Origin of the sequence: Streptomyces sp. NPDC051582, assembly GCF_040681715.1 — a bacterium.
Taxonomy (GTDB): Bacteria; Actinomycetota; Actinomycetes; order Streptomycetales; family Streptomycetaceae; genus Streptomyces.
This window is the reverse complement of sequence record NZ_JBFAZJ010000001.1, coordinates 456,930-512,995: the sequence shown is the minus strand read 5'-3', so window position 1 is coordinate 512,995 and position 56,066 is coordinate 456,930. Positions and strand designations below refer to the sequence as shown.

The window sequence follows — 56,066 nt, the reverse complement described above, 5'->3', positions numbered from 1 at the left end:
CCACGCAGACGATCCTGTCCGCAGCCAACGCGGTCATCGAGCGCAACGAGAACCGCCGCGCCAAGAACCTGTGGACCCAGGCCGGCACCGGCGCGGTCATCACCGGCTACGTCGCGGACACCGAGCACGACGAGGCGCAGTTCATCGCCGACGAGATCGACCGGCTGACGGACGCCGGGGACGCCAAGGCCGGCGACGTCGCGATCTTCTACCGGACGAACGCGCAGTCGCGCGTGTTCGAGGAGATCTTCATCCGCGTCGGACTCCCGTACAAGGTCGTCGGCGGCGTCCGCTTCTACGAGCGCAAGGAGGTCCGCGACATCCTCGCGTACCTGCGCGTGCTCGCGAACCCCGAGGACAACGTCCCGCTCCGCCGCATCCTCAACGTGCCCAAGCGCGGTATCGGCGAGCGCGCCGAAGCGATGATCGACGCCCTCGCGATGCGCGAGAAGATCACCTTCCCGCAGGCGCTGCGGCGCGTGGACGAGGCGTTCGGCATGGCCGCGCGCTCGACCAACGCGGTGAAGCGGTTCAACGTGCTGATGGAGGAGCTCCGCACGATCGTCGACTCGGGCGCGGGACCGGCGGTGGTGCTGGAGGCGGTGCTGGAGCGTACGGGCTACCTCGCCGAGCTCCAGGCCTCGACCGACCCGCAGGACGAGACGCGCATCGAGAACCTCCAGGAGCTCGCGGCCGTGGCGCTGGAGTTCGAGCAGGCCCGAGGCGAGGACGACGGGACGTCGGCGGCTGCCGCCGCGGGCGGCACGCTCGCGGAGTTCCTGGAGCAGGTCGCGCTCGTCGCCGACTCCGACCAGATCCCCGACGAGGACGAGGACGGCTCGGGGGTCATCACGCTGATGACCCTGCACACCGCCAAGGGCCTCGAATTCCCGGTGGTCTTCCTGACCGGCATGGAGGACGGGGTCTTCCCGCACATGCGGGCCCTGGGCCAGACCAAGGAACTGGAGGAGGAGCGCCGCCTCGCGTACGTCGGCATCACGCGGGCGCGCGAGCGGCTGTACCTGACGCGCTCCAGCATGCGCAGCGCGTGGGGCACTCCCTCGTACAACCCGCCCTCGCGGTTCCTTGAGGAGATCCCGGCCGAGTACCTGCAGTGGAAGCGGACGGGCGCGGCACAGAAGCCCGCGGGCCCGATGCGGAGTTCGGGCTCGGGGTACGGATCCTCCGGCTCGGGCGGCGGCAAGGCCACGTTCGGGACCTCGCCGGAGGCCTTCCTGTCCTCGTCGCGCACGAAGTCGGGCCCGTCCGGGTTCGCGACGCGCCGGGCCGCCGACAAGCCGGTCATCGCGCTGGCGGTCGGGGACCGGGTCACGCACGACCAGTTCGGGCTGGGCACGGTCATGGAGGTCAGGGGCGCCGGCGCGGACGCGCAGGCCACCGTCGACTTCGGGGACGACAAGCCCAAGCGCCTGCTGCTGCGCTACGCGCCGGTGCAGAAGCTCTGACGGGAGCCGCGAGGGGGGAACGGACGAGGGCCCGGGATCGCTTCCCGGGCCCTCGTGCCGTACGTACCGCTCTGGGTCGTGTCTTTCGGCCTAGGTCGGGTCCAGACCGTGGCTGCGCAGCCACGGCAGCGGGTCGATCGCCGCACCGGCGCCGGGCCGGACCTCGAAGTGGAGGTGCGGGCCCGTGGAGTTGCCGGAGTTGCCGGAGTAGGCGATGACGTCGCCCGCCTTGACCTTGCCGGACCGGATCTTGGTGCTGCTGAGGTGGCAGTACCAGGTCTCGGTGCCGTCGGGGGAGGTCACTATGGCCATGTTTCCGTACGCGCTGTTCCACTGCGTGCGCACGGTGCCGTCGGTGGCGGACATGACCGGAGTGCCGTACGAGACCGGGAAGTCGATGCCGGTGTGCACGGACATCCACATGCCGCCCGCCTGGCCGAAGTTGGCGCTGAGGCCGTGCTGTTCGACCGGGATCGCGAACTTGGGGCGGGCCGCTTCCTTCGCCGCCTCCTCCTCCGCCTTCCGCTTCTTCTCGTCTTCCTGGCGCTGGCGCAGGTCGATGCGCTCCTGCGTGCGGCTCGCGCGGTCCGCGAAGTCCCCCGCGTCGGCGCTGAGCGCCGTGAGCTGGGTGTCGAGCTTGTTGTTCGCCGCGACGGGCTTCACCGAGGCCGGGTCGGGCGCGGCCATCGTGGTGGTGTCCCCGGCGGGCTTGTCCGTGCCGGTGAGTCCGCCGACGGAGGCGGCCGCGACACCGGCGACGCCCATCACGCAGGCGGAGGGAACGGCCACGGTCAGCAGGGCGGAACGCTTCGCCGGGCTGCGGCGACGGGAGGTGGCGGCCACCGAGGACGCCGGCTTCGGCTTGGCGCCGGCGCGGCGCGAGGCGCGGGGCGCGGACGCGGTGTCCGGGGTGACCGGCATGGCCTGGGTGGGCAGGTCGTGCACGGGCTCGACCGCGAGGTCGAGCTCAAGGTCGGGGTCGAAGTCCGACGGGGTGCTCTCGGCGCTCTCCGTGTCGATGACTTCGAAGACTGCGGTCTCGCTGTAGACGCCGGGGGCCGGCGCATCGTACGAATAGTCCGACTGCTGCTGGTACTCGTACTGCTGGTGGTCGTACGAGAAGGTCTGGGTCTGCTGCTCGTGCTGCGGGACCGTGTTCCAGGCGGTGGCGTCGTACGCGCCGGTCTCGGTGCCCGTGGTGCCGTAACCCGGCACCGCCCACTGCCCGGTCTGCTCGTAGCCGAGGGTGGTGGCCTGGTAGTCGGGGGCGCCGCCCTGCTGGTTCCAGGCGCTCGCGTCCCACTGCCCGGTTCCGGCGTCCTCGGGGACGCCGCCCTGGGCGGGGATCGTCGACAGGTAGCCGCCGTCCTGCGCGTAACCGGCCTGCGCGGACCAGGCGGTGGTGTCGTATGCGCCGGTCTCGTACGAGGGGTAGGCAGAGGCGTAGTCGTACCCCTGACCCTGCGTTTCATAGGAAACGTACGTCGAGTCACCAGCGAAAGTGGTGTTGGAAAGGCCGTCGTACCCGGAATCGGAGTACAGGCCCGACGAGGGGCGGTCGTTCACCAACTTCTCTTTCGCCTCGGCAGTGGGGGGCCTGGGTGGCCAGGGAACGGGAGGTTCCTTGGGGAGAGCAGTGGCGTGACTGTACCCGGCGGTTACTGGCAACGACAATCTTCCAGGGGTTCCGAGCTTTGCGGAACCGGGCATTCGGCCGTCTTTCGGTCGCGGCAAAGCCGAGCTTTGGCCTTGAGTTCGAAATCCGTTCGAGTTTCGCCGGGTTGGTGTTCACGCGACGGAAGCGGTCTCCCCGAGGCTCGTGAGGGCGGCCGGACCGGGGCCGTCGAGCGCGCGCCGGACCGCTGCCATGACGGCGGGATGCGCCGGCAGGGCGAGGTGTCCGATGCCGGTGACCTGCACGTTCTCCGCGTGGAGGTCCGGGTGCTCGATGCGGGCCGTCTCGGTCGGATCCATCAGCTCGTCGAACTCGCTCCAGAACGCGACGCATCGGGTCCGGCAGCCGGGCGCGGGCGCGCGCAGCTCGGCCATCACCTCGGAGTCCGGGCGCATCTGCCGGACCAGCGGGTGGGCGTCCATGAAGGGGGCGACCCGCGTACCGGAATGCGGAGTGCCGAGCGTGACGAGCGTGCGGACGCGGGCATCGCCACCGAGGCGCTGGACGCAGTACCGCCCGACCAGACCCCCCAGGCTGTGCCCGACCAGGTCCACCCGCTCCTGCCCGGTGCGCTCGCACAGCTCCTCGACGCGCCGGGCGAGGTGGCGGGCGGTGACGCGCAGGTCGAGGGTGAAGGGGGAGTAGTTGTACGTCTCCACGTGCCGCCGGCCGTCCGCGGCGAGGGCGCGGCGCAGCAGGACGAAGACGGACCGGTTGTCGCTGAACCCGTGCAGCAGGAGCACGGGCGGCCGCACGAGGTCCTTCCCGCGTGCCCCGGCGGGCCTCTCGGAGCGGATCCCGGTCGGGTAGAGCAGCAGGTGGCCGCCGAGGACCACCGCCTCCAGCACCCCCGCCCGCAGTGCGGCCCCGGAAACGGGTACGGGTATGGACACCCCCATCGACGGCCCCCCTCAGCCTTCTGGGACGGCGCCTTCGAGGTGCGCCCGTGGACTGCGCCTCTGGACTGCGCCTCTGGACTGCGCCTCTGGAATGCGCCTCTGGGACGGGCCTGTGGACCGCGGCCGGCCGCGTCACCGTGCCGTGCGGCTGTCGGTACGGTGACGCGGCGCCCCCGGTGCGGCTCCCCTGGCGGTGAATCAACGCCGTCCCACGTGTGATTTCCCCCTCGTGGTCCACCGTGAAACGGGGGTGTGCGCGATGCTGTACTTAACGTTCGTTCACTCGGGAGGCAGTGCGATGGGTGTGACCGGTCCGATCCGTGTGGTGGTGGCGAAGCCGGGTCTCGACGGCCACGACCGCGGGGCCAAGGTGATCGCGCGTGCGCTGCGGGACGCGGGCATGGAGGTCATCTACACGGGCCTCCACCAGACCCCCGAGCAGATCGTGGACACCGCCATCCAGGAGGACGCCGACGCGATCGGCCTCTCGATCCTCTCGGGCGCCCACAACACGCTGTTCGCTCGTGTCCTGGAACTCCTCAAGGAGCGCGAGGCCGAGGACATCAAGGTCTTCGGCGGCGGCATCATCCCGGAGGACGACATCGCCCCCCTGAAGGCCAAGGGCGTGGCCGAGATCTTCACCCCGGGCGCCACGACCACCGCGATCGTCGACTGGGTCCGCGCCCACGTCCGCCAGTAGCTCCGCCGACACCACTCGACGGTGGCGCCGGGGGTGTCCGCACGACGGTGCGGGCGCACCCTCCGGGCCACCGTCGAGCCGGTTCCCGTGGACCGGCCCCGCAGGTGCTGACGACGGTCAGGCGGGGGCGAGTTCCGACAGCATCGCGGCGCGCAGGCGCAGGGTGGCGACCAGGCGCTGGAAGGCCTCGGCCCAGTACGCCGCCGCCCCGGAGGAGGCTTCCGCCGGATCGGCGAAACCGGCCCCCCGCGCCACCACGGCCTCCAGCCGCTCCGCCTCCGCCGGATCCAGGCACCGCTCGGCCAGGCCCATCACCCCGCTGAAACTCCACGGGTAGCTGCCCGCCTCCCGCGCCGCGTCCAGTGCGTCCACCACCGCCCGTCCCAGCGTCCCGGCCCACGGGACGAGGCACACCCCGAGCAGCTGGAAGGCCTCCGAAAGGCCGTGGGCCCGTATGAACTCCGCGACCCACCGGGCCCGTTCTCCGTCGGGCAGGACCGACAGCAGCTTCGCCCGCTCCGCGAGCGAAGCCGTGCCGGGGGCCGTCGCGGGCGGCGCCGACGCCGCGCCGAGCAGCGCCTTCGCCCACTGCGGATCACGCTGGCGCACCGCCGCCCGGCACCACGCCGCGTGCAGCTCCTCGCGCCAGCTCTCGCCCCCGGGCACCGGCAGCGCCACGATCCCGGCCGGGCCGAGCCCCCCGAACCGCTCCCGCCAGCAGGACAGCGGCGCCGCCTCCACCAGCTGGCCGAGCCACCAGGCCCGTTCCCCCCGTCCGGCGGGCGGCCGCTCGACCACCCCGTCGCGGAGCATCCCCGCGTCGCACTCGGCCGGCGGAGTCACCCCCCGCGGCCCCACGCACGCCAGTGCCCGCTCCGCCATCCGCCCGGCCAGCGCCGACTCCGGCAGTGCCGAGAGCAACTCGGCCGCCGTCGCCCGGACGTTGCGGCTCCGGTCGCCGAGAGCCGCCTCCAGGAACGGCTCGTCCCCACCCGTCAGCCCCACCCGCAGCGAGTCGAGGAACATCAGCCGGTCCTCGGCCCGTTCGCCGGCCCAGGTCGTCGTCAGCAGCCGTGTCGCGGCCGCCGCCTCGTGCGCCCGTACGGCGCCGAGGAGGGCGACGCGCTCCGCGAACAGTCCCTCCTGCCAAAGTCGTTCCACCCCGGCCCGGTCCTGCGGGCCGGGCAGTTCCCGGGCGCCGCCCGCCCCGCCGCGCAGGGCGAACCGCCAGTCCGGATTCAGCCGGGCCAGCCACAGCCCCCGCGCCCCGGCCAGGGCCAGGGCGGGGGCACGCAGGTCCGTACGGGCACGGGCCGCGTCCAGCAGCGCGGGCACCAGCGCGTGCGGCGCCCGGTACCCGTGCCGGCCGGCGGCGGCCAGCCACTGCGGCAGCAGCTCGGTGAGATCCGGGGCCGCCCCGCGCCGTCCGCCCCCGCTGCCCGCGCCGGTCCGCCCGGCCAGCAGCTGCGCGAGCCGGCGCCGGGCCGCCTCGGGCGGAGCCGGCCGCGGATCCCGCGGCGCGGGATCCGGCCGCGGCCCCGCCTCGGCGGGCCGCAGCCCGGCCCGCCGCCGTACGGTCTGCACCGCGGCCGCGTCGAGCAGCGCCCCCGGATCCGCCTTGCGCCGACCGGTCCCCAGCAGCGCGATCCCGACCAGCTCCTCCCAGTCCGCGTCCCCGCCACCGAGGCCCGCGTTTACGCCCCCGGCCGTCGTTCCCGTCGTGGTCACCGTGCCCCTCCCTCTCGTCGTGCAGTGCTCCGGTCCCGCCCCCTCCGCGGGACCGGAGCCGCTTTCGTGCCCCGTCGGTCGACCCTTCAGCTTGCGTGGTTGTCGTTCACAAAAGCCCCCCGGCTCCATCGTTCGTGCACGTCGGCGCCCCCGCGCCGACGTTTCCTCCCCCACGGGGCGTCCGGCTGCCCAGAGCCGGGCCCCTACGAGGCCCCCGGCCCCGTCACCCCAGGGCGACCGGTTCGGGGCAGCCCGGATGCCACGCCGTCAACGGTGTGAATCCGCGGTGTCCGCATTCGCCGAACACGGTGACCGGGCCGCCGCCCGAGAGCGCGGCCAGCTGCCACAGCCCGGCCCGCGGCCCACTGCCGGCGGCAGCGGGCGCGACCGGCAGCGCGGAGGTGCCCTCCGCGTCCGCCAGTTGCCAGCCCGGTTCCCCCGGTATCGGGATCACCGGGCCCAGCACCACCGGCCACGCGTCGAGCCACGGGTCCTCCCGCAGCGCCGCCCCGTACGCCTCCAGTGCCGCCCCCGTACCGACCCCGGCCGGGACCCGGTCCGGTGCGGCCGCCGCGGACCTCTCCCCGAGATCCGCGCGCAGCCCCGCCGTACCGGGCCGGAAGCGGGCCTCCGCCTCCACCACCAGCCCCACGGGCAGTGCCAGGGCCGGAGGCCGCCCCGGCGGTCCGAAGTCCAGTACCAGGGCCGGGCGCCCGCTCCCCAGCCCCGTCAGCCACGTCCGGCGGGTGGTGAGCCTGCCGTCCGGTGACACCGAGTCGTACTGGGCCAGCACCAGCCAGCGGTCCCGTACGACCTCCCCCTCCGCGGCGGCACCCGGGAGCCCCACCCTGCTCCGGACCGTCGCGGCGAGCGGCTCCGGCAGACCCGCCAGACCGAGCCAACCCCGGTTCAGCAGGTGCAGCAGCGCGCCCTCCTCCAGCATCCGGGCGGGCCATCCGGGACCGCAACTGGGTATCGTCCCCAACTCCCGTACCCGCGCGGCCAGCCCCGGCGCCTGGGCGTCGACCATCCGCGCGGCGGTCTCCTCCCAGGGGCCGTACCCGGCCTGCTGCTGGCCGGCCAGGCCGCCGCGCAGCACGTCCTCCAGCCGCTGCTCCAGCTCGGTGACCCCCGCGCCGATCCGGGCCGCCCTCCGCCCGGCCCGGCGTCTCGCCGCCTCCTCGTCCGCCGGCGGGCCCGGCGCGGCCGCCGGCCGGGCGGCCTTCGCCGCCCGCTCCGCCGACCAGTCGGCCGCCCACTGCGGCACCTCGCCGTCCTCGCCGACCCCCTCCGCCGACCAGAGCAGCAGCAGCCCGAGCGCGTGCTTGCACGGGAACTTCCGGCTGGGACAGGAGCACTTGTACGCCGGGCCCCCCACGTCCACGACGGTCCGGTACGGCGTGCTGCCGCTGCCCCTGCACAACCCCCACACCAAACCGGAAGCGGAACCTCCGATCTGTGACCACGGACCCGCCCCGCCCAGCTTGGCCCCCGCTGTGCGCGACGCGTCGTCAGGAGCCAGAGCCAGTACCTGTTCCGCCGTCCGGCGGACCCCCTGCTCAGTCATGTGTCCCACCGTAGAGACCCCCACTGACAATCGCCCTGACCTGCAACAACCGTGTGGAGGAGGGGCGTTGTCAGTGCCGTGGTGCACGGTTGTTCCAGCGGTCGGGAACGGCTGCCGAGCATTGGAGGGGGACCATGACCATGCCCGAGAACGACAGGGGCGCAGACGCGCTGCGACCGCATGCCGAGGACGCCTTCGCGGAGGAACTGAAAGCCCTCGCGGCCGCCGACGACAGGCCGCGCCCCACTCGCTGGAAGCTCTCCCCGTGGGCCGTCGCGACCTACCTCCTCGGCGGCACGCTCGCCGACGGCGCGGTCATCACGCCCAAGTACGTCGGCCCGCGACGCATCGTCGAGGTCGCCGTCACCACCCTCGCCACCGACCGCGCCCTGCTCCTGCTCGGCGTTCCCGGCACCGCCAAGACCTGGGTGTCCGAACACCTGGCCGCCGCCGTCAGCGGCGATTCCACCCTCCTCGTCCAGGGCACCGCCGGCACCCCCGAGGAGGCCATCCGCTACGGCTGGAACTACGCCCGCCTCCTCGCCCACGGGCCCGGCCGCGAAGCCCTCGTGCCGAGCCCCGTCATGCGCGCCATGGCCGAGGGCCGGGTCGCCCGCGTCGAGGAGCTCACGCGCATCCCGGCCGACGTGCAGGACACCCTCATCACCGTCCTGTCCGAGAAGACGCTCCCGATACCGGAGCTCGGCCAGGAGGTGCAGGCCGTACGCGGCTTCAACCTCATCGCCACCGCCAACGACCGCGACCGCGGGGTCAACGAGCTCTCCAGCGCGCTGCGCCGCCGCTTCAACACCGTCGTGCTGCCGCTGCCCGCCACCGCCGACGCCGAGGTCGACATCGTCGCCCGCCGCGTCGACCAGATGGGCCGCGCCCTCGACCTGCCGGCCGTCCCCGAGGGCCTGGAGGAGATCCGCCGCGTCGTGACGGTCTTCCGCGAGCTGCGCGACGGGATCACCGCCGACGGCCGGACGAAGGTGAAGTCGCCCAGCGGCACGCTGTCCACGGCCGAGGCCATATCGGTGGTCACCGGAGGCCTCGCGCTCGCGGCCCACTTCGGGGACGGCGTGCTGCGCCCGTCCGACGTGGCCGCCGGGATCCTCGGCGCCGTGGTCCGCGATCCGGCGGCCGACCAGGTGGTCTGGCAGGAGTACCTGGAGGCCGTGGTGCGCGAGCGGGACGGCTGGAAGGACTTCTACCGCGCCTGCCGGGAGGTGACGGCATGAGCGGGCCGCCCGCCGCGCGGCGGGGGCCGCTGCTGCTGGGAGTGCGGCACCACGGGCCGGGCTCGGCCCGCGCCGTGCGGGCCGCCCTGGACGCGGCCCGGCCGGCGGCCGTGCTGATCGAGGGCCCGCCGGAGGGCGACGCGCTGCTGCCGCTGGCCGCCGATCCCGGGATGCGGCCGCCCGTCGCCCTGCTCGCGCACGCAGCCGGCGATCCGGGCCGGGCCGCGTTCTGGCCGCTGGCCGCCTTCTCGCCGGAGTGGGTCGCCATCCGCTGGGCCCAGGAGCAGGAGGCGGCCGTCCCGGTCCGCTTCATCGACCTCCCCGCCTCGCACACGCTGGCGGAGCAGTCCTGCACCGGCCCGGACGAGGCGGGCTCCGTACGGCTGGATCCCCTCGCGGTGCTGGCCGAGACCGCCGGGTACGACGACCCCGAGCGCTGGTGGGAGGACGTGGTCGAACACCGCGGCGACGCAGCGGCGGACCCGCTCGGCGCGTTCGCGGCGCTCGGGGAGGCCATGGGAGCCCTGCGCGAGGCGTACGGGGACGGCGGCCAGTCGAGGGACCGGGTGCGCGAGGCGTACATGCGGCAGCGGATGCGGGCCGCCCGCCGGGAGTTCGGCGACGGGTACGCCGTGGTGTGCGGGGCCTGGCACGTGCCGGCGCTGGGCGCGCGGACCACGGCCGCCGCGGACAAGGCGCTGCTGACCGGGCTGCCCAAGGTCAAGGTGGAGACGGCCTGGGTCCCCTGGACCCACCGGCGGCTCGCCCGGGCCGGCGGATACGGGGCGGGCATCACCTCGCCCGGCTGGTACGCGCACCTGTTCGCGGCGCGGGACCGGCCGGTGGAGCGGTGGCTGACGAAGGTCGCCGGGCTGCTCCGGGAGGAGGACCGGCCGGTCTCCCCGGCGCACGTGATCGAGGCGGTACGGCTGGCCGGGACGCTCGCCGCGCTGCGCGGCAGACCGCTGGCCGGGCTGACGGAGACCCTGGAGGCGGTCAGGGCGGTGATGTGCGACGGCTCCGACGTACCGCTCGCCCTGATCGAGGACCGGCTGGTCATCGGCGACGTGCTCGGCGAAGTCCCCGACGGGGCACCCGCGGTCCCGCTGCAACGCGACCTGACCCGGCAGCAGCGCTCGCTGCGGCTGAGGGCCGAGGCCCGGGAGCGCGAGCTGGAGCTCGACCTGCGCAAGGACACGGACGCGGCGAAGTCGCTGCTGCTCCACCGGCTGCGGCTGCTCGGCATCGGCTGGGGCACCCCGGCCGCCTCGCGGGGGAGTACGGGGACCTTCCGCGAGACGTGGCGGCTGCGGTGGGAGCCGGAGCTGTCGGTGCGCGTCGCCGAGGCCGGGATCTGGGGCACGACGGTCGTGGCGGCCGCCACGGCGAAGGCCGAGGCGGACGCGGCGGGGGCGCGGGAGCTCGGCGAGGTGACGGCGCTGGCCGAGCGGTGCCTGCTGGCCGGGCTGTCCGATGCCCTGCCCGCCGTACTGCGGGCCCTCGCGGACCGGGCGGCCTTGGACACCGACGTGGCCCGGCTGGCCAGGGCCCTGCCGGCGCTGGCCCGTTCGCTGCGGTACGGGGACGTACGGGGGACGGACGCGTCGGCGCTGGCCACGGTCGCGGGCGGGCTCGCGGAGCGGATCTGCGTGGCGCTGCCGCCGGCGTGCGCGGCGGGTCTGGACGCCGAGGCGGCGGCGGAGCTGCGGGGGCACGTGGACGCCGTGCACGGCGCGATCGGACTCCTGGACGAGGAGGGGCTGCGGGAGCGCTGGTCGGCGGTGTTGCGGGCGCTGGCGGGCCGGGACGGGGTGCCGGGGCTCATCCGCGGCCGGGCGGCCCGGCTGCTGCTGGACGAGGGACGGCTGTCGGCGCAGGAGACGGCGCGGCTGATGGGCCTGGCCCTGTCCCCGGCGGCGGCGGCGCCCGACGCGGCGGGCTGGATCGAGGGCTTCGCGCAGGACGGCACGCTGCTGATCCACGACGAGCGGCTGCTGGGGCTGATCGACAGCTGGCTGGCCGGGGTCCCGGAGAGTGCCTTCACGGACGTGCTCCCGCTGCTGCGGCGGACGTTCGGGGCGTACGAGCCGGGCGTCAGGCGGAGCCTGGGCGAGCTGGTCCGCCGGGGCCGTTCGCGCGGGGCGGCCCCGGGCGGTGCCCCCGCGGGCTTCGCCCCCGCCCTGGACCCGTCCCGCGCGGACGCGGTCCTCCCGGTCCTCGGCCTCCTCCTCGCCGGCCCGCCGGCATGACCGCGGCCGGGGGCCGGACCGGCCGGCAAGGGACAGGACGAGCAGGGGAAGGGGACGCGGAGATGACCGGTACGAACGACTCGGCGGCGGGTGACGCCCGCGCGCAGGAGCGGCTGCGGAGGTGGCGGATGGTGCTCGGCGGGGAGGAGGACGGGACCGGGTGCGCCCTGGCCGGGCGGGACGCCGGGATGGACGCTGCTCTCTCGGCGCTCTACGGGAGGAACCAGAAGGACGGAAGGGGCGCAAGAGACGGAAGGGGTGGCGATCGGAGTGCGGGGCTCGGCGGCTCCGCACCGCACGTGGCGCGCTGGCTCGGGGACATCCGCACGTACTTCCCCGGCTCCGTCGTCCAGATCATGCAGCGGGACGCCATCGAGCGGCTCGGCCTCGCCTCCCTCCTCCTGGAGCCCGAGATGCTGGAGGCCGTCGAGCCCGACGTCCACCTCGTCGGCACCCTCCTGTCCCTCCACAAGGCCATGCCCGAGACCACCCGTGAAACGGCCCGGGCCGTCGTCCGCAAAGTGGTCGAGCGGTTGGAGGCGCGGCTCGCGTCCCGCACCCGGGCCACCCTCACCGGCGCCCTCGACCGCTCCGCCCGCACCAGCCGCCCCCGCCACGCGGACATCGACTGGAACCGGACCATCCGGGCGAATCTGAAGAACTACCTGCCGGAGTACCGCACCGTCGTTCCCGAGCGGCTCGTCGGATACGGACGCACCGCCCGGGCGGTGAAGAAAGAGGTGGTCCTCTGCGTAGACCAGTCCGGCTCGATGGCGGCCTCCGTCGTCCACGCCTCCGTCTTCGGCGCGGTACTCGCCTCGATGCGCACGATCGCGACCCGGCTCGTCGTCTTCGACACCGCCGTCGTGGACCTGACGGATCAGCTGGAAGATCCCGTCGACGTCCTCTTCGGCACGCAGCTCGGCGGCGGCACCGACATCAACCGTGCCCTGGCCTACTGCCAGTCCAGGATCACCCGTCCCGCCGACACCGTCGTCGTCCTCATCAGTGATCTCCACGAGGGCGGCATACGCGAGGGGATGCTGGGCCGCGTCGCGGCGATGAAGGCGTCCGGCACCACGTTCGTGGCCCTGCTCGCTCTGTCCGACGAAGGGGCTCCCGCCTACGACCGCGAGCACGCCGCAGCCCTTGCGGCGCTTGGGGTCCCGGCCTTCGCGTGCACCCCCGACCTGTTCCCGGAGGTGATGGCCGCGGCCCTGGAGAAGCGCCCCCTGCCCCTCCCCTGACCGTCCCCCGGCCGACCTGCGGATCCCCTCCCGCCGGGTCCCGCGCACCGCCCCGCCCCGCGGTCGCGATCCCTCCCGCGGCGGGGCCGCGATCGCCCTGTGCCGCCCGCTGCCGCACCTGGCGGATCGCACGAACATCCAGCTCAACCGTGAGGGGATCTGTGACAGGTATCACCGCTCAGGTGTGATCTGCGATTTAGGGACCCACGTCCCACGGGGATAACCTGCGGGACGGACATGCCGCGTCCACGGTCACCGTGTGCGCCTCCCTAGTGACAGCGCCGTCACGTTGCCCTCCGCGGCACGCCCACGCAGACAACCGCGAATCACTGCGAATCTTTGAAGACAAGGGACGGACGCGCGTGGACCTGTTCGAGTACCAGGCGAGGGACCTCTTCGCCAAGCACGGTGTACCGGTGCTGGCCGGTGAAGTCATCGACACGCCTGAGGCGGCTCGCGAGGCCACCGAGCGGCTGGGCGGCAAGTCGGTCGTCAAGGCGCAGGTGAAGGTCGGCGGCCGCGGCAAGGCCGGTGGCGTCAAGCTCGCCGCCACCCCGGACGAGGCCGTCGCCCGCGCGACGGACATCCTGGGCATGGACATCAAGGGCCACACGGTCCACAAGGTGATGATCGCCGAGACCGCTCCCGAGATCCTTGAGGAGTACTACGTCTCGTACCTGCTGGACCGTACCAACCGCACCTTCCTGGCCATGGCCTCGGTCGCGGGCGGCATGGACATCGAGCAGGTCGCCGAGGAGACCCCGGAGAAGCTCGCCAAGGTCCCGGTGAACGCCAACGAGGGCGTGACCATCGAGAAGGCCCGCGAGATCGTCGCCCTGGCGCAGTTCCCGGCCGAGGTCGCCGAGAAGGTCGCCGAGGTCCTCGTGACCCTGTGGGACACCTTCATCGCCGAGGACGCGCTCCTCGTCGAGGTCAACCCGCTCGCGAAGGTCGCCTCCGGCGACGTCATCGCGCTCGACGGCAAGGTCTCGCTCGACGAGAACGCCGAGTTCCGCCAGCCGGGTCACGAGGAGTTCGTCGACCACGCTGCCGCGAACCCGCTTGAGGCCGCCGCCAAGGCGAAGAACCTCAACTACGTGAAGCTCGACGGCGAGGTCGGCATCATCGGCAACGGCGCGGGTCTCGTCATGAGCACCCTCGACGTCGTCGCGTACGCCGGTGAGAACCACGGTGGCGTCAAGCCCGCCAACTTCCTGGACATCGGCGGTGGCGCCTCCGCCGCCGTCATGGCCAACGGTCTTGAGATCATCCTCGGCGACCCGGACGTCAAGTCCGTCTTCGTCAACGTCTTCGGTGGCATCACCGCCTGCGACGAGGTCGCCAACGGCATCGTCCAGGCGCTGGCCCTGCTGGAGGAGAAGGGCGAGGCGGTCACCAAGCCGCTCGTCGTCCGCCTCGACGGCAACAACGCCGAGCTGGGTCGCAAGATCCTCTCGGACGCCAACCACCCGCTGGTCCAGCGCGTGGACACCATGGACGGCGCGGCCGACAAGGCCGCCGAGCTCGCGGCTGCGAAGTAAGGGCAGAGGTCAAAGACTCACATGGCTATCTTCCTCAACAAGGACAGCAAGGTCATCGTCCAGGGCATGACCGGTGCCACGGGCATGAAGCACACCAAGCTGATGCTGGCTGACGGCACCAACATCGTCGGCGGCGTGAACCCGCGCAAGGCCGGCACCACCGTCGACTTCGACGGCACCGAGGTCCCGGTCTTCGGCTCCGTCGCCGAGGCGATGAAGGAGACGGGCGCCAACGTCTCCGTCCTCTTCGTCCCGCCGGCCTTCGCCAAGGCCGCCGTGGTCGAGGCGATCGACGCCGAGATCCCGCTGGCCGTCGTCATCACCGAGGGCATCGCGGTGCACGACTCCGCCGCCTTCTGGGCGTACGCGACCGCCAAGGGCAACAAGACCCGCATCATCGGCCCGAACTGCCCGGGTCTGATCACCCCCGGCCAGTCCAACGCCGGCATCATCCCGGGCGACATCACCAAGCCCGGCAAGATCGGTCTCGTGTCCAAGTCCGGCACGCTGACCTACCAGATGATGTACGAGCTCCGTGACATCGGCTTCACCTCCGCCGTCGGCATCGGTGGCGACCCGGTCATCGGCACCACGCACATCGACGCCCTGGAGGCCTTCGAGGCCGACCCGGAGACCGAGCTGATCGTCATGATCGGCGAGATCGGCGGCGACGCCGAGGAGCGTGCGGCGGACTTCATCGCGAAGAACGTCACCAAGCCGGTCGTCGGCTACGTCGCGGGCTTCACCGCCCCCGAGGGCAAGACCATGGGCCACGCCGGCGCCATCGTCTCCGGCTCCTCCGGTACCGCGCAGGCCAAGAAGGAGGCCCTTGAGGCCGCCGGCGTCAAGGTCGGCAAGACGCCGACCGAGACGGCCAAGCTGGCGCGCGAGATCCTGAACGCCGCGAAGTAACGCTTGCCGCTGCCGTACGTGTGATTGCGTACGGCCGTACGGGCGTGGCCCGCATCCCCGAGTGGGGTGCGGGCCACGCCCGTTTTCCATGGGCTATTCGAGGCTGGGCGCGATCCGCTCGGGCCGGTGGGCGGGGTGCGCGCGGAGCTTTTCGCGCAGCTGCCGGGTCTCGTCGGTGAGCCGCTGGGGGCCGGCGAGCGGGGGGACCCCGGAGACGCTCGCGCCGGGCGCGATGGGGGGCTCGTACTGGCGGGGCGCGGTGGCGGTGGTGTACGCGGTCGCGACGGCGATCACGGCCGTCAGACCGAGGAACGCGCGGGTCCAGCGCGTGGCGCGGTACTCCGCGGCCATCCGTACGGTGGCCGCGGGGCGGGGCTCCAGCGGAACGGCCGGAACGACCGCCCCGAGCCGCTCGCGCAGCACCGCAGACCGCCTCTCGGGAGGCGCGGCGGCCAGCTCCGGGATGCGGTCGGCGAGGGCGGCGTGCGCGTGCAGGAGGCGGTTGCCGGTGGTGGGGGTGGTGGCCTCGGTCTCGGCGGCGGTGTCGGGGAGGTCGAGGCCGACGCCGTCGTAGAGCAGGACGGTACGGCGGTGGGCCGGCGGGAGCGCCAGCATCGCGTCCATCAGGATCCGGTCGGCGGGGGCGGCCGGGGCCTTGTCGGGGTGCTTGTGGGCGCGCCGGAAACCGTGCCAGGGGGAGAGGGCGTACTCGTACGCGGCCGCGCGCACCCACCCGACGGGGTCGGGATCCGAGGCCACCTCGGGCCACCGCGCCCAGGCCAGCTGGAAGGCCCGCTCGACGGCCTCGTGCGCGAGCCCGCGGCGGCCGGTGAGCAGGTACGCCTGCCGCGCCAGCGCCGGGGCGGCGTACTGGTAGAGCGCATCGAACGCGGCCCCGGGGCCGGTTGCCCGGTGCGCCTTCGGACCGGCGGTCGCTTCCGTGTCCGGGGCGGGCCCGGGCTCCTCGGGGGCGGCGCCCCCGGCGGCGGCGTCCTCGGGCTCCTGCGGGCCGGCGGCCGCGTCCCCGTGCGGGCCGGCGGCCGCGGCCGCGGCGGGGGGTCCGCCGGGCCCGTTCGTGGTGGCTCCGGCGGGGGTGGGAGTCGCTGCGCAGCTGCCGCGCCCGGGCGTGCCGATGGCCCGGGCGGTGGCTTTGACGGTGAACCGCGCCTCGTGGCGGGGCGTGGCGGTGGGTGGCTTGGCCGCCCGCTTGGCCGCGACCGGCGGCCGGGTCCGCGCCCCGTGCCCGCTCATCCCGAAGGGCCGCATGACCCCCGGCACGCGCACCGCGAGGGCGTCGGCCGCTTCGGCGGTCGCCTCCTCCGGCGAAGGGGGCACGGAGTCCCGGGCCTCAGCAGCCTCAGCAGCCTCCGAGACCTCGGGGACCTCGGTCACCTCGGTGACCTCGGAAACCTTCCGGAGCTCAGAGGCCGCAAGGGCCTCAGAGACCTCAGGAGCCTCAGTAGCCGCAGGAGCCGCCGCCGACGCCAGGGAGCTCAGGAACGCGGCGTACGCCTCGCGTTTGCGGCCCCGGGGGCTGGTGCGGGCCGATTCCCAGGAGCGGACCGTGTTGGCCCGTACGCCCACCGCCGTCGCGACGGCCTCGTACGACAGGCCGGCCGCCTCGCGCAGTCTGCGGCGTTCCTTGGGCGAGGGGAGCCTCGGCTCCTCGACGCTCTCTGTCATGCCACACTCCCCGTGACCTGCCGACAGCCCTGGGCGGAAAAGTACATAAAACGTATATTGAGCGACACCACGGACATTCGCCTGTTACCCGCCCATAGCGCGTGTCGTTGGCACCATGGCGTGGTGACCCAAGTGACCGAACGCGAGACCCCGTTGCAAGCGGCCCCCCGGGCCGCCGCCGGGCGGCGCCGTTCGCCGGCCGCCGCCGCCTGCGTGCTGGGCGGGGCCGTCGCCGCCGGGCTGGGACTCGGCTTCCTCGCCGTGCTCGTCATCGTGCTCTGGATCAGCTCCCCCTACCCCGACAGCGGCCCCGGCGGCGCCCTGCACCTGGCCGCCGGGCTCTGGCTGCTCGCCCACGGCACGGAGCTCGTCCGGTACGAGACCCTCTCCGGGGTGCCGGCTCCCGTGGGCGTGACCCCGCTGCTGCTCGTCGCGCTGCCCGCCCTGCTCATGCGCCGCGCGGCGCGGCTCGGCAGCGCCTCCGGCGACGGCGGGGACGCGGACGAGGTACTGCCCGCCTCCGCCATCTTCTCCGCCGTGACCTGCGGGTATCTCTCCGTCGGGTCCCTGGCGACCGTGTACGCGGCCGCCGGCCCGATGCCCGCCGACCCGCTCAGCGCCGCCTGGCACGTCCCGCTCGTCGCCGTACTCGCCGCCGCGGGCGGCGTCTGGTCGGCCAAGGGGCGTCCGGTCGGCCCGCTGCCGCACTGGGTTCCGGGGACCGTACGCCGGGCCGCCGCCCGACCGCGCTACGGCGTCGCGCTGCGGGCCGGAGCCGCCGGGGCGCTCGTCCTGCTGGGCGGGGGCGCGCTGATCGTCGGGGCCTCGCTCGCCTGGCACGCCGCCGAGGTCCAGGCTTCCTTCCTGGCGCTGACCGGGGTCTGGTCCGGCCGCTTCGCGGTCCTGCTCCTCGCGCTCGCACTGCTCCCGAACGCGGTGGTCTGGGGCGCCGCCTACGCCCTCGGTCCCGGCTTCGCCCTGGGCGCCGGAGCCACCGCGACCCCGCTCGGCTTCGCCGGCTCGCCCGCCCTGCCGAGGTTCCCGCTGCTGGCGGCGCTGCCGCCGGAGGGGCCCGGGACCCTGCTGACCTGTGCGACGGCCGGGGTGCCGGTGCTGGCCGGGCTGGCGGTCGGGTGGTTCGCCGTACGCCGGGCGCGTGAAGTCTCGTACAGGGAGACCGCCCTGACGGCGGCTCTGGGCGCCCTGGTGTGCGGGCTGCTGCTGGCCGGGCTCGCGGCCGCCGCCTCGGGGCCGCTCGGCTCGCGGGAACTGGCCGGCTTCGGCCCGGTGTGGTGGGCGACCGGCGCGGCGGCCCTCGCCTGGACCCTGCTCCCGGCGGTGCCGGTCGCGGTGGCGGTGCACTCCTGGCGGACCCGGCCCGCCCGGCAGGCGCACGGCCCCGCCGGGGACTGCGAAGACGAGTGGCACGACAGCGGTGTACGGGAACTGCGCTGGGAGGCCCTGCGCCGGGCGGCCGGCACCCTGGTCCCGGACCTGAGCCCCCAGGACCCGCGGCAGGACCCGCCCCGGGACCCACGGCCGGCAGCCGAACCGGCGCCCGCCGCCGCGCCCAGACCGCCCCGCCGGCTCACCGTCGTGACGGGCCTTCACCTGGACCTGACGCCGATTCCGATCCCGGCGGAGCCGGCCGGCGCGCCGCCCCGGCCCCTCGTGCCGCCCGTGGCCGGCGCCCGCGTGCTGCCCCGCCGCAAGCCCCCGGCCTGACGCCGCGGGCCTGACGCCGCGGGCCCGAAGGTCCGCGGCCGCGGGCTGCGGCGACGACTACTGCTGCACCTTCAGGATCTTGCCCAGCATGTTGTCCGGCAGCAGGTTGTTGCACTGCATCTCCGCCGACTTGGTCAGGGCGTCCTCGCGGCAGACGTAGAAGTCCTTGTACGCCAGCTGCAGGCCGTACGAGCTCAGCGCCAGCAGGATCGCCAGCGAGGCCGTGACCAGCCCGCCGATCGCCGCGGTCCGCTGCGGGCGCGCCGCCGGACCGAGGGCCGCCAGACCCCCCTGGGGGGCCGGGCCCGCCGCGCCGTCCACGGCGGAGGCGCCCGCCACCGGCTTCCCGCGCAGCCCGCTGATCCCCCAGTACAGGGCGAGGGCGCCGAGCAGCAGCCCCATCGACGGGATCCCGAAGATCCCGAAGAAGAAGCCCCACATGCCGGACAGCAGCGCGTACCGGGCGCGCCGCTGGACCGGGTCCGTCGGGTCCCAGCGCGCCGGCCCGCCGGGACCGGATCCGGGGTCCTCGTCCGGGCGGCCGCCGCCGTCGCCGTTGCTGCGCGGCTGCCACGGCTGGTCGGGCCGGCCTTCCGGGGGAGCCGCGAAGGGGTTGTCGTCGGTGGAGGAGTCGGGCTGGCGGCGATCCGGCATCGAGTGCGTTACTTCCCCTGTGTCGTGGACGTCCGTGGACGTCGCGGGCCTCGCGAGCGGCGTGCGTCGAAGGGCTGTTGACGTGCGGCACGGTGCTGCGCACCGCGCCGTATGCGGCTTGTATGCCAGACGCTACCCCTCGCCCGTCCCCCCGTCCCTCGGGGGCCGTGCGGTGTGCCGGTATCGTTGCAGGCGGTCGGCGGCTTCGTAGGGTCACCCGTATTCAGGGGGGTCCGGCATTCGTCTGATCACACAAGTTGTTCCCCGTAGAAAGGGCCTCCCATGGCCGCCTCCCGCCTGGTCGTGCTGGTCTCCGGTTCCGGCACCAACCTCCAGGCCCTGCTCGACGCCATCGACGCCCATCCCGGCGGAGCGGAGGGCTTCGGTGCCGAAGTCGTCGCCGTGGGGGCCGACCGCGAGGGCATCGCCGGCCTGGAGCGGGCCGAGAAGGCCGGGATCCCCACCTTCGTGTGCCCCGTCAAGGCGTACGCGACCCGCGAGGAGTGGGACGCCGCCCTCACCGAGGCGACCGCCGCCCACGAGCCGGACCTCGTCGTGTCCGCCGGGTTCATGAAGATCGTCGGGGCCTCGTTCATCGGCCGCTTCGGCGGCCGCTTCGTCAACACGCACCCCGCCCTCCTCCCCGCCTTCCCGGGCGCCCACGGAGTACGGGACGCGCTCGCCTACGGCGCGAAGGTGGCCGGCTGCACGGTCCACTTCGTGGACGCCGGCGTGGACACCGGTCCGATCATCGCCCAGGGTGTGGTGGAGGTCCGGGACGGGGACGACGAAGCCGCTCTGCACGAGCGCATCAAGGAAGTCGAGCGCCAGCTGCTCGTCGACGTCGTGGGGCGCCTGGCCCGGCACGGCTACCGCATTGAGGGACGAAAGGTAACAATCCAGTGACCGCCGTAGAGAGCAGCACCACCTCGTCGAGCTCGTCGAAGCGACCGATCCGGCGCGCGCTCGTCAGTGTCTACGACAAGACGGGACTGGAGGAGCTGGCCCGCGGCCTGCACGAGGCGGGCGTCGCTCTCGTCTCGACCGGCTCCACCGCCTCCAAGATCGCCGCGGCCGGCGTGCCGGTCACCAAGGTCGAGGAGCTCACCGGCTTCCCCGAGTGCCTGGACGGCCGGGTCAAGACCCTGCACCCGCGCGTGCACGCCGGCATCCTCGCCGACCTGCGCCTGGAGGACCACCGGAGCCAGCTCACCGAGCTCGGCATCGAGCCGTTCGACCTGGTGATCGTCAACCTCTACCCGTTCCGGGAGACCGTCGCCTCAGGCGCCACTCCCGACGAGTGCGTCGAGCAGATCGACATCGGCGGCCCGTCCATGGTCCGCGCCGCCGCCAAGAACCACCCCTCGGTCGCCGTCGTCACCAGCCCCGCCCGCTACGCCGACGTCCTCGCCGCGGCCCAGGGCGGCGGCTTCGACCTCACCGCCCGCAAGCGGCTGGCCGCCGAGGCCTTCCAGCACACCGCCGCGTACGACGTCGCCGTGGCCTCCTGGTTCACGAACGCGTACGCCCCGGAGCCGGAGGCCGTGCTCCCCGAGTTCCTGGCCGGCGCGTGGGACCGCAAGTCCACCCTCCGCTACGGCGAGAACCCGCACCAGGCCGCCGCCCTCTACACGGACGGCCGGCCGGGCGGGCTCGCCAACGCCGAGCAGCTGCACGGCAAGGAGATGTCCTTCAACAACTACGTGGACACCGAGGCCGCCCGCCGCGCCGCGTACGACCACGACGAGCCCTGCGTCGCGATCATCAAGCACGCCAACCCGTGCGGCATCGCCGTCGACGCGGACGTCGCCGCCGCGCACCGCAAGGCGCACGCCTGCGACCCGCTGTCGGCCTTCGGCGGCGTCATCGCCGTCAACCGCCCGGTGAGCGTCGAGCTCGCCGAGCAGGTCGCGGAGATCTTCACCGAGGTCATCGCCGCGCCCTCGTACGAGGACGGCGCGGTCGAGATCCTGGCCAAGAAGAAGAACATCCGCGTCCTCAAGGTCGACGGCACCCCGCACCAGCCGGGCGACCTGAAGCCGATTTCGGGCGGCGCGCTGCTCCAGCAGAGCGACCTCTTCCAGGCCGAGGGCGACGACCCGGCGAACTGGACCCTCGCCACCGGCGACGCCCTCGCCCCGGCCGAGCTCGCCGAGCTCGCCTTCGCGTGGAAGGCCTGCCGGGCCGTCAAGTCCAACGCGATCCTGCTCGCGAAGGACGGCGCCTCGGTCGGCGTCGGCATGGGCCAGGTCAACCGCGTCGACTCGGCGAAGCTGGCCGTCGAGCGGGCGGGCGCCGAGCGCGCGCAGGGCTCGTACGCCGCCTCCGACGCCTTCTTCCCGTTCCCGGACGGGCTGGAGATCCTGACCGCGGCCGGCATCAAGGCCGTGGTCCAGCCGGGCGGTTCGGTCCGTGACGAGCAGGTCGTCGAGGCCGCGAAGGCGGCCGGCGTGACCATGTACTTCACCGGGACCCGGCACTTCTTCCACTGAGCCGGAACCCGAACGCGGCGAAGGCCGCCACCCCCGCGGGTGGCGGCCTTCGCCGTGCGTACGCCGTCGTCGCGCCGGGCCGGGCCGGCGGACCCCCCCTAGTACTGGGGGCGGCGGAAGTACGCGCCGGCGGCCGAGTTGGCCAGGCCGACGAGGACCCACAGGGCCAGACCGAACTGGATCAGGGCCAGGATCAGCGAGAACACGACGGCCCCCGCCGCCGTGTCGCTGCCGAGCGCCACGAAGTTGATGATCAGGCTGGCCCCGGAGAAGAGGGTCATCAGCGAGCCGTAGACGACACCGGAGACCCGGACCCCGCCGCGGCCCTTGCTCAGCTTGGCGGCGGTCAGGATCGGCCACAGGGCGAGGGCCAGGGCGAAGATTCCGGCGCCGACGATCACCCCGCCCGCGAGCGCACCCGCGTCGCTCGCCGAGGAGCTGTAGTCCGAGGAGCCGGAGGAGAACGCCGAGGCGAACAGCGCGCCGCCGAGGAGGACGACGATCCCGCCCAGGACCTGGAGGCCGCCGACGATGAACAGGATGACGCGGGCGGCCTTGACCCCGCCGGGCATGGGCATCTGGGCGCCCGCGTAACCGCCGGGGCCCGCCGGGTACCCCTGGTTCGGGTAGCCGTAGCCGGGCTGGGCCTGCTGCTGCGGATAGGCGTAGCCGCCTTGCGGCGGGACGCCCTGCGGGGCCTGCTGCGGGTAGCCGTAGCCGGGCTGGCCCTGGGGGGCCGGCGGCTGCTGCTGCCCGTACGGGTTGTTCGGGTCGCCGAAGCTCATCTTGGGGTGTTCCTCCGTGGAAGTGCGGGGACGCACGGCACGCACGGAGGAATCACTGCGTTTGCGGTCCGCCCCCCGGCACTGCCCGCGGCACTCATTGCCGTCATCGTGGTCCGATCGGGCCGGAGTTGTCCAGCCGCGGCGCAACCGGCCGGTCACTTGTTGTGCAAGTGCAATGAACGGGTCAAGCCCGTGACGAAGCGCTCGGCGGAGCGCGGGCGGAGCGCCGCCCGAGACCCCACGGGCCCCGCGACTGGAAGCGAAGCCGCTGCATCCGGGAGGATGGGTCCATGACCGCCCAGATTCTCGATGGCAAGGCCACCGCCGCCGCGATCAAGTCCGAACTGACCGCCCGCGTGGCGGCGCTCAAGGCCCGGGGCATCACCCCCGGCCTCGGCACCCTGCTGGTCGGCGACGACCCGGGAAGCCGTTGGTACGTCAACGGCAAGCACAAGGACTGCGCCGAGGTAGGCATCGCGTCCATCCAGCGCGAACTGCCCGCGACGGCCTCCCAGGAGGACATCGAGGCGGTCGTACGGGAGCTCAACGAGAACCCGGAGTGCACCGGCTACATCGTCCAACTCCCACTCCCCAAGGGCATCGACGCCAACCGGGTCCTGGAGCTGATGGACCCGGCCAAGGACGCAGACGGCCTGCACCCGATGTCGCTCGGGCGGCTGGTGCTGAACGAGCCGGGCCCGCTGCCCTGCACCCCGTACGGGATCGTCCGGCTGCTGCGCCACCACGGCATCGAGATCAACGGGGCGCACGTGGTGCTCCTCGGCCGTGGCATCACCGTCGGGCGCTCCATGGGCCTGCTGCTGACCCGCAAGTCGGAGAACGCGACCGTCACCCTGTGCCACACCGGTACCCGCGACCTGGCGGCCCAGCTGCGCCAGGCGGACATCGTCGTCGCGGCCGCCGGAGTCCCGCACCTGGTCAAGCCGGAGGACGTGAAGCCGGGCGCGGCCGTGCTGGACGTGGGCGTCAGCCGGGACGAGAACGGCAAGATCGTCGGTGACGTGCACCCGGGCGTCGCCGAGGTGGCCGGCTGGATCTCCCCGAACCCGGGCGGTGTCGGCCCGATGACGCGGGCGCAGCTGCTCGTGAACGTCGTCGAGGCGGCGGAACGGACGTCGACCAGTGCGGGCTGAGCACGAAGCGGAAGCGACCGGCGCGGAGCCCGGCCCCGGCCCCGGTCCAGGCCCGGGTCCCGGCTCCGGTCCAGGCCCGGGTCCAGGCCCGGGTCCCGGCCCCGGTTCCGGTCCCGAAGCCGGCGTGCCTGACGCCGCCCCCGACGCCGTCGCCCCCGACGCGGTCGCCCCCGACGGTGCGAGGTCACGCCGCTTCCCCTCCATCACCAAGGACACCGCCCGTCCCGAGGGTCACGGTCGGGCCGCGCCCGGCGACGCCCTCGCGGCCCGCCAGTGGCCGATGCTCAGCGTGCTCTCGGCCACCGCGGTCGGATTGCTGGTGACCGCACTGGGCCACCCCCGCATCGGCGTCCTGGTGATCGGCGTGGCCCTGATCGCGGCCTCCGTGCTGCGGCGCGTACTGCCGCAGGTGGGGATGCTCGCGGTGCGCTCCCGCTTCACGGACATGGTCACGTACGGGCTGCTGGGCGTGGCGATCACGCTGCTCGCGCTGGTGATGGAGCCCAAGCCGGTGCTGGACATCCCGTTCCTGGAGAGCGCGGTCCGCTTCACCGTCCGCTGAGGCCGTCGGCCGGGGCCGTCCGCCGGGCAGCTGACGTACTCGTCCCCACTCGTACACCCGTCCGGCGGTGTCCGGCGGTCGAAAAGCGGGGGGAATTCCCCCTCCGCGCCTTCGAACCCCCGGTCCGTGTGCCATGCACCACACGGACCGGGGGATTGGGCCGCCGGAAGGTCGGATAGCCTGACGCCGGATGTCTCTTCACGTCAAGATTCGCAGGGGAGCGGCGTCCGCCAGCACATGGGGCAGAGACGCCCCACCGCCAGCTGTCTAACGGAGAAGGCCATGACCCGCACTCCCGTGAATGTCACCGTCACCGGCGCCGCCGGCCAGATCGGCTACGCGCTGCTCTTCCGCATCGCGTCCGGCCACCTGCTCGGCGCGGACGTGCCGGTCAAGCTCCGCCTCCTGGAGATCCCCCAGGGCATGAAGGCCGCCGAAGGCACCGCCATGGAGCTCGACGACTGCGCCTTCCCGCTGCTGAAGGGCATCGACATCTTCGACGACCCGAACGCGGGCTTCGAGGGTGCGAACGTCGCCCTGCTCGTGGGCGCCCGCCCGCGCACCAAGGGCATGGAGCGCGGCGACCTGCTCTCCGCGAACGGCGGCATCTTCAAGCCGCAGGGCAAGGCCATCAACGACCACGCCGCGGACGACATCAAGGTCCTCGTCGTCGGCAACCCGGCCAACACCAACGCGCTCATCGCGCAGGCCGCCGCCCCGGACGTACCGGCCGAGCGCTTCACCGCGATGACGCGCCTCGACCACAACCGCGCGATCTCGCAGCTGGCCGCCAAGACCGGCGCCGCCGTCTCCGACATCAAGCGCCTCACCATCTGGGGCAACCACTCGGCGACCCAGTACCCGGACATCTTCCACGCGGAGATCGCCGGCAAGAACGCCGCCGAGGTCATCAGCGACGAGCTGTGGCTCGCCGACACCTTCATCCCGACCGTCGCCAAGCGCGGCGCCGCGATCATCGAGGCCCGTGGCGCGTCCTCGGCCGCCTCCGCCGCGAACGCCGCCATCGACCACGTCCACACGTGGGTCAACGGCACCGCCGCGGGCGACTGGACCTCCATGGGCATCCCGTCGGACGGCTCCTACGGCGTCCCGGAGGGCATCATCTCCTCCTTCCCCGTCACCACCAAGGACGGCAAGTACGAGATCGTCCAGGGCCTGGACATCAACGAGTTCTCCCGTGCGCGCATCGACGCGTCCGTGGCGGAGCTCGTCGAGGAGCGCGACGCGGTCCGCGAGCTCGGCCTGATCTGATCCGGCCGGATCCACCGGCCCCGGCACCGGGACCGGCCGATCCGACCCCGCACCACCTGAAAGACCCCGGCGCGAGCGCCGGGGTTTTTTGGCGTGAAGCGGCCTGTCCCGACACCCCCGCGCGCCGTACGGTTGCCCTCCTCCCGAGCGAGGAGCACCCTTGAGCGGCACACCCGACGGCAGGGCCCCCGTGGACCCGACGGCGACAGAGGCGGGACGCCTGCTGTGCGCCGGCACCTACCTCGACCCCGCCTACCGCGACCGGGTGATCGAGGAGCTGTACGTCCACGAGGAACGGTTCCCCGCGCCCTCCTACGGGTTCGACGCCTCCCGCGTCCTTGCCCACGCCCTGCGCGCCCTGCGCACCGAAGTGGCCTGGTCGGCGGGGATCGTCGCGGTGTGGGCACTCGGCCTCCTCCTCACCCGCTGGTTCTTCGTCTTCCTCCTCGTCCCGGCGCTGCTCCTGAGCGGGGCCGGCCACCTCAAGAAGCGCCACGAGCGGACCGGCCGCGGCATCCGGTTCTTGGAGTGGGTCCTGCGTGCCTGCGCCGCCTTCCTCCTCGGCCGGATCCTGTGGGGCGTGTTCCGCGGCTTCACGAGCGACGACGGCGGTTTCACGGCCGAAACGGTCGGGCGGGGGAACCCCGACCCGAGCTACCTCGGCCAATACCTGGGGCACGTCCTGGAGACCAACCCGCTCGGCATCTTCGTGGAGGTGCCCAGGATCGGCCAGTACTACGGGGAGGCCTACTCGTGGACGGTCGTCCTGATCGCCGTGCTGGTCACGGTGCTCGTCTACTTCCAGCGCGGGCACTTCGCGCAGACCATCAACGCCAAGCTGAGCCGTGAGCACTACGCGGACTGGGAGGCCGACCCGGTCGGGGGTCCGCGCTTCCACCGGGCCCAGGACCGGATCCTTCGCCTGCAGCACGCACACGTGGTCCTTTACGACATCGACAATCCGTTCTGCGGGGCCGGCCAGGCCCGTCTGCCGTGGCAGTTGACGGTGGAGCTGCGCCCGCAGGCCGGGGAGGAGGCCCGCCGCCTCGACAACGCGGGCATCATCGAGCGGATCCGGCCCAGGCTGGAGGCCCTGCGCGTGCCCTCGCCGGGCGGCTCCGAAGGTGCGGAGGCGAGCGTCCTGGACCGGCTGCGCGAGCTGGTCATCGACGAGTGCGTGTTCCTTCCGGCTGCGGGACTGCCCGACGTGGACGCGGCCGACGTGTCGCAGGAGGCGTTCGCCGGGCACCGCGCCGCTGCGGTCGAAGAGGGCGGCGAGCGGCGCCGGCACTTCCTGCGCGTCCGGATCGGCGGGTGGGACGAGAACCTCGTCATCACCGTGTTCATCCGCGTCCACACGCAGGGCGGCATGCTCATGCTGGAGGTCGCGCCGCACGTGCTGCTGCCGGTGCGGCCCGATTTCCAGCGGGCCGACGACATCGCCCGGCGCCACCGCCGCAACAGTCCCTTCGCCAAGGTGCTGCTGGCCCTCAGCAACGCCCCCGGCTCGCTCGGCGTCGCCCTCGCCGCCCTCGGGCGGGCCTGCCGGGTCCCGTGGCGGCTGGTGACCGCCGGGCACGGCGTCGCGTACGCGGCGGGGCCGGCCGCGTCCGTACGCGAACTCGCCTCGAAGCAGGAGCCGTCGCTGTTCCAGCTGATGGACCTGGACCGGTACGTGAAGACGATCCAGGAGCGCATCGTCGGCGGGGTGACGCAGGCGCTGCACGACGCGGGCTGGCACACCGAGGAGTTCGCGGAGCGCGCGGTCAACGTCGCCGAAGGCGGGGTGTTCATCCAGTCGGTGCGCAACAGCGCTTTCGGCATCAACGGAGTGAGCCACAACAACACGGTGAACCAGGGCAAGGACGGAACGGACCGGAAGGACGGGCGCGTGCGCGCGGGCAAGGAGAGCAGAAGTGGCCAATAGCGAAGGCGCCGGGCCGCCCTCGGTGCGGATCGGCGACGTACGGGGCAGCGCCTTCAGCATCGGCGGCACGGACGTCAGCAACAGCACGGTCAACCACGGGGGTACGGGGTCGGACGCCGGCGACGCCGGGCCGACCGCGCAGGAGCTGCTGGAGGCCGTACACGACCTCCGCGCAGCCCTCGTACGCCTGCCCCGGAGCGAGGGCAGGGCGGCTCTCGACGCCGAACTGGACGAGGCGGCGGGGGAGTTGGAGTCGGGGGGCGAGGAGGTCCGGCCGGGCCTGCCCGCCCGGCTGCGCGGGGCGCTGGAGCGGTGGGCACCGCTGGTGGACTCGGTGAGCGCGGCCACCGCGCTGGCCGCCCTGCTGACCTCGTTCGGGGGGTGATCCATGGCCCCGGGGAGCGGCCCCGCCCGCTGGAACCCGCAGTCGCAGCAGTGGGAGCGCCCGCAGGATCCGCAGCAGCGGGGCCGGTGGGGGATCCCGGAGCCCGGGCGCCCGCACGAGCCCGGGGCCGGGCCCGGTCCCGCGGGTGAGGGGCCGGGGCACCCGGACCTCCCGCCGAAGCCCGCCTACCCGCCGGGCACGGAGCCGCCGCACGCCGAGCCGCCGCACGCCGAGCCGCCCAACCCGTGGGCCGCTCCGGGCGACGCGGCGCCCCGGAGCGGCCCGCCCGGGCGGCGCACCGCGCGCCGGTGGCCGCTCCGGCTGGGCATCGCGATCGGCGTCGCCGTGGCCGTGGGCGGGGCCGCCTGGGGAGCCTCGTACCTGACGGGGGAGTCGACGGAGGTGCCCGACGGGTACAAGGTGCTGCGCAGCGCCGGCTCGGGGTTCCGGGTCGCGGTCCCGGACGACTGGCAGCTCAGCACCTCCGAGAGCGGGGGCGCGATCGGCACGGTGTTCCGCCCCGAGCAGGGCCGGGGCAGCCTGCTCCAGGTCTTCCCGGTCACCGACGGCACCGAGAACGCGTGCGAGGTCCTGGTCGAGGGCACCAAGGAGCTCAGCTCCCGGGAGGGCTACCGGAGGATCTCGCTCGGAGCGAAGGACACCACCGGCTGCGAGATCGTGTACGAGATTCCCGACGGGGAGACGAACGGGACCGCGCACGCCATCGGGCGGGTGACCGTCGCTTCCGACGGCAGCCGCTGGGTGCTCATGGGCTTCGGCCCGGTCGCCGAGGCCAAGGCCGTCCGCACGCGCGTGGCGGCGGCCCTGGTCTCGTTCCGGCCGGACTGACGCGTTCCGGCCGGACTGAAGCGGCCGGAACGACGCGGACCGGCGTCGGGCCTACTTGAACATGCCCGGCGTGTAGTGGCCCGGAACCATGCGCGTGGTGACCGCGAAGCGGTTCCAGACGTTGATCGTCGCGATGATGGCGATCAGGTGGGAGAGTTCCTTCTCCCCGAAGTGCTTCGCGGCCTTCTCGTACACCTCGTCGGGAACGAATCCCTCGGTCAGGACGGTCACGGCCTCGGTCAGTTCGAGCGCGGCCACTTCCTTCTCGGTGTAGAAGTGGCGCGACTCCTCCAGCGCGGTGAGCTGGACGATCCGCTCGACGGTCTCGCCGCCGGCGATGGCGTCCTTGGTGTGCATGTCCAGGCAGAACGCGCAGTGGTTGAGCTGGGAGGCGCGGATCTTGACCAGCTCGACCAGGGCCGGGTCCAGGCCCTTCCTCGCGGCCATCTCCAGGCCGACGATCGCCTTGTAGACCTCGGGTGCGTGCTTGGCCCAGCCCATGCGGGGGGTGTGCTCGGGTGCGTGTGCGGTGGTGTCTTCGTACGTGGTGGTCATGTGTCCAACTTTAAGAAGCAGGCGGCCCGCCCGTATGGTCCATATCCATGACGGATCCTTGGGCCATTTTCGATGACGAGGCGGCGGAAGCGGGCGGCGGTCCCGGTTCCGGTTTCGGCGCTGACCTGCATCTGGACCTCTCCGCCGGGCGCGGTCTGCGCGCCGGACTGGTCGAGGCGCTGCGCGAGGCCGCGCGCAGCGGACGACTGGCCCCCGGGACCCGGCTGCCCTCCTCGCGCACCTTCGCCGCGGACCTCGGGATCGCGCGGAACACGGTCGCGGAGGCGTACGCCGAACTCGTCGCCGAGGGCTGGCTGACGGCCCGCCAGGGCTCGGGCACCCGGGTCGCGCAGCGGGCCAGGCCGCTGCGGCCCGCGGGCTCCGCCCGGGTCCGCCACCCCGCGCCGCGGCGGCACTCGTACAGCCTGGTGCCCGGCACTCCGGACCTGGGCGCCTTCCCGCGCGCCGCCTGGCTGACGGCGGCCCGGCGGGCGCTGGCGCAGGCGCCGAACGAGGCCTTCGGGTACGCGGTCGACGCGCGCGGCCGGGTGGAGCTGCGCGAGGCGCTCGCCGGGTACCTGGCCCGGGCGCGCGGGGTGTACGCGGACCCGGAGCGGATCGTGCTGTGCGCGGGGTTCGCGCACGCGCTGATGCTGCTGGCGGGGGTGCTGCGGGGGCGCCGGGTACGGGACGTGGTGGTGGAGGGGTACGGCCTCCACCACCACCGGGAGTCGCTCGCGGGGGCCGGGCTGCGGACCCGGCCGCTGGCGGTGGACGACGCGGGGGCGCGGACGCAGGAGCTGTCGGGACCGGTGGGCGAGGGGGCCGGGGCGGTGCTGCTGACGCCCGCGCACCAGTTCCCCACCGGGGCGGCGCTGACCCCCGCCCGTCGGGCGGCGGCGGTCGACTGGGCCCGCAGCACTGGCGGATTGATCGTGGAGGACGACTACGACGGGGAGTTCCGCTACGACGGCCAATCGGTGGGCGCGTTGCAGGGACTGGACCCGGACCGGGTGGTCTACCTCGGTACGGCGAGCAAGTCCCTGGCTCCGGGGCTGCGGATGGGGTGGATGGTGGTGCCGCCGGGGTTGCTGGACGAGGTCGTCGCGGCGAAGGGCCGGACCGACTGGACGTCGAGCACGGTGGACCAGCTGACGCTGGCGGAGTTCATCACGTCGGGGGCGTACGACCGGCACGTGCGCGGCATGCGGCTGCGGTACCGGCGGCGCCGGGACGAGCTGGTCGCGGCCGTCTCCGGCCGGGTGGCGGTGTCGGGCATCGCGGCGGGGCTGCACGCGGTGCTGGACCTCCCGGCGGGGACCGAGGCCGCGGCCTTGCGGTCCGCGGCCTGGCAGGACCTCGCGGTGGTGCCGCTGTCCTTCTTCGCCCACCCGGACGCACGCCTCCCGCGGCGGGAGGCCCTGGTGGTCGGCTACGGCACTCCGCCGACGAGCGCCTGGTCGGCGACGCTGGCGGCCCTGCTCGCCGCACTGCCGTAGCGTCCCGCCCCGCCCCGCGGCGAGGCCCTCCCCGGCCCGCCGTCAGGCCGGCTCCGCCTTCGTCCCCGCCCCCGTCTGCGGGGGTTCGCCGAAGCGGGCCAGGGCCAGGGCTCCGGCCACCGCCACCGCGAAGCCGAGGACCGCCAGCCAGGTCAGGCCCTCGCGGGTGCGGTCGCCGAGCCAGACCACGCCCACCACCGCCGGGCCGATCGTCTCGCCGATCACCATGCCCGCCGTGGCCACCGTCACCGAGCCGCGCTGGAGCGCCGAGGTCAGCAGCAGGAACGCCGCGCCCCCGCCCAGCAGCAGGGCGTACAGCGCGGGGTTCGCGAACATCGCGGGCGAGACGTCGTCGATGAGGCGGACCGCCACCTCCACCACCCCGAACCCCGTCCCCGCGGCGAGGCCCAGGACCAGCGCCCGCGACCGGTCCGGCAGCCCGCCCGCCACGGCCCCCACCAGCAGCACCAGCCCAGCCACCACCAGCAGCCCCAGCTTCAGTGCGAACGAGCCCGTCCCCGAGCCCTCCTCGCCCGACGACAGCGCCAGCATCGCCAGCCCCGCGCACACCACCGCCACCGCGCCCCACTCGGCGCCGCGCAGCCGTACGTGCAGCAGCCGCGCCGAGACCACCGCCGTCACCGCGAGGCTCGCCGCCAGCGCCGCACCCACCGTGTAGATCGGGACGTGCCGCAGCGCCACGATCTGCAGGACGAACCCGGCCCCGTCCAGCCCCAGGCCCGCCACGTACCGCCATTGCCGGGCCGCCCGCAGCAGGAGCGCCGCGTCCACCCCGGACCCCGTCCCCGGCTCCGCCGCCCGCGCGGCCATCGCCTGGAGCACCGACGCCGTACCGAAACAGACCGCCGCACCGAGCGCGCAAACCATCCCAAGGAGCACGAATCGACTCTAGGTCATGGAGGTCGTGAGAGGGTTTCGACGGCCGGATTCCATCGGTTCGCCGCCCCGTTCTAGTCTGTCCGCCATGGACGACAGCAGTACGGGCAGCAGAACGACCACGACGACCGGCACGACCACCGGCCCCCTCACCGCCACCACCCGCCGCCGCATGCGCTCCGGCGGCGTCGCCCTCGGCGGCATGGGCCTGCTCGCCGCCGCCCTCGTGGCCTGCGGCAGCAGCAACGAACCCGACAAGCGCTGCGCGGACCGCGTCACCCTGGAGAAGCTGAACACCAAGGAGTGCAAGAGCGGCGGCCGCGGCTCGTACTACTACGGCGGCTCCACCGCGAGCAACAACCGGGTCAGCGGCGGCAGCTTCGACAAGTCCGCCGTCACCCGCGGCGGCATCGGCGGCAGCCACAAGAGCTCGTCGGGCGGCTGAGCCCCGTGCAGCGCCACACCATCGAGCCGCGCCCCGACTGGCAGAAGACCGTCGAGGAGCAGGGGCTGATCTACCCCCTCACCCGCTACCCCGACGACTCCCTGCGGCCCTACTGGGACGAGAGCGCTTACTACTCCTTCTCGCTCCCCGAGGTGGAGGCGCTGGAGAACGTCGTCGAGGAGCTGCACGCCATGTGCCTGGCCGCGGCCGCGCACATCGTGGAGCACGACCGCTTCGCGGACCTCGGCATCACCGACCCGAAGCTGGCCGCGCTGATCGCCGAGTCCTGGCGCCGGCGCGCCGAACAACCTTCCCTCTACGGCCGGTTCGACCTGCGCTACGACGGATCCGGCGAGCCGGCCAAGATGCTGGAGTACAACGCCGACACCCCCACCTCCCTCGTGGAGGCGGCCAGTCCGCAGTGGTTCTGGATGGAGGAGCGCTTCCCCGGCGCCGACCAGTGGAACTCCCTCCACGAGCGGCTGGTCGAGGCCTGGCGCCGCCAGGCGGAACTGCTGCCGCCCGGCCCGGTGCACTTCGCGCACTCCGAGACGGACGAGCTCGGCGAGGACCTGATGACGGTCGCCTACCTGCAGGAGACCGCCGAGCAGGCGGGCCTGGAGACCGAGGAGCTGTCCGTCGAACAGATCGGCTGGGACGGTCTGTCGGGCCGGTTCGTCGACCGGAAGCTCGGCTTCATCCGCAGCTGCTTCAAGCTCTACCCGTGGGAATGGCTGGCCACCGACGCCTTCGGCCCGCAGGTCCTCGGCACCTACGACCACGGCGGCGGCTCCGGGAGCACCACCTGGATCGAGCCGCTGTGGAAGATGCTGCTGTCCAACAAGGCGCTGCTGGCGATCCTGTGGGAGCTCTTCCCGGAGCACCCCAATCTGCTGCCCGCCTACCTGGACGGCCCGCGCGAGCTCGCCGACACCACCGGGTACGCGGCGAAGCCGCTGCTGGGCCGCGAGGGCGCCGGGGTCACCCTGCACCCGGCGGGCGGCGCCGAGCCGTTCACTCCGGACGAGGAGGAGACGTACGTCTTCCAGGGCCTGGCCCCGCTCCCCGACTTCGACGGCAACCGCGTGGTGCTCGGCGCCTGGGTCGTCGAGGAGGAGGCCGCAGGCCTGGGCATCCGGGAATCGGCGGGCCCGGTCACGGACGAGTACGCCCGCTTCCTCCCCCACGTCATCCTGTAGCGCCGCCGCCGTGGGCGCGGCCGGCCCGTCGGACCGCGCCCGCACGGGATCCGTCAGCCCGCGGCCAGGACCTCGCGCAGCTGGTCCAGGCCCCAGTCCAGGTCCTCCTTGGCGATCACCAGCGGGGGCGCGATGCGGATCGTCGACCCGTGCGTGTCCTTGACCAGCACCCCCCGCTCCATCAGCGCCTCGGAGATCTGCCGGCCCGTGCCGTGCGCCGGGTCGATGTCGACGCCCGCCCACAGCCCCCGCCCGCGCACGGCGGTCACCGCGCCCCCGCCGACCAGCAGGTTCAGCTCCCGGTGCAGGTGGTCGCCGAGCTCGGCGGCGTGCTGCTGGTACTCGCCGGAGCGCAGCATCGCGATCACCTCCAGGGCGACCGCGCAGGCCAGCGGGTTGCCGCCGAAGGTGGAGCCGTGCTCGCCCGGCCGGAACACCCCGAGCACGTCCCGGTCGGCGACCACGGCCGAGACCGGGACCACGCCGCCGCCGAGCGCCTTGCCGAGGATGTAGACGTCCGGCACGACGTCCTCGTGCTCGCACGCGAAGGTCCTGCCGGTCCGGCCCAGCCCCGACTGGATCTCGTCCGCCATGAACAGCACGTTCCGCTCGCGCGTGAGCTCCCGTACGCCCTGCATGTAGCCGGCCGGCGGCACCAGCACCCCGGCCTCGCCCTGGATCGGCTCCAGCAGCACGGCCACGGTGTTCGCCGTGACGGCCGCCTCCAGCGCGGTCAGGTCCCCGTACGGGACGATCTCGAACCCCGGGGTGTAGGGCCCGTAGTGGTCGCGCGCCTCGTGGTCCGTCGAGAAGCTCACGATGGTCGTCGTACGGCCGTGGAAGTTGTTCGCCGCGACCACGATCTTGGCCTGCCCGTCCGGCACGCCCTTGACCTCGTAGCCCCACTTGCGGGCGGTCTTCACCGCCGTCTCCACGGCCTCCGCGCCCGTGTTCATCGGCAGCACCATCTCCTTGCCGCACAGCGCGGCGAGTTCGCGGCAGAAGTCGGCGAACCGGTCGTGGTGGAAGGCCCGCGAGGTGAGGGTGACCCGCTCCAGCTGCGCCTTGGCCGCGTCGAGCAGACGGCGGTTGCCGTGGCCGAAGTTGAGCGCCGAGTAGCCCGCGAGCATGTCCAGGAACCGGCGGCCCTCCACGTCGGTCATCCACGCGCCCTCCGCGGACGCCACGACGACGGGCAGCGGGTGGTAGTTGTGCGCGCTGTGCGCCTCGGCGGAGCGCAGGGCTTCAGCAGTTGTCGACACGGGGTCTCCGATCGTCGGTGCGGGCGGGATGGAGGTGACGAAGGCGATGGAGGTGACGGGGGTGGCGTCACCTGCGTCACGTCACCTTGTATACGGCTATACGTCGCTCGTATACCGGACGGGGAAACCTTTCTTGTGGACCGCCCGCTAAGGTGAGCGGTACGCACGGCGACTGGCGTACGGAGAACCAACTCCGGGGGAGTCGTGCGCGCACGACCGCATACAGGGCCGCTCGCCTGGGCCTCGCGGGGACGAGAACTGACATCGACCCCGGAGGAGCCGCCATGAGCGCGAGCCGCCACCCCGCCCTTCTCGCCACCGACCCCGAGCTGGCGTCCTACGTCACGGCCGAGGAGTCCCTGCAGGCGCAGACCCTGCGCCTGATCCCCAGCGAGAACTACGTGTCCGCCGCCGTGCTCGAAGCCTCGGGCACGGTGCTGCAGAACAAGTACAGCGAGGGCTACCCGGGCCGCCGCTACTACGAGGGCCAGCAAAACATCGACCGCGTCGAGGCGCTGGCCGTCGAACGGGCCAAGGGCCTGTTCGGGGTGGACCACGCCAACGTCCAGCCGTACTCCGGCTCCCCGGCGAACCTCGCCGTGTACCTGGCCTTCGCGAAGCCGGGCGACACGGTGATGGGCATGGCCCTGCCGATGGGCGGCCACCTGACGCACGGCTGGGGGGTCTCGGCGACGGGGTCCTGGTTCCGGGGCGTGCAGTACGGGGTGTCCGCCGAGACCGGTCTGATCGACTACGACGCCGTGCGCGAGCTCGCGCTGGCGGAGCGCCCGAAGATCATCTTCTGTGGCGGTACGGCGCTCCCGCGCACGATCGACTTCGAGGCGTTCTCCTCGATCGCCCGGGAGGCGGGCTCGGTCCTCGTCGCCGACGTGGCGCACATCGCGGGCCTGATCGCGGGCGGTGCGCACCCCTCGCCGGTCGGGCACGTGGACGTGGTCTCCACGACCACGCACAAGACCCTGCGCGGGCCCCGGGGCGCGATGCTGATGTGCAAGGAGGAGCACGCGAAGGCCATCGACAAGGCGGTCTTCCCGGGCCTGCAGGGCGGTCCGCACAACCAGACGACGGCGGGCATCGCGGTGGCCCTGCACGAGGCGGCCCAGCCCTCGTTCGTGACGTACGCGCACGCGGTGGTCGCCAACGCGAAGGCGCTGGCGGCGGCCCTGCTGGCGCGCGGCTTCGACCTGGTGTCGGGCGGTACGGACAACCACCTGATCCTGATGGACCTCACCTCGCGCGGGGTGCCGGGCAAGGTGGCGGCCAAGGCGCTGGACCGTGCGGGGATCGTCGTGAACTACAACACGGTCCCGTTCGACCCCCGCAAGCCGTTCGACCCGTCGGGCATCCGCATCGGCACGCCGTCGCTGACCTCGCGGGGCCTGGGGACGGACCACATGCCGGTGGTGGCGGAGTGGATCTCCCGGGCGGTCGACGCCGCCGCGAAGTCGGACGAGCCGGCCCTCGCCGCGATCCGCGCGGAGGTCGCCGACCTCATGGCGGCCCACCCCGCCCCGGGCCTCCCGCTCTCCTGACCGGTCCCCTCCCCGGGGCCGCGGCCCCGGGGAGTTTCCGGACAGGTGCGGACCGGCGGGGCCGTCGTACCTGAGAGAATGAAGCCATGGCTTCTGATCGTCCTCGCGCGCTCTCCGGCATCCAGCCCACCTCCGGCTCGTTCCACCTCGGGAACTACCTCGGAGCCATCCGCCAGTACGTCGCCCTCCAGGAGACGCACGACGCGTTCTACATGGTCGTCGACCTGCACGCGATCACCATGCCGCAGGATCCGAAGGACCTGCGCGCCAATACCCGCCTCTCCGCGGCCCAGCTGCTCGCCGCCGGCCTCGACCCGGACCGCTGCACGCTCTTCATCCAGAGCCACGTCCCCGAGCACGCCCAGCTCGGCTGGGTCATGAACTGCATCACCGGTTTCGGCGAGGCCAGCCGGATGACCCAGTTCAAGGACAAGTCGGCCAAGGGCGGCGTCAACAGCGCCAGCGTCGGCCTCTTCACGTACCCGATCCTCCAGGTCGCCGACATCCTGCTCTACCAGGCGAACGCCGTCCCGGTCGGCGAGGACCAGCGCCAGCACATCGAGCTGACGCGCGACCTGGCCGAGCGCTTCAACCAGCGCTACGGCCGGACCTTCACGGTCCCCGCCGCGCACATCGTCAAGGAGGTCGCGAAGATCTACGACCTCCAGGACCCCTCGATCAAGATGTCGAAGTCCGCGTCCTCCCCCAAGGGCCTGATCAACCTCCTCGACGAGCCCAAGGCCACCGAGAAGAAGATCAAGAGCGCGGTCACCGACACCGAGGCCGTGATCCGCTTCGACACCGAGAACAAGCCCGGCGTCAGCAACCTGCTCACCATCTACTCCACCCTCACGGGGGAGACCGTCCAGGACCTCGAAGCCCGCTACGAGGGCAAGGGCTACGGCGCGCTCAAGACGGACCTGGCCGGCGTGATGGTCGATTTCGTCACACCGTTCAAGCAGCGCACCCAGGAGTACCTGGACGACCCGGAGACCCTGGATTCCATCCTGGCCAAGGGTGCGGAGAAGGCCCGCGCGGTCGCCGCCGAGACCCTGGCGCAGGCCTACGACCGCCTCGGTCTGGTGCCCGCCAAGCACTGAGGCACGGAGGCCCTGGCAATCCGGGGGGTGCTGGCCCCACACTGGGTCGGCAGGACCCGTACGCAACCCGTACACACCAGACGACGGAGGAGACATACGTGGGGACCGTAACGCTCGGCGTTTCGATCGCGGTCCCGGAGCCGTACGGCAGCCGGCTGCAACAGCTGCGCGCCGGCTTCGGGGACGCTGCCGCGCACGGCATCCCCACGCACGTCACCCTCGTCCCGCCCACCGAGGTCGAGGCGGACCGGCTGCCGGAGATCAGGGCCCACCTGGCCGGGGTCGCGGCCGCCTTCGGACCCTTCGGGATGCGGCTGGAGGGGACGGGAACCTTCCGTCCGGTCTCGCCGGTCGTCTTCGTCCAGGTCGTCGAAGGCGGTACGGGCTGCACCCGGCTCCAGGGCCTGGTCCGCGACCCGGACGGTCCGCTCAGCCGCGAGCTGGCGTTCCCGTACCACCCGCACGTCACGGTCGCCCACGGGATCTCCGAGGAGGCGATGGACCTCGCGTTCGACGCCCTCGCCGACTACGCGGCGCAGTGGACCTGCACCGGTTTCGCGCTCTACGAGCAGGGCTCGGACGGGGTCTGGCGCAAGCTGCGCGAATACCCTTTCGGCACGGGCCCGATCGCCGGGGTCCCGGCGCAGTCGGGCTCACCGGTCGATGAGGCGGCGCCGGCCGCCGGGGCCGCGGGCGACAGCGGCGCACGGCGCTCCTGACACGGCGGCCTGAAGGTCTTGCGGACGTGGAAGCGGAGCGTACGTAGGACCAGAGTGGGGAATGAACAGCCCGTCGGAAGCACTTCGCGAAAAGTCACAATCGACGACCGTAGTGCCCGAACCCGGCAATCCCGGCTATTTCCGTCCCCTCATTTACCGTGACCCCATGGACTGGCTGACGAAACTCCCGGTGATCGGCCCGCTCGTGGTCCGCCTCATGCGGACCCACGCCTGGTGCGCCTACGAACGCCTCGACCGGGTCCACTGGAGCCGGCTCGCCTCCGCGATCACCTTCATCAGCTTCCTCGCGCTCTTCCCGCTGATCACCGTGGCCGCCGCCATCGGCGCGGGCCTGCTCAGCAAGGAGCAGCTGGACCGGCTCCAGAAGAACCTCGCCGAGCAGGTCCCCGGCATCTCCGACCAGCTCGACCTCGACGGCCTCGTCGCCAACGCGGGCACGGTCGGTCTCGTCGCCGCCGCCCTGCTGCTCATCACCGGCATCGGGTGGGTCGGCTCGATGCGGGACTGCCTGCGAGCCGTGTGGGAGAAGGACGACGAGGACCTGGGGAACCCCATCCTCCGCAAGGGCAAGGACGCGCTCGTCCTCGTCGGCCTCGGCGGCGTGGGCCTGGCCTCGGCGGCCGCCTCGATCCTCGGCTCCAGCGCGGTCGGCAAGTTCGGCGGCTGGCTGGGCGTGCCCCAGCAGGGCGCGGGCGGCGCGCTGCTGCGCGCCGGAGCCTTCCTCGTCGGCGTCGTGGCCGCCTTCCTGATCCTGCTGTACGTACTGACCCTGCTCCCCGGCGTCGAACCGCCTCGCCGCCGCCTCGTCCAGGCCGCCCTCATCGGCGCGGCCGGCTTCGAACTGCTGAAACTGCTGCTCAGCGGCTATATGCGCGGGGTCGCGGCGAAGAGCATGTACGGGGCCTTCGGCGTGCCCGTCGCCCTGCTGATCTGGATCAACCTGATGGCGAAGCTGCTGCTCTACTGCTCCGCCTGGACGGCCACCCGCGCCGGCGCGGACGGCGACGGCGCGCGGGCCCCGAAGAAGCCGGCGACCCCCGCTGACCCGCAGGACACGGAGACCGGGGACGACCCCAGGGCCAAGGGCGACCCGGAGGCCAAGGGCGCCTGATCGCCTACGAAGCCTGGTCTCCGCCGCCCGCGCGGCGGCCGCGCGGACCCCGGGGCCAGCGCCGGTTCACCGCGTACGCCCCGCCCGCGATCACGGCCAGCGCCCCGCCCGCGACCCCGAGGGCGGTGCCGACACCGCCGCCCGCGCCCGCACCGGCCGCCGACGAGTTCTTCTCGTGCGACTGGGCGGGGGAGCCCAGCGAGGAGGTGTCCGCGCTCTTCGGCGGGACCAGCTCGCCCACCGGCTTGACCTTGCCGATCGCCGCGAAGCCCCAGTCGAAGAGGTCGGCGGTCTCCTCGTAGACGGAGTTCAGCCCGCCCGCGGCTGGGTTCATCACCGTCACCAGCAGCTTCTTGCCGCCCTGCTGGGCCGCGCCGGTGAACGTCGACCCGGCCATGGTCGTGTTGCCGTTCTTCACCCCCGCGATGCCCTTGTACGGGGAGAGCCCGCCGGAGCCCGTCATCAGCCGGTTGGTGTTCTGGATCTCGAAGTACTCCCGCGGCTTCCCGGCCTCCTGGCGCCCCGGGAACTTCGCCTCCGCCGTCCCGCAGTACTCCCGGAAGTCCTGCTTCTGCAGGCCGGAGCGGGCGATGAGGGTGAGGTCGTACGCGCTCGACACCTGCTCCGGGGCGTCGTACCCGTCCGGGGAGACCACGTGCGTGTCGAGAGCCTGGAGCTCCTCGGCATGCGCCTGCATGTCCTTGACGGTCTTGTCGATGCCGCCGTTCATGGCGGCCAGCACGTGCACGGCGTCGTTCCCGGACCGCAGGAACACCCCGAGCCACAGGTCGTGCACCGAGTACTCGTGGTCCTCCTTGACCCCGACCAGGCTGGAGCCGGCGCCGACGCCCTCCATCTCCTGCTCGGTGACCTTGTGGACCTGGTCCTTGGGGAGGCCGGGCAGCACCGTGTCCGCGAAGAGCATCTTCAGGGTGGAGGCCGGGGGCAGCCGCCAGTGCGCGTTGTTGGCTGCCAGCACCTCGCCCGTGTCGGCGTCGGCCACGATCCACGAACGCCCCGTCAGACTCGTCGGCAGGGCGGGGGCTCCCGCGAGCGGGTTCACCTGCACTCCCGGCTTGCCGAGCAGGGATCCGCCGACGGTGGACATCGAGGCCGGCGGCGCGGCGGCGGCGGCCGCCTTGGGCGGCTGCGCCTTCCCGTCGGAGGGCGGGGTGGGCGCGGCGTGCGCGGGCACCACGAGCATCGCGGGGACCAGCAGGCCGGCGGAAAGGACCGTCAGTGCAGTCTTCTTTGCAGACACGCAGGTGAAAGTACATCCATATCGGCGCTCTGCCGTCAGGGACCGGCCAACGCGGCCGAACCACCGCCGGGACAGCCCACCCCGACGCGTCCGTCCTGGGGACCAAACCGATACTGGGGGCATGAAACTCAGCCGCGCCGTCTCCTGGTTCCTGCTCGCCTTCGGAGTGTGGAGCTGGTTCATCTGGGCAACTTTCGTCCGGAACCTGTGGAAGGACGCCAGTGGTCTGGCATTCGACGCGGCGGGCGAGCCGACGGCCTACTTCTGGGTACACCTTCTCCTGGCGATCGCCTCCTTTCTCCTGGGGACGGCCGTTGGTGTGATCGGGTTGCGTGGCGTCCTCGCGCTGCGGCGTGAATCACGCCGGGGTCCGGACGCATGAGAATCGCGCTCTTCGCGGGGATCGGGCTGGCGGTACTGGCCCTGCTGGTCCTGGTGCACCGCTGGCTGTGGGTCCGCCTGGTCCGCGATACGACGCGCCCGGGCGCCGCGGCGCGCCGCATCGGCACCGCCCTGGCCTTCGCACTCCCGCTCCTGTCCCTGGCCGCCCTCACCGCAGGCCGCGCCGGCGCCCCCTTCTGGCTCCAACAGTCGGTGGCCTGGCCGGGTTACATGTGGCTGGCGGTGCTGCTGTACCTGAGCCTGGCGATGCTGGTGGCGGAGCCGGTACGCGCGGTCCTGCTGGGGCGCCGGGTGTCCCCCCGGCCCGCGACCGACCCCGACACCCCGGCCCCGCCGGCGGAGGCACCCGCCGCGGCGCCCGGGCCGGTGCCGGCCCCGGCCCCGGCGCCCGGCGGAGCCACCCGCCGCCAGTTCGTCGCGCGAGCGGTGGGGGGCGCGGCCGCCCTCGCGGCCACCGCCACCGTCGCGCAGGGCACGTACGGAGTCCTCCGCGGACCCCGCGTCAAGCGCGTCCGGGTCCCCCTGGCCAAACTCCCCCGCGCCGCGCACGGCTTCCGCATCGCCGTCGTCAGCGACATCCACCTCGGTCCCGTCCTCGGCCGCGCCCACACCACGCGCATCGTCGAGACGATCAACCGCACGCAGCCCGACCTCATCGCCGTCGTCGGCGACCTCGTGGACGGCAGCGTCCACGACCTCGGCCCCGCCGCCGAGCCCCTCCGCGGGCTCCGCGCCCGCCACGGCTCGTACTTCGTCACCGGCAACCACGAGTACTTCTCCGGCGCCGGGCAGTGGGTCGACCACGTCCGCGAGCTCGGCCTCACGCCCCTGGAGAACGCCCGCCGCCCCCTCCCGTACTTCGACCTCGCCGGGGTCAACGACGTGGCGGGCGAGACGGAGGGCCACGGTCCGGACTTCACGGCCGCCCTCGGCGACCGTGACCCGGCCCGGGCCGCCGTGCTCATGGCGCACCAGCCGATCGTCATCCACGACGCCGTCCGCCACGGCGTCGACCTCCAGCTCTCCGGCCACACCCACGGCGGACAGCTCTGGCCCGGCAACTACCTCGCCGAGCTCGCCAACCCCACCGTCGCCGGGCTGGAGCGCTACGGCGACACCCAGCTCTACGTGTCGCGCGGAGCCGGCGCCTGGGGGCCGCCGGTCCGGGTCGGGGCCCCGTCCGACATCACGGTCGTCGAACTCGCCTCATACCAGGCGTGACCGGACGCAACCGGTAGCGACCCGCCGTGAATCGGCCTTCCCGGGGCCGAATTTCCATGATGGGATGACCGTTAATCGGACATGGGGATCCGATCAGCGAGTCAAACCATGGCATTTTCATGGGTGGGGTGGGGTCAAGGGTGAAGTCTGTCCGCTCGAAGGTCATCGCGGCGGGGCTGGTGATCGGCGTCGTCGGTGTCGGCGCCTGGCAGCTGCTTCCGGAGGAGGGCCGCGGCAGCGGCACCGCCCTGCGGGTCGGGACGAGTGACGTGGTCTCGTCCCTCGACCCCGCCGGGGCGTACGACGCGGGCTCCTGGGCCCTCTTCAGCAACGTCTACCAGTCCCTGATGACCATCAAGTCCGGCTCCGACACCCCGGTCCCGGACGCGGCCTCCAGCTGCACGTTCACCGGCACCGAGCTCACCACCTACCAGTGCGAGCTCCGCCCCGACCTGAAGTTCTCGAACGGGCGCGCCGTCACCGCCGAGGACGTCAAGCACTCCTTCGACCGGATCAAGGCGATCAACTCCGACCAGGGACCGGCGCCGCTCTTCAACACCCTCCGGTCGGTCAAGGCGGCCGGCCGCACCGTGACCTTCACGCTCTCCGCACCCGACGCCACCTTCCCCTTCAAGATCGCGACGGGCGCCGCCTCGATCGTCGACAAGGACAAGTACCCGGCGAAGGCCCTCCGCGAGGACGGCAAGGTCGACGGCTCCGGCCCCTTCACCCTCGGCGCGTACCAGGCCGGCACCAGCGCCGAGCTCAAGCCGAACAAGGCCTACCGCGGCCAGTCCAAGCAGCCCGCCAAGACGGCCGTCACCGTCCGGTACTACAAGGACTCGGCCCAGCTCAACCAGGCCTGGGCCGACCACCAGGTCGAGGTCGCCCACCGCGACATGCCGCCGGAGGTGCTCGCGGGCCTCAACCCGGGACTGGAGGACACCAAGTACCAGGCCTCCGGCGGCTCCGAGATCCGCAGCCTGGTCTTCAACGTCCGCCCCGGCTCCACGGCCGCGCCGCTCGCCGTGCGCCAGGCGATCGCCGCCGTCATCGACCGCTCCAAGGTGGCCGGCGAGGTCCACCGCGGCACGGTGACCCCGCTCTACTCCCTCGTCCCGGCCGGCATCTCCTCGCACGGCAACCCGTTCTTCGACGCCTACCCGGCGCCCAACGGGGCCGCCGCGAAGAAGCTGCTCAAGGACGCCGGGATCACCGCCCCGGTCTCCCTCACCCTCGGCGTGAACACGCGCGGCCCGAACGCCGCCGAGGCCGACGAGATCGCGAAGCAGCTCACGGCCACCGGACTCTTCCAGATCAAGATCAAGGCCGTCGAGCAGTGGGCCGATTTCCAGAAGGCCTACGCGGCCGGTGAGTTCGACGCCTACACCATCGGCTGGATCCCCGACTTCCCGGACGCGGACAACTTCCTCGCCCCGCTCGTCGGCGCCGACTCCAGCATGAACAACGGCTTCTCGGACAAGGCCATCGACGGCCTCATCGCCCGCACCCAGTCCTTCTCGGACCGCGGTCAGGCCGCCGCCGACTTCCGCGAGCTCCAGAAGCTGGTCGCCCAGCAGATCCCGATGCTGCCGATCTGGCAGAAGAAGGACTACGTGATGTCCCGCGAATCCGTCTCCGGCACCCAGTACCTCTCCGACGGCACCGGGGTCTGGCGCCTGTGGGAGCTCAACTGGCTGTAGCCGCGCCGTCGGCGCCGGAGCCGGCCGTGGGGTCGAAGTCGGCATCCGGGTCGGATGCCCGCTTCTTCCTCGACACCGCCGTCTGCGCCATCCCCGGCAGGAAGTCCGCGAACAGCTCGTGGACCTCGCGCACCAGCGGCCGCAGCACCCGGAACCGGGCCAGGACGATGCCCCGCGTCGTCAGCTGCGCGCCGCGCTCCGCGAGCCGCCGCGTCTTCTCGCTGCCCGGGGACCGGTCGAAGACCCAGTACAGGACGAGCCCCATCTGCGAGAGCCACATCAGCTCCGGCAGCACGTCGGCCAGTTCGGCCGGCACCTTCGTCTTCGCGCCGGCCAGCACCTCGCGGTGCATGTCGATGGCCTGCTTGCGGGCCGGCTCCGACTCCGGGGAGAAGGGGCTGAGCGGGCTCTCCGGGTCCGCCGCGTTCTTGAAGAACTGGGAGGCGAACTCGTGGTACGGCGCCGCGATGTCCAGCCAGCTCGTCAGCACGCCCGCGAGCCGCTTCTGGAGATCGGTCTCGCTCTCCAGGATGGGCCGGACCGCCGCCAGGTGCGCGGCGCCGATCCGGTCGTAGAACCCCTGGACCAGGTGTTCCTTCGATGCGAAGTAGTAGTAGGCGTTGCCGACCGAGACCCCTGCCTCCTTGGCGATGGCCCGCATGGTCGTCTTGTCGAAGCCGCGCTCCTGGAAGAGACGGAGCGCGGTTTCGAGGATGAGCGTGCGGGTCTGCTCGCTCTTGGGAGCCTTCTGATCAGTCACGGTGTACGAGCCTATCGGGGTGCGGCGCAGTGGTCGTCACAGGCCGGTGCCTCCGGCTCCACTTCGCCCTCCGCGCCGGGCTCGGTCCGTACGGCCTGGCGCCATGCGGAGGCCGTGTACATGGCCGCCCGGGCGAAGGGCCGGCCCGCCGCGGTGGCGAGCCAGTTCGCCTTCGGCCGGTGCTCCGCCAGCGCCCACAGGCACACGATGAACGCGTCCGTCCCGGTCCACACCTGCCCCGCGTCGCCGATGACGGTGATCTCGCGGAGCGTGGAGGCGTGGTCGAGCTGCGGGAACTTCCCCCGGGCCGCGAAGGACGCGGCCGGGATCAGCCGGAGCGGCACCAGCCAGCGCTGCCCGAGGAGCCAGTGCCGGATGTGGACGCAGAGCGGGCAGTCGGCGTCGTACAGCACCGTCAGGTGCCGGGTCGCCTGCGCCGTCGTCGCCGTGGTCACCGCTCAGGCCCCGGCCGGAGCGGTCCACCCCTGCGGGGCGACCGGCGGGGTCTGCTGACGCTCCATGATCCCGCGGCGGCGCATCTTGTTGAGCACCCAGACGTTGCCGAGGTGCATGACGCCGAGGACCAGCAGGACGACGCCGAGCTTGACCGAGAGGGCTTCGAAGAGCTGGCGGGCCGAGTCGATGCCGGCGTCCGAGCGCAGGTAGAGCGTCACGAAGCCGATGTTGACGAGGTAGAACCCGACCACCAGGAGGTGGTTCACGGCGTCCGCGAGCTTCTCGTTCCCGTGCAGGACGTCGGCGATGAAGATGCGGCCGTTGCGGCTGAGCGTACGGGCGACCCAGACGGTCAGCCCGATGCTGATGAGCAGGTAGATGACGTACGCGATGACGGTGAGGTCCATTGCCTCTGCCCCCTTGAACGTGTTCAACTCGTTGGCAGGACTGACTGTAGGCCTCTTTTTGAACAAGTTCAAGCGATCTCGGGGAAGGCTGTCCTCCGCCACGGGTCCGGGTCCGCGCACGGAGCCGCCCGCGTCGGCGGCGACCGCCGGGCGAGGGCCGGGTGGCGGCGTGGAGGGCGGGTGCGCCGACGCGAGCGGAGGTGTCGCGGGTGGGGGAGGTGTACCGCTGCGCGCACGTCGGCCACGCCAGGACGCGGGCGGTGCGGGGCGGGAGCGGGAAGTGCGTCCACCGGTGTCCGGTGGGCTCGTACGCGATCGGCCCGGGGCGCCGCGGCCGCTGGGCCGGGGGCGGGCGGCGGGCGGCGCGGGTGCGGGCGGGCCTACGGGGCGGTCGAGCCCTGGGGCGGCCGGGCGGGGCCCTCGTCCGCGTGCGTGCGCACGTTGCTCAGGGCCCGGGTCAGACCGCGCTTGAGGATCTTGGTGAGGGGACGCTCGACGAGGCGGTGGACCAGCCAGGCGGCGACGAGCATGCCGAGCGTCATCACGGCGACCAGCGCCCACGGCGACAAGTGGTGACGGAGCAGCCTGATGCCGGTCCAGCCGATGTGCTCGTGGAGGAGGTAGAGCGGGTACGTGGTCGCACCGGCCACGGTGAGCCACTTCCCGCGCACCCAGTTCAGCCGGCCGAGCGCGAGGGCGAGCATCACCAGGTAGCCGAGGGTCATCAAGGCGATCGCCGGCTTCGAGTCCATCGTGCGGCCGAGGCTGACCGCGAGAGCGTCGTTGTAGAGGGCGACCTGGCGGACGGAGAACAGCCACGAGATCGCGACGATCCCCCACAGCAGCGCGGTCGGCCGGAACCGGTGCATCAGATACATCGCGACACCGGCGATGAAGTAGGGCGAGTACTCCGGCATGACGACGTAGTCGGCGAAGGGTGCCCGGCCAGCGGTGACCAGGACCGAGGCCACGGTCCACAGCGCGCAGAAGAGGACCACCCGCCGGTAGGTGACGCCCTTCCACACCACCAGCGCGAACAGCAGGTAGAAGCGCAGCTCCACCCAGAGCGTCCAGTACACGGCGTCCACCGAGCGGACCCGGAACGGCTCCTGCAGCATGGTGAAGTTGAGGAGGACGTCCTTCATGCCCTCCGGCTGCACGACCACCGGCCAGAGGGTGACCACGGCGGTCGTGGCCACGATGGCGAACCAGTACGCCGGATAGAGCCGCACCACCCGCGAGGTGAAGAACTCACCCAGGCTGCGGCCCCAGCTGCTCATGCAGATGACGAAGCCGCTGATGACGAAGAAGAACTCGACGCCGGTCCAGGTGTAGGAAGCCAGCCAGGAGGCTGTGGGGAAGACCACATCCACCGGCTTGGCCCAGGCGTTCTTGGCCGCGTCGGCATTGCCGCCGAAGCCCACATAGTGATGGAAAACCACCATCAGCGCGGCGATGAGCCGCAACCCGTCCAAAGCGGCCAGCCTTGAACGCTTCCCGGCAGCCGGAACGGGCGCCGGAGCAGCCTCGCTTCGCTGGGTGGGTATGAGGTGGGTCGCCATCCGGCAGATCCTACCGAGCACGGGGTCGGGCGATGACCTGCGCCGGCCGGCCGTGCGACCTGCCCGGCGGTGTCCGCCCCGGGCCGCGCCCGGGTGGTGTCAGAGGGGGGTCATAGGCTTCCGGGCATGGGAATGGTGACGTTCGTCGACGAGACGACCTCCGGCGGCCGCGCCGACGGCTGGGCGTTCGAGGTGGCCGAGGAGCGGCTCGCGCTGCGCGAGTTGATCCGGCGGCGGGTGTTCCAGGAGGTGGCCGAGCGGCGCGCCGCCGGTCTGGTCAAGCTGCCCGAACGGCCCGACGCCGAGCAGCAGAGCGAGCTCGCGCTCACCGCCTTCCGGCGCAACGGGTTCCTGGTGCTCGTCGGCGACCGCCAGGTCACCGATCTCGACGAGGTCCTCGACCTGCCGCTCGGCACCGAGGTCACCTTCTTGAAGCTCGTCGCCCTGGTGGGTGGCTGACATGGCCAACCGGAGCTACGCGGCTGCCGCGCACCGCGCCCTGGAGGACGAGAACGCCTCCGAGCTCGCCACCGCACTGCTGAAGGCCGCCATTTACTACAGCGGCCACTGGCAGAACAACAAGGAAGCGGCGCAACTCGTCGCCGACGTGAACGCCCGCCCGGCCGCGTTCCGGCAGCGGCTCGTGGACGAGTTCGGCCGCACCCTCGCCTCGCTGGCGGGGGAGTCCGGCGCCCGGGTGAACGCGCTGGGCCTCGCCGCCGCCGTCGGCCGGGACCTGCCCTGGGGCGAAGCGCTCCAGGCGGCGCGGTGCGAGAAGCTCGACGAGATCGGCCGCATGAGCGAGGCCGGATACCTGGGATGGGTGCCGGAGCTGGTGCTCGCCGAGATCGCCGAGGGCCGTACGGTGGCGCCGGCCGTCGTCGCCGCCCTGCGCCGCAGCGCCCTGGGCGCGTACGGCTACAAGCCGGTCCTCGCGGTCGCCGCACGCCTGAGGGAGCCCGTGCTCAACGTCGGCGAGGCCTGGGCGGAGCGGGCGATGGCGGACGGGGAGCGCTGGCACGCCCTCCTGGCGCACGCCGTGACCGCGACGTCCGCCAAGCCCAGCGGCAAGTGGGAGAAGACCGGCCGGGCGCTGATCACGGAGGCCGCGGAGGGGATCGGCGAGGACGGAGTGCGCGAGCGGCTGCTCGGCTGGTTCCGGCTCGTCGGCGCACCCCGCACCCTCGCCCTGCGGGAGGAGCGCTACGGGCCGAACCCGAACGAGGTCTACGACGCGTACAACGCCAACGCCCTGCGCGGTCTGGCCTGGCTGCTCTCCTTCCTGCCCCCGCACCCCGACGCCGCGCGGGTGCTCGGCGCGCTCGTCGAGACCTCGCTGCGCAAGGTCTCGGGCCTGGGCCCGCGGAACCCCAAGGTGGCCAACGCCTGCGTCACCGCCCTCTCCCGCATCGACAGCGAGGCGGCCCTGGCCGAGCTGGCCCGGCTGGCCACGCGCGTGACCTTCAAGGGCACCCTCAAGGTGCTGGACTCGGCCCTGGAGGCGCGGGCCGCCGCGCTCGGGCTCGGCCGCGAGGAGATCGAGGAGCTCGCGGTGCCGGCGTACGGACTCACCGGCGTCGGCCGCGCCGAGCACGCGCTGGGCGAGACCACCGCCCTCGTGGAGGTCCGCGGCTCCAAGGCGCTGCTCTCCTGGCGCAGCGCCACCGGCAAGGCGGTCAAGAGCGTGCCCGCCGCCGTGCGCCGCGACCACCCCGAGGAGCTCAAGGAGCTCAAGGCGGCCGTCAAGGACATCGACAAGATGCTCGGTGCCCAGGCAGAGAGGCTGGACCGGCAGTTCCTCGCCCGCCGCACGTGGCCGTACGGGAAGTGGCGCGAGCGGTACGCCGACCACCCGCTGGTCGCCACCCTGGCCCGGCGCCTGCTCTGGGTCGTGGACGGCACCCCGGTCGGCTTCGCCGACGGCGAGCTGCGCACCCTCGACGGCACCCCGGTCACCGGGGGCGCCGAGGTGAGCCTGTGGCACCCCATCGACCGCGAGCCGGCCGAGGTGGCCGCCTGGCGGGACCGGCTCGAACGGCACGGCGTCACGCAGCCGTTCAAGCAGGCCCACCGCGAGGTCTACCCGCTGACCGACGCCGAGGTCCGCACCGGCACGTACTCCAACCGGTTCGCCGCGCACTACCTGCGCCAGCACCAGTTCCACTCACTGGCCGCCGCCCGCGGCTGGCGCAACAAGCTGCGCCTCGCCGTCGACGACAGTGCGCCGCCCGCCGTGCGCGAGCTGCCGCAGTGGGGGCTGCGCGCCGAGTACTGGATCGAGGGGGACGGCGGGGACGGCGAGTACGAGGACATCACGGACTCGGGCAGCTTCCTGCGGCTGCGCACCGACCAGGTCCGGTTCTACCCGATCGACGCCCCGCAGAACATGGCGCACGCCTGCGGCGGCGACTACACGATGTGGCTGCTGGGCGGCGAGGCGCCGGTCGACCCCGTGCCGCTCGTGGACGTCCCCGCGCTGGTGCTCAGCGAAGTACTGCGCGACGTGGACCTGTTCGTCGGGGTGGCCAGCGTCGGCAACGACCCGACGTGGCAGGACGGCGGCCCCGAGGGCCGCTTCCACGACTACTGGAACGCGTACGGGTTCGGCGAGCTGAGCCAGACCGCCGAGACCCGCCGGCTCCTGCTGGAACGGCTGGTCCCGAGGCTCGCCATCGCCGACCGGTGCCGGATCGAGGGCCGGTTCCTGCACGTGCGGGGCGACCTGCGCGCGTACCGGATCCACCTCGGGTCGGGGAACGTCCTCATGGACCCGGACGACCGGTACCTGTGCATCGTCCCGGCGGGGCGCTCGGCCTCCGGCCCGGAGACCGGTTACCTGCCGTTCGAGGGGGACCGGACGCTCGCGCTGATCCTCAGCAAGGCGATGATGCTGGCGGCCGACACCGGCATCACCGACCCGACGATCACCCGTCAGATACTGAGGGAGCGGGCGTAGTTGATCTGGCTCATGACCCAGTGGTAGGTGCTCGCGTCGACGGCCGGGATCATCGTGGAGTGGTGGCGGCCGCCGCTCGTGACCGTGACCTGGATGTAGCCGGTGGTGGTCTTCTCCTTCATGAGGAGGAAGAGCAGGCCCAGCAGGCAGAACAGGAAGAAGATGATCGCCAGCACGATGGCGTGCGCCGGGATCTTCGTCTCGGTGCGGGAAAGGTCCGAGGCGTTCCACATGGCGCCCCTGAGCGGCATGGGGCCCGAGGGGGTCATGATCTGGTCCCCGGCGATGGTGATGTCGCCGAGGGCGAACCCGGACCCGCCGCCGTACGCCTGGGGCTGCACGGGCGGCATCATCGGGGGCTGGCCGGGGGGCGGGGTGCCGGCGCCGCCCATGGTCGGCTGGTACCCGGGCGCGGCCGGAGTGTCCTGCGGGTATCCGTACCCCGGCGCGGGCGGCGTGGCCGGGTACCCGTACCCGGGGGTCCCCGGCGTCGCCGGATACCCCTGCGGATAGCCATAACCGGGGCCGCCCGGACCCTCGTTGTCCTTCGCGTACGGATTCGGCTGCTGCTCGCTCATGCGCTCGATCTTTCCACAGCGATCCCCGGCCGAGTACCCCGGACGGGGGACGCCGCCCATTCGCCTTCGGGCCGGCGCCGGGCGGTCATTCGCCGTGGGGTTGCTCAGCGGGTGCTGCGGACATCACGTGCCTCCCGTGGGCTGCTGCCGAGAGCATCATCGCAGGAGCGGGCCGGGCCCCGCGGGCGGCAGCCGCGCGCTCACCCGAACGGGCGAGGGCCCCGCCCCCCGGTGGAAACCGGGGAGCGGGGCCCTCGTACGAGCGCGGACGCGCCGGGAATCAGAAGCGGCGCGTGATCAGCGCGCGCTTGACTTCCTGGATCGCCTTCGTGACCTCGATGCCGCGGGGGCACGCGTCGGTGCAGTTGAAGGTCGTGCGGCAGCGCCACACGCCGTCCTTGTCGTTCAGGATCTCCAGCCGCTGCTCGCCGGCCTCGTCGCGCGAGTCGAAGATGAAGCGGTGCGCGTTGACGATCGCCGCCGGGCCGAAGTACTGCCCGTCGTTCCAGAACACCGGGCACGACGAGGTGCACGCGGCGCACAGGATGCACTTGGTGGTGTCGTCGAACCGCTCGCGGTCCTCCGCCGACTGCAGGCGCTCACGCGTCGGCTCGTTCCCCTTGGTGACGAGGAACGGCATGACGTCGCGGTACGCCTGGAAGAAGGGCTCCATGTCGACGATGAGGTCCTTCATCACCGTGAGGCCCTTGATGGCCTCGACGGTGATCGGCTTCTCCGGGTTGATGTCCTTGATCAGCGTCTTGCAGGCGAGCCTGTTCTTGCCGTTGATCCGCATCGCGTCGGAGCCGCAGATGCCGTGCGCGCACGACCGGCGGAAGGTCAGCGTGCCGTCGAGGTCCCACTTGATCTTGTGGAGACCGTCGAGCACGCGCTCCTTCGGGTCGATCTCGATCTGGAAGTCCTGCCACTGCGCCTCGTCCGAGATCTCGGGGTTGAAGCGGCGGATCCGGAACGTGACCGTGATGTACGGGGAGGCCGCGGCCGCCTCTTCCATCTCGTCCGTCTTGGACAGGGTCGGGGTAGCCATCAGTACTTACGCTCCATCGGCTGGTAGCGGGTCGTCACGACCGGCTTGTAGTCGAGCCGGATCGAGTCCGAGCCATCGGCTCCGACCTCGCGGTACGCCATGGTGTGGCGCATGAAGTTGACGTCGTCGCGGTTCGGGTAGTCCTCGCGGTAGTGACCGCCGCGGGACTCCTTGCGCGCGAGCGCGGACACGGCCATGACCTCGGCCAGGTCGAGCAGGTTGCCCAGCTCGATGGCCTCCAGCAGGTCCGTGTTGAAGCGCTTGCCCTTGTCCTGGACGGACACGTTCTTGTAGCGCTCGCGCAGCTCCGCGATCTTCTCGACCGCGGTCTTGATGGTCTGTTCCGTACGGAACACCATCACGCAGGCGTCCATCGTCTCCTGGAGCTCCAGGCGCAGGTCGGCGACCCGCTCCTTGCCCGTGGAGTTGCGCAGGTGCTCGACCTGGTCGATGACCTGCTGCGCCGGGTTCTCGGGGAGCTCGACGTAGTCGTTCTCCTGCGAGTACCGGGCCGCGGCGATGCCGGAGCGCTTGCCGAACACGTTGATGTCCAGCAGCGAGTTCGTGCCGAGGCGGTTGGCGCCGTGCACGGAGACGCAGGCGACCTCGCCGGCCGCGTACAGACCCGGGACGACGGTGGTGTTGTCGCGGAGGACCTCACCCTCGACGTTCGTCGGGATGCCGCCCATGGCGTAGTGCGCGGTGGGCTGGATCGGGATCGGGTCCGTGTACGGCTCGATGCCCAGGTACGTGCGCGCGAACTCGGTGATGTCCGGGAGCTTCGCGTCGAGCTGCTCCGGCGGCAGGTGCGTCAGGTCCAGGTACACGTGGTCACCGGCCGGACCGCAGCCGCGGCCCTCGCGGATCTCGGTGTAGATGGAGCGCGAGACGACGTCACGGGACGCGAGGTCCTTCATGACCGGCGCGTACTTCTCCATGAAGCGCTCGCCGTCCTTGTTGCGGAGGATGCCGCCCTCACCGCGGGCGCCCTCCGTCAGCAGGATGCCCATGCGCCAGATGCCCGTCGGGTGGAACTGGAAGAACTCCATGTCCTCCAGCGGCAGGCCGCGGCGGTAGCAGGCCGCCTGGCCGTCACCCGTGAGGGTGTGCGCGTTGGAGGTCACCTTGAAGAACTTGCCGGTGCCGCCGGAGGCGTAGATGACGGCCTTCGCCTGGAACACGTGGATCTCGCCGGTGGCGAGCTCGTACGCGACCACGCCGGCCGACTTCTTGACGCCGTCCTCCTCGACCAGGAGCTGGTCCAGGACGTAGAACTCGTTGAAGAACTCCACGCCCTCCTTGACGCAGTTCTGGTACAGCGTCTGGAGGATCATGTGGCCGGTGCGGTCCGCGGCGTAGCAGGACCGGCGGACCGGCGCCTCGCCGTGGTTGCGCGAGTGGCCGCCGAAGCGGCGCTGGTCGATGGTGCCGTCCGGGGTGCGGTTGAACGGCAGGCCCATCTTCTCCAGGTCGAGGACGGCGTCGATGGCCTCCTTCGCCAGGATCTCGGCGGCGTCCTGGTCGACCAGGTAGTCACCGCCCTTGACCGTGTCGAAGGTGTGCCACTCCCAGTTGTCCTCCTCCACGTTCGCCAGCGCGGCGGCCATGCCGCCCTGCGCGGCGCCCGTGTGGGAGCGGGTGGGGTAAAGCTTCGTCAGCACGGCGGTGCGGCTGCGCTTCGTCGACTCGATGGCGGCACGCATGCCTGCGCCACCTGCGCCGACGATGACGGTGTCGTACTTGTGGATCTTCATCTTTTTCGCCTCAGCCCCGTTGCCTAGCGGATGTTCGGGTCGAAGGTGAAGATCACCAGCGTGCCCAGAAGGATGGTGAACACCGTGGCGGTGTAGAGCAGGCCCTTCAGCCACAGCCGCGTGTTGGCGCGCTCCGCGTAGTCGTTGATGACGGTACGCAGACCGTTGGCGCCGTGCAGCATGGCCAGCCACAGCATCAGCAGGTCCCAGACCTGCCAGAACGGGGACGCCCAGCGGCCGGCCACGAAGGCGAAGCCGATCTTGGAGACGCCGCCGTCCAGCACCAGCTGGATCAGGAGGTGGCCGATGACGAGGACGACGAGCACGATGCCCGAGAGGCGCATGAACAGCCATGCGGCCATCTCGAAGTTGCCGCGGGTCGAGCGCGGCGTCTTGCCCGTGCGCTTGCGCGGGGCCTCGATGTACGGCGCCGGGTTGTCGACGTCGTAGAGGCTTACGCCCTCCACGTCGCCGATGGCCTTGGCGGAAGAAGTGTCAGAAGACATGAGTGTCACTTCCCGAACAGTTCGGCAGCTGCGTGGCCCAGGACGGGGTACAGGGCCCCGATCATCAGGATGATCCAGACGATCACGACGCCCCAGAGCATCTGCTTCTGGAGACGGGGGCCCTTGGACCAGAAGTCCACGGCGATCACACGGAGACCGTTCAGCGCGTGGAACAGGATGGCGGCGACGAGGCCGTACTCCAGCAGCGCGACGATCGGAGTCTTGTAGGTAGCCACGACATCGTCGTACGCCTCGGGGGAGACGCGGACGAGAGCGGTGTCGAGGACGTGTACGAACAGGAAGAAGAAGATGAGGACGCCGGTGACTCGATGAGCCACCCAGGACCACATTCCTTCCCGGCCGCGGTACAACGTTCCAGCCGGCACGGAAAACCCTCCGGAAGCGGGGCGGGGGCCAGCCGGCTTCTTTGTCGGTCGGGCCCGGCCGGGTACGGTCCTCCGGCCCCGGACATCGTAGCGACGCTTTGTCGGTTCCCTTGCGCCGGGTCCATCGGTGTGATCAAACAGGCACGGACGGACTATCCCACAGGGGCGAATAGCCCTGAATCCTCGGCGTTTACCCCGTCCTGGGAGGTCAGCCAATGTGTCAGGTCGGCGAGCCGCACCTGGGCGAGGCGCCGCAGCTCGTCCGCCGAGATCGACCGCTCCTCGTCGGCCTCCAGCTCCATCCGCCGCCGGATCGCGGCGAGGAGCTGGTCGGCCTGCTCCTCCGGCGGGTGCCCGTCCAGGCAGATGACGAAGACGTGGCCGAAGTTGCGCTCGTACTCGGCGTGCGCGGCGTCGAGCGCCAGGAGCGCGGCGTAGGAGGCCCCGTGGTCCAGCTCCACCGGGACCTCCGAGGCCAGCGCCTCGCTGAGGTCCGCCTGGGAGAGGTCGTACGAGGCCTCGTCGGCGGCGGCCAGCAGCACCCCCGGATCCGGGTACGGTCGGTGGGCGGCAACCCGCTGCGCCCAGCGCCGGCTCCCGCAGCAGTGCAGCAGCACGGCCACGGCGGCTTCGGGGGAGAGGGCGTTGAACCGCGCCAGTCCGGAGCCGGTGGAGGGATCGGAGCAGCCGCGGGCCTGTGCCGGAAGGTGGCTGGACAGCGGGGGGCTCCTCGGGGCGTGGCGCGGGTGTACCGCCACGCTAGCGACGCGGGGCCGGGTGTGTCGTACCGATCCGAGGTTTTCACCCGGAAGTGAGCCGAAAGGATGACGGGCGTGGCGCGGGAACGGCCCGATGGGGGAAACCCGATGGGGGAAGAGGAAGACGACCGAGGCCGCCACCCCCCACAGGAGAGGCCCCGGTCGCCGTCCGTACGGACTCGTGCGACAAGCCCGTACCCCTGTCAGCGCCGCGAGTGCGTTTTGTGTCACACCCCGCTTCGCGCACGATTGGTTGCTCCCCGTACAACTCGTGGACGAAGGTACTTGAAAGCCGTAACGTGCTGATTTGCGCCACAGGTACAGGACAGTGAAACGGTTGGGGACTTTGCTGGGGGACGACGCGGAGCTGACCGCCGCGGTGCTCGCGGCACAGGGCGGCGACGAGAGCGCGTTCCGTACTGTGTACCGCGCCGTGCACCCACGCCTGCTCGGATACGTACGCACGCTCGTCGGAGACGGCGACGCGGAGGACGTGACCTCGGAGGCGTGGCTGCAGATCGCCCGCGACCTCGACTCCTTCACCGGCGACGCCGACCGCTTCCGCGGCTGGGCCGCCCGCATCGGCCGCAACCGTGCGCTGGACCACATCCGCATGCGTGGACGCCGTCCCGCCATCGGCGGCGACGAGACCGAGCTGACCACCCGCGCCGCCGACAGCGACACCGCCGGCGAGGCGATGGAGGCACTGTCGACGGGCCGGACCATGGCGCTGATCGCCCAGCTTCCGCAGGACCAGGCCGAGGCCGTGGTGCTCCGCGTGGTCGTCGGGCTCGACGCGAAGACCGCGGCCGAGACCCTGGGCAAGCGGCCCGGGGCCGTCCGCACCGCGGCCCATCGGGGCCTGAAGAAACTGGCCGAGCTGCTCGGCGCGGACGGCGGGTTCGCGCCGGAGTCGGAAACCGGCTCGGATCCGGCGGGCCCGGTCGGCCATAATGCCGGTGGCCAGGCGAGGGACGGTGGGGGCGGGAGGGATCTCGACGCCGTGCCCGCTCAGCGCGGCAGGGGCGGTGGTCTCGTAGAGCAAACCGGTGTGACGCATTCACGTTGGCGGACGCAGAAGGACATGTGATGGCCGACGAGCGCAACAGGTGGCTGGACAAGGCCGCGGCGGAACGAGTGCTGCGCGGCGACCCGGCCGTACCTGGCGGCGACCCGAGCGCCCGCGAAGCGGAAGCACGCCTTCGGACCGCCCTCGAACTCCTGGCCGCGCCGC

General features: G+C 72.5%; 51 protein-coding genes and 1 riboswitch (2 of these 52 cut by a window edge). Of the genes, 30 read left to right on the top strand and 21 right to left on the bottom strand.

Annotation, left to right across the window (positions count from 1 at the left end):
- Positions 1-1,466: the 3' portion of a DNA helicase PcrA gene (gene pcrA, locus AB0M92_RS02345; RefSeq protein ID WP_366100203.1), read on the top strand. The gene continues 1,051 nt to the left of window position 1, outside the view; only the last 1,466 of its 2,517 coding nucleotides appear in the window; the start codon falls outside the window, past its left edge; its stop codon occupies positions 1,464-1,466.
- 90 nt (positions 1,467-1,556) lie between these two features.
- Here the strand turns inward: pcrA and AB0M92_RS02340 are convergent, their stop codons facing one another.
- On the bottom strand, positions 1,557-3,032 hold the full coding sequence (locus AB0M92_RS02340; RefSeq protein ID WP_366100202.1) for a M23 family metallopeptidase: 1,476 nt from the start codon (positions 3,030-3,032) through the stop codon (positions 1,557-1,559).
- A gap of 222 nt (positions 3,033-3,254) precedes the next feature.
- Positions 3,255-4,040: an alpha/beta fold hydrolase gene (locus tag AB0M92_RS02335; protein WP_366100201.1), complete on the bottom strand. Its 786-nt coding sequence runs from the start codon at positions 4,038-4,040 to the stop codon at positions 3,255-3,257.
- Positions 4,041-4,338: 298 nt separating this feature from the next.
- On the opposite strand from AB0M92_RS02335, the gene AB0M92_RS02330 reads away from it, so the two are divergent.
- Positions 4,339-4,740, top strand: coding sequence for a cobalamin B12-binding domain-containing protein (locus AB0M92_RS02330; protein WP_229336887.1), 402 nt, complete (start codon positions 4,339-4,341; stop codon positions 4,738-4,740).
- Positions 4,741-4,857: 117 nt separating this feature from the next.
- Here the strand turns inward: AB0M92_RS02330 and AB0M92_RS02325 are convergent, their stop codons facing one another.
- Together AB0M92_RS02325 and AB0M92_RS02320 are read right to left on the bottom strand one after the other, a co-directional pair.
- Positions 4,858-6,597: a DUF5691 domain-containing protein gene (locus tag AB0M92_RS02325; RefSeq protein WP_366100200.1), complete on the bottom strand. Its 1,740-nt coding sequence runs from the start codon at positions 6,595-6,597 to the stop codon at positions 4,858-4,860.
- 94 nt (positions 6,598-6,691) lie between these two features.
- Entirely contained in the window at positions 6,692-8,035 is a 1,344-nt protein-coding gene (locus tag AB0M92_RS02320; protein ID WP_366100199.1) for an SWIM zinc finger family protein, read from the bottom strand.
- 134 nt (positions 8,036-8,169) lie between these two features.
- On the opposite strand from AB0M92_RS02320, the gene AB0M92_RS02315 reads away from it, so the two are divergent.
- The 5 genes from AB0M92_RS02315 to sucD all read left to right on the top strand — a co-directional run bounded on the left by AB0M92_RS02315 (position 8,170) and on the right by sucD (position 15,225).
- Complete coding sequence (locus tag AB0M92_RS02315) at positions 8,170-9,276, top strand: AAA family ATPase (protein WP_366100198.1); 1,107 nt, start codon at positions 8,170-8,172, stop codon at positions 9,274-9,276.
- Entirely contained in the window at positions 9,273-11,525 is a 2,253-nt protein-coding gene (locus tag AB0M92_RS02310) for a DUF5682 family protein (RefSeq protein WP_366100197.1), read from the top strand. Before AB0M92_RS02315 ends, AB0M92_RS02310 begins: the two co-directional genes overlap by 4 nt.
- Positions 11,526-11,587: 62 nt before the next feature.
- Positions 11,588-12,772: a VWA domain-containing protein gene (locus tag AB0M92_RS02305; protein ID WP_366100196.1), complete on the top strand. Its 1,185-nt coding sequence runs from the start codon at positions 11,588-11,590 to the stop codon at positions 12,770-12,772.
- Positions 12,773-13,134: 362 nt separating this feature from the next.
- A complete protein-coding gene (gene sucC, locus AB0M92_RS02300; RefSeq protein WP_366100195.1) occupies positions 13,135-14,313 on the top strand; it encodes an ADP-forming succinate--CoA ligase subunit beta in 1,179 nt (392 codons plus the stop codon).
- Between the two features lie 21 nt (positions 14,314-14,334).
- Entirely contained in the window at positions 14,335-15,225 is an 891-nt protein-coding gene (sucD, locus tag AB0M92_RS02295) for a succinate--CoA ligase subunit alpha (protein ID WP_030864229.1), read from the top strand.
- 93 nt (positions 15,226-15,318) lie between these two features.
- Here sucD and AB0M92_RS02290 read toward each other — a convergent pair whose 3' ends face one another.
- Positions 15,319-16,908: a helix-turn-helix domain-containing protein gene (locus AB0M92_RS02290; protein WP_366100194.1), complete on the bottom strand. Its 1,590-nt coding sequence runs from the start codon at positions 16,906-16,908 to the stop codon at positions 15,319-15,321.
- A gap of 123 nt (positions 16,909-17,031) precedes the next feature.
- Here AB0M92_RS02290 and AB0M92_RS02285 point away from each other — a divergent pair, with 123 nt between their 5' ends.
- The gene (locus AB0M92_RS02285; RefSeq protein ID WP_366100193.1) at positions 17,032-18,633 is read left to right on the top strand and encodes a DUF6350 family protein; all 1,602 of its coding nucleotides are present in this window, start codon (positions 17,032-17,034) and stop codon (positions 18,631-18,633) included.
- 57 nt (positions 18,634-18,690) lie between these two features.
- Here the strand turns inward: AB0M92_RS02285 and AB0M92_RS02280 are convergent, their stop codons facing one another.
- Positions 18,691-19,287: a hypothetical protein gene (locus tag AB0M92_RS02280; RefSeq protein ID WP_366100192.1), complete on the bottom strand. Its 597-nt coding sequence runs from the start codon at positions 19,285-19,287 to the stop codon at positions 18,691-18,693.
- A gap of 282 nt (positions 19,288-19,569) precedes the next feature.
- Here AB0M92_RS02280 and purN point away from each other — a divergent pair, with 282 nt between their 5' ends.
- Together purN and purH are read left to right on the top strand one after the other, a co-directional pair.
- On the top strand, positions 19,570-20,193 hold the full coding sequence (gene purN / locus AB0M92_RS02275; protein ID WP_366100191.1) for a phosphoribosylglycinamide formyltransferase: 624 nt from the start codon (positions 19,570-19,572) through the stop codon (positions 20,191-20,193).
- Complete coding sequence (gene purH / locus AB0M92_RS02270; protein ID WP_366100190.1) at positions 20,190-21,779, top strand: bifunctional phosphoribosylaminoimidazolecarboxamide formyltransferase/IMP cyclohydrolase; 1,590 nt, start codon at positions 20,190-20,192, stop codon at positions 21,777-21,779. Before purN ends, purH begins: the two co-directional genes overlap by 4 nt.
- Before the next feature lie 98 nt (positions 21,780-21,877).
- On the opposite strand, the gene AB0M92_RS02265 is transcribed toward purH, so the two are convergent.
- The gene (locus AB0M92_RS02265) at positions 21,878-22,564 is read right to left on the bottom strand and encodes a hypothetical protein (RefSeq protein ID WP_366100189.1); all 687 of its coding nucleotides are present in this window, start codon (positions 22,562-22,564) and stop codon (positions 21,878-21,880) included.
- 290 nt (positions 22,565-22,854) lie between these two features.
- On the opposite strand from AB0M92_RS02265, the gene AB0M92_RS02260 reads away from it, so the two are divergent.
- The 6 genes from AB0M92_RS02260 to AB0M92_RS02235 all read left to right on the top strand — a co-directional run bounded on the left by AB0M92_RS02260 (position 22,855) and on the right by AB0M92_RS02235 (position 28,713).
- Positions 22,855-23,718 carry a bifunctional methylenetetrahydrofolate dehydrogenase/methenyltetrahydrofolate cyclohydrolase gene (locus AB0M92_RS02260; protein WP_366100188.1) on the top strand — a complete coding sequence of 288 codons (864 nt, stop codon included), beginning with the start codon at positions 22,855-22,857 and terminating at the stop codon, positions 23,716-23,718.
- 124 nt (positions 23,719-23,842) lie between these two features.
- Positions 23,843-24,280 (top strand): DUF3017 domain-containing protein, encoded by a 438-nt coding sequence (locus AB0M92_RS02255; protein ID WP_366100187.1) that lies wholly within the window; start codon positions 23,843-23,845, stop codon positions 24,278-24,280.
- A gap of 282 nt (positions 24,281-24,562) precedes the next feature.
- Positions 24,563-25,552: a malate dehydrogenase gene (locus tag AB0M92_RS02250; protein ID WP_366100186.1), complete on the top strand. Its 990-nt coding sequence runs from the start codon at positions 24,563-24,565 to the stop codon at positions 25,550-25,552.
- A 160-nt stretch (positions 25,553-25,712) separates the two neighbouring features.
- Positions 25,713-27,479: a hypothetical protein gene (locus tag AB0M92_RS02245; protein ID WP_366100185.1), complete on the top strand. Its 1,767-nt coding sequence runs from the start codon at positions 25,713-25,715 to the stop codon at positions 27,477-27,479.
- Entirely contained in the window at positions 27,469-27,864 is a 396-nt protein-coding gene (locus AB0M92_RS02240; RefSeq protein WP_366100184.1) for a hypothetical protein, read from the top strand. Before AB0M92_RS02245 ends, AB0M92_RS02240 begins: the two co-directional genes overlap by 11 nt.
- A gap of 3 nt (positions 27,865-27,867) precedes the next feature.
- Positions 27,868-28,713, top strand: a complete 846-nt coding sequence (locus AB0M92_RS02235; RefSeq protein ID WP_366100183.1) for a hypothetical protein — start codon at positions 27,868-27,870, stop codon at positions 28,711-28,713.
- Between the two features lie 51 nt (positions 28,714-28,764).
- On the opposite strand, the gene AB0M92_RS02230 is transcribed toward AB0M92_RS02235, so the two are convergent.
- Positions 28,765-29,268: a carboxymuconolactone decarboxylase family protein gene (locus AB0M92_RS02230; RefSeq protein ID WP_366100182.1), complete on the bottom strand. Its 504-nt coding sequence runs from the start codon at positions 29,266-29,268 to the stop codon at positions 28,765-28,767.
- A 47-nt stretch (positions 29,269-29,315) separates the two neighbouring features.
- Between AB0M92_RS02230 and AB0M92_RS02225 the strand changes: the two genes are divergently transcribed.
- Complete coding sequence (locus tag AB0M92_RS02225) at positions 29,316-30,767, top strand: PLP-dependent aminotransferase family protein (RefSeq protein ID WP_366100181.1); 1,452 nt, start codon at positions 29,316-29,318, stop codon at positions 30,765-30,767.
- Between the two features lie 42 nt (positions 30,768-30,809).
- Here the strand turns inward: AB0M92_RS02225 and AB0M92_RS02220 are convergent, their stop codons facing one another.
- Positions 30,810-31,655 (bottom strand): hypothetical protein, encoded by an 846-nt coding sequence (locus tag AB0M92_RS02220; RefSeq protein WP_366100354.1) that lies wholly within the window; start codon positions 31,653-31,655, stop codon positions 30,810-30,812.
- A gap of 181 nt (positions 31,656-31,836) precedes the next feature.
- On the opposite strand from AB0M92_RS02220, the gene AB0M92_RS02215 reads away from it, so the two are divergent.
- Both AB0M92_RS02215 and AB0M92_RS02210 read left to right on the top strand, forming a co-directional pair.
- Positions 31,837-32,109, top strand: a complete 273-nt coding sequence (locus AB0M92_RS02215) for a hypothetical protein (RefSeq protein ID WP_366100353.1) — start codon at positions 31,837-31,839, stop codon at positions 32,107-32,109.
- Positions 32,110-32,114: 5 nt separating this feature from the next.
- The gene (locus tag AB0M92_RS02210; protein ID WP_366100180.1) at positions 32,115-33,308 is read left to right on the top strand and encodes a glutathionylspermidine synthase family protein; all 1,194 of its coding nucleotides are present in this window, start codon (positions 32,115-32,117) and stop codon (positions 33,306-33,308) included.
- 53 nt (positions 33,309-33,361) lie between these two features.
- Here the strand turns inward: AB0M92_RS02210 and rocD are convergent, their stop codons facing one another.
- Positions 33,362-34,570, bottom strand: coding sequence for an ornithine--oxo-acid transaminase (gene rocD, locus AB0M92_RS02205; RefSeq protein ID WP_366100179.1), 1,209 nt, complete (start codon positions 34,568-34,570; stop codon positions 33,362-33,364).
- A 158-nt stretch (positions 34,571-34,728) separates the two neighbouring features.
- Positions 34,729-34,819: riboswitch (ZMP/ZTP riboswitch) on the top strand.
- 35 nt (positions 34,820-34,854) lie between these two features.
- On the opposite strand from rocD, the gene glyA reads away from it, so the two are divergent.
- The 4 genes from glyA to AB0M92_RS02185 all read left to right on the top strand — a co-directional run bounded on the left by glyA (position 34,855) and on the right by AB0M92_RS02185 (position 39,074).
- Positions 34,855-36,123: a serine hydroxymethyltransferase gene (gene glyA, locus AB0M92_RS02200; protein WP_366100178.1), complete on the top strand. Its 1,269-nt coding sequence runs from the start codon at positions 34,855-34,857 to the stop codon at positions 36,121-36,123.
- Positions 36,124-36,209: 86 nt separating this feature from the next.
- The gene (gene trpS, locus AB0M92_RS02195; RefSeq protein ID WP_366100177.1) at positions 36,210-37,223 is read left to right on the top strand and encodes a tryptophan--tRNA ligase; all 1,014 of its coding nucleotides are present in this window, start codon (positions 36,210-36,212) and stop codon (positions 37,221-37,223) included.
- Positions 37,224-37,321: 98 nt separating this feature from the next.
- Positions 37,322-37,942, top strand: a complete 621-nt coding sequence (locus AB0M92_RS02190; RefSeq protein ID WP_366100176.1) for a 2'-5' RNA ligase family protein — start codon at positions 37,322-37,324, stop codon at positions 37,940-37,942.
- Positions 37,943-38,108: 166 nt separating this feature from the next.
- The gene (locus AB0M92_RS02185; RefSeq protein WP_366100175.1) at positions 38,109-39,074 is read left to right on the top strand and encodes a YihY/virulence factor BrkB family protein; all 966 of its coding nucleotides are present in this window, start codon (positions 38,109-38,111) and stop codon (positions 39,072-39,074) included.
- Positions 39,075-39,078: 4 nt separating this feature from the next.
- Here AB0M92_RS02185 and AB0M92_RS02180 read toward each other — a convergent pair whose 3' ends face one another.
- Complete coding sequence (locus tag AB0M92_RS02180) at positions 39,079-40,335, bottom strand: D-alanyl-D-alanine carboxypeptidase (protein WP_366100174.1); 1,257 nt, start codon at positions 40,333-40,335, stop codon at positions 39,079-39,081.
- Positions 40,336-40,456: 121 nt separating this feature from the next.
- On the opposite strand from AB0M92_RS02180, the gene AB0M92_RS02175 reads away from it, so the two are divergent.
- From AB0M92_RS02175 to AB0M92_RS02165, 3 genes are all read left to right on the top strand, one after another.
- Positions 40,457-40,717 carry an SCO4848 family membrane protein gene (locus AB0M92_RS02175; protein WP_030154873.1) on the top strand — a complete coding sequence of 87 codons (261 nt, stop codon included), beginning with the start codon at positions 40,457-40,459 and terminating at the stop codon, positions 40,715-40,717.
- A complete protein-coding gene (locus tag AB0M92_RS02170; protein ID WP_366100173.1) occupies positions 40,714-41,958 on the top strand; it encodes a metallophosphoesterase in 1,245 nt (414 codons plus the stop codon). Before AB0M92_RS02175 ends, AB0M92_RS02170 begins: the two co-directional genes overlap by 4 nt.
- 140 nt (positions 41,959-42,098) lie before the next feature.
- The gene (locus AB0M92_RS02165) at positions 42,099-43,661 is read left to right on the top strand and encodes an ABC transporter substrate-binding protein (protein WP_366100172.1); all 1,563 of its coding nucleotides are present in this window, start codon (positions 42,099-42,101) and stop codon (positions 43,659-43,661) included.
- Here AB0M92_RS02165 and AB0M92_RS02160 read toward each other — a convergent pair.
- From AB0M92_RS02160 to AB0M92_RS02145, 4 genes are all read right to left on the bottom strand, one after another.
- Complete coding sequence (locus tag AB0M92_RS02160; RefSeq protein ID WP_366100171.1) at positions 43,648-44,421, bottom strand: TetR family transcriptional regulator; 774 nt, start codon at positions 44,419-44,421, stop codon at positions 43,648-43,650. The genes AB0M92_RS02165 and AB0M92_RS02160 overlap by 14 nt on opposite strands.
- Positions 44,422-44,432: 11 nt before the next feature.
- A complete protein-coding gene (locus AB0M92_RS02155; RefSeq protein WP_366100170.1) occupies positions 44,433-44,876 on the bottom strand; it encodes a DCC1-like thiol-disulfide oxidoreductase family protein in 444 nt (147 codons plus the stop codon).
- 3 nt (positions 44,877-44,879) lie between these two features.
- Positions 44,880-45,284 (bottom strand): hypothetical protein, encoded by a 405-nt coding sequence (locus AB0M92_RS02150; RefSeq protein WP_366100169.1) that lies wholly within the window; start codon positions 45,282-45,284, stop codon positions 44,880-44,882.
- 380 nt (positions 45,285-45,664) lie between these two features.
- On the bottom strand, positions 45,665-46,846 hold the full coding sequence (locus tag AB0M92_RS02145; RefSeq protein ID WP_366100168.1) for an acyltransferase: 1,182 nt from the start codon (positions 46,844-46,846) through the stop codon (positions 45,665-45,667).
- Positions 46,847-46,972: 126 nt separating this feature from the next.
- Between AB0M92_RS02145 and AB0M92_RS02140 the strand changes: the two genes are divergently transcribed.
- Both AB0M92_RS02140 and AB0M92_RS02135 read left to right on the top strand, forming a co-directional pair.
- On the top strand, positions 46,973-47,305 hold the full coding sequence (locus AB0M92_RS02140) for a hypothetical protein (RefSeq protein WP_366100167.1): 333 nt from the start codon (positions 46,973-46,975) through the stop codon (positions 47,303-47,305).
- 1 nt (position 47,306) lies between these two features.
- Positions 47,307-49,802, top strand: coding sequence for a DUF4132 domain-containing protein (locus AB0M92_RS02135; RefSeq protein WP_366100166.1), 2,496 nt, complete (start codon positions 47,307-47,309; stop codon positions 49,800-49,802).
- Here AB0M92_RS02135 and AB0M92_RS02130 read toward each other — a convergent pair.
- From AB0M92_RS02130 to AB0M92_RS02105, 6 genes are all read right to left on the bottom strand, one after another.
- Entirely contained in the window at positions 49,778-50,380 is a 603-nt protein-coding gene (locus AB0M92_RS02130; protein WP_366100165.1) for a hypothetical protein, read from the bottom strand. The two genes, AB0M92_RS02135 and AB0M92_RS02130, sit on opposite strands and share 25 nt — an antisense overlap.
- A gap of 280 nt (positions 50,381-50,660) precedes the next feature.
- Entirely contained in the window at positions 50,661-51,428 is a 768-nt protein-coding gene (locus AB0M92_RS02125; RefSeq protein ID WP_366100164.1) for a succinate dehydrogenase iron-sulfur subunit, read from the bottom strand.
- The gene (gene sdhA, locus AB0M92_RS02120; protein ID WP_366100163.1) at positions 51,428-53,182 is read right to left on the bottom strand and encodes a succinate dehydrogenase flavoprotein subunit; all 1,755 of its coding nucleotides are present in this window, start codon (positions 53,180-53,182) and stop codon (positions 51,428-51,430) included. The genes AB0M92_RS02125 and sdhA overlap by 1 nt, the downstream gene beginning before the upstream one ends.
- Before the next feature lie 23 nt (positions 53,183-53,205).
- Positions 53,206-53,688 carry a succinate dehydrogenase hydrophobic membrane anchor subunit gene (locus AB0M92_RS02115; RefSeq protein ID WP_030027687.1) on the bottom strand — a complete coding sequence of 161 codons (483 nt, stop codon included), beginning with the start codon at positions 53,686-53,688 and terminating at the stop codon, positions 53,206-53,208.
- A 5-nt stretch (positions 53,689-53,693) separates the two neighbouring features.
- Positions 53,694-54,074: a succinate dehydrogenase, cytochrome b556 subunit gene (sdhC, locus tag AB0M92_RS02110; RefSeq protein WP_078864375.1), complete on the bottom strand. Its 381-nt coding sequence runs from the start codon at positions 54,072-54,074 to the stop codon at positions 53,694-53,696.
- 152 nt (positions 54,075-54,226) lie between these two features.
- Positions 54,227-54,793, bottom strand: coding sequence for a 2-oxo-4-hydroxy-4-carboxy-5-ureidoimidazoline decarboxylase (locus tag AB0M92_RS02105; protein WP_366100351.1), 567 nt, complete (start codon positions 54,791-54,793; stop codon positions 54,227-54,229).
- 385 nt (positions 54,794-55,178) lie between these two features.
- Between AB0M92_RS02105 and AB0M92_RS02100 the strand changes: the two genes are divergently transcribed.
- Both AB0M92_RS02100 and AB0M92_RS02095 read left to right on the top strand, forming a co-directional pair.
- Positions 55,179-55,922: an RNA polymerase sigma factor gene (locus AB0M92_RS02100; RefSeq protein WP_366100350.1), complete on the top strand. Its 744-nt coding sequence runs from the start codon at positions 55,179-55,181 to the stop codon at positions 55,920-55,922.
- On the top strand, positions 55,922-56,066 hold the beginning of the coding sequence (locus AB0M92_RS02095; protein WP_366100162.1) for a hypothetical protein. Its footprint extends 914 nt past the window's final position; the window shows 145 of its 1,059 coding nt (coding positions 1-145); it begins with the start codon at positions 55,922-55,924; its stop codon lies off the right edge, out of view. The genes AB0M92_RS02100 and AB0M92_RS02095 overlap by 1 nt, the downstream gene beginning before the upstream one ends.

Bases quoted from the DNA above. Each gene is read 5' to 3' on its own strand.
- AB0M92_RS02130 (WP_366100165.1), bottom strand. From the start codon at position 50,380: ATGAGCGAGCAGCAGCCGAATCCGTACGCGAAGGACAACGAGGGTCCG.
- AB0M92_RS02220 (WP_366100354.1), bottom strand. From the start codon at position 31,655: ATGGTTTGCGCGCTCGGTGCGGCGGTCTGTTTCGGTACGGCGTCGGTG.
- AB0M92_RS02140 (WP_366100167.1), top strand. From the start codon at position 46,973: ATGGGAATGGTGACGTTCGTCGACGAGACGACCTCCGGCGGCCGCGCC.
- AB0M92_RS02125 (WP_366100164.1), bottom strand. From the start codon at position 51,428: ATGGCTACCCCGACCCTGTCCAAGACGGACGAGATGGAAGAGGCGGCC.
- AB0M92_RS02170 (WP_366100173.1), top strand. From the start codon at position 40,714: ATGAGAATCGCGCTCTTCGCGGGGATCGGGCTGGCGGTACTGGCCCTG.
- sucD (WP_030864229.1), top strand. From the start codon at position 14,335: ATGGCTATCTTCCTCAACAAGGACAGCAAGGTCATCGTCCAGGGCATG.
- AB0M92_RS02115 (WP_030027687.1), bottom strand. From the start codon at position 53,688: ATGTCTTCTGACACTTCTTCCGCCAAGGCCATCGGCGACGTGGAGGGC.
- AB0M92_RS02250 (WP_366100186.1), top strand. From the start codon at position 24,563: ATGACCCGCACTCCCGTGAATGTCACCGTCACCGGCGCCGCCGGCCAG.
- AB0M92_RS02135 (WP_366100166.1), top strand. From the start codon at position 47,307: ATGGCCAACCGGAGCTACGCGGCTGCCGCGCACCGCGCCCTGGAGGAC.
- AB0M92_RS02330 (WP_229336887.1), top strand. From the start codon at position 4,339: ATGGGTGTGACCGGTCCGATCCGTGTGGTGGTGGCGAAGCCGGGTCTC.
- AB0M92_RS02315 (WP_366100198.1), top strand. From the start codon at position 8,170: ATGACCATGCCCGAGAACGACAGGGGCGCAGACGCGCTGCGACCGCAT.
- sdhA (WP_366100163.1), bottom strand. From the start codon at position 53,182: ATGAAGATCCACAAGTACGACACCGTCATCGTCGGCGCAGGTGGCGCA.
- AB0M92_RS02265 (WP_366100189.1), bottom strand. From the start codon at position 22,564: ATGAGCTTCGGCGACCCGAACAACCCGTACGGGCAGCAGCAGCCGCCG.
- AB0M92_RS02235 (WP_366100183.1), top strand. From the start codon at position 27,868: ATGGCCCCGGGGAGCGGCCCCGCCCGCTGGAACCCGCAGTCGCAGCAG.
- AB0M92_RS02150 (WP_366100169.1), bottom strand. From the start codon at position 45,284: ATGGACCTCACCGTCATCGCGTACGTCATCTACCTGCTCATCAGCATC.
- AB0M92_RS02175 (WP_030154873.1), top strand. From the start codon at position 40,457: ATGAAACTCAGCCGCGCCGTCTCCTGGTTCCTGCTCGCCTTCGGAGTG.
- AB0M92_RS02290 (WP_366100194.1), bottom strand. From the start codon at position 16,908: ATGACAGAGAGCGTCGAGGAGCCGAGGCTCCCCTCGCCCAAGGAACGC.
- AB0M92_RS02325 (WP_366100200.1), bottom strand. From the start codon at position 6,597: ATGGAGCCGGGGGGCTTTTGTGAACGACAACCACGCAAGCTGAAGGGT.
- AB0M92_RS02305 (WP_366100196.1), top strand. From the start codon at position 11,588: ATGACCGGTACGAACGACTCGGCGGCGGGTGACGCCCGCGCGCAGGAG.
- AB0M92_RS02185 (WP_366100175.1), top strand. From the start codon at position 38,109: ATGGACTGGCTGACGAAACTCCCGGTGATCGGCCCGCTCGTGGTCCGC.
- AB0M92_RS02260 (WP_366100188.1), top strand. From the start codon at position 22,855: ATGACCGCCCAGATTCTCGATGGCAAGGCCACCGCCGCCGCGATCAAG.
- AB0M92_RS02225 (WP_366100181.1), top strand. From the start codon at position 29,316: ATGACGGATCCTTGGGCCATTTTCGATGACGAGGCGGCGGAAGCGGGC.
- AB0M92_RS02230 (WP_366100182.1), bottom strand. From the start codon at position 29,268: ATGACCACCACGTACGAAGACACCACCGCACACGCACCCGAGCACACC.
- AB0M92_RS02310 (WP_366100197.1), top strand. From the start codon at position 9,273: ATGAGCGGGCCGCCCGCCGCGCGGCGGGGGCCGCTGCTGCTGGGAGTG.
- purN (WP_366100191.1), top strand. From the start codon at position 19,570: ATGGCCGCCTCCCGCCTGGTCGTGCTGGTCTCCGGTTCCGGCACCAAC.
- AB0M92_RS02145 (WP_366100168.1), bottom strand. From the start codon at position 46,846: ATGGCGACCCACCTCATACCCACCCAGCGAAGCGAGGCTGCTCCGGCG.
- trpS (WP_366100177.1), top strand. From the start codon at position 36,210: ATGGCTTCTGATCGTCCTCGCGCGCTCTCCGGCATCCAGCCCACCTCC.
- glyA (WP_366100178.1), top strand. From the start codon at position 34,855: ATGAGCGCGAGCCGCCACCCCGCCCTTCTCGCCACCGACCCCGAGCTG.
- AB0M92_RS02335 (WP_366100201.1), bottom strand. From the start codon at position 4,040: ATGGGGGTGTCCATACCCGTACCCGTTTCCGGGGCCGCACTGCGGGCG.
- AB0M92_RS02320 (WP_366100199.1), bottom strand. From the start codon at position 8,035: ATGACTGAGCAGGGGGTCCGCCGGACGGCGGAACAGGTACTGGCTCTG.
- AB0M92_RS02215 (WP_366100353.1), top strand. From the start codon at position 31,837: ATGCGCTCCGGCGGCGTCGCCCTCGGCGGCATGGGCCTGCTCGCCGCC.
- AB0M92_RS02280 (WP_366100192.1), bottom strand. From the start codon at position 19,287: ATGCCGGATCGCCGCCAGCCCGACTCCTCCACCGACGACAACCCCTTC.